The sequence below is a fragment of the Streptomyces sp. NPDC006487 genome (assembly GCF_042870555.1).
GTDB lineage: Bacteria > Actinomycetota > Actinomycetes > Streptomycetales > Streptomycetaceae > Streptomyces.
In genome coordinates this window covers 346,029-388,168 of sequence record NZ_JBIAHN010000009.1, presented here as the reverse complement: position 1 = coordinate 388,168, position 42,140 = coordinate 346,029, and the positions used below count along the sequence as shown (strand labels likewise).

Below are 42,140 nucleotides of genomic sequence, written 5' to 3'. Positions count from 1 at the left end.
GACCTCACCGGCATCTACGACCTCAAGCTCCTCAACAAGGTCCTCAAGACCGCCGGCCAGCCCGAAGTCTCCGACGCCGGCCTCGGCGCCAAGTAACCCCGTAATCCAGCAACCCAGGAGGTGACGACCATGGCCACCATTCTCGCCAAGGCTGCCGAGGGCACGGTAGCGGAGCAGACGCACGCCGCACGCATCGAGCACGTCTCGAAGTCCTTCTCCGGTCCGGCCGGATCGCAGCTCGTCCTGGACGACATCAGCCTCGATGTCGCTCCCGGAGAGTTCGTCACCATCCTGGGTGCCTCGGGATGTGGAAAGTCCACGCTCCTCAACCTGGTCGCCGGACTGGACAAGCCGTCCGCGGGGTCGATCGAGACCCCCGGCGGGCGTCCGGCCCTGATGTTCCAGGAGCACGCCCTCTTCCCGTGGCTCACGGCGGGCAAGAACATCGAACTCGCCCTGCGCATGCGCGGGGTGGCCAAGGCCGACCGCAAGCCGGAGGCCGAGCGGCTGCTCGAGCTGGTCCGGCTCGGCGGCTCGTACGGCAAGCGGGTCCACGAGCTGTCCGGCGGCATGCGCCAGCGCGTGGCCCTGGCCCGGGCGCTCGCCCAGGACAGCCAGCTCCTGCTGATGGACGAGCCGTTCGCCGCGCTCGACGCCATCACCCGCGACGTGCTGCACGGCGAGCTCACCCGCATCTGGGAAGAGACGAACCTGTCCGTCCTGTTCGTCACGCACAACGTCCGCGAGGCCGTACGGCTCGCGCAGCGTGTGGTCCTGCTGTCCTCGCGCCCCGGCCGGGTCGCGAAGGAGTGGACCGTGGGCATCCCGCAGCCGCGCCGCATCGAAGACGCGGACGTCGCGGAGCTGTCCCTCGAAATCACCGACCACCTGCGTGGGGAGATCCGCCGCCATGGCCAGCACTGACACCACCCCCGGGACCCCGTCCAAGGCCAAGGCCGACGACCTCGCCGGGCTGGAGGCCGGTCTCGACGCGCTCGACGCCGTCCAGACCCACCGCACCCCGGTCCGCGAAGTCCTCGTCAAGAAGGTCCTGCCGCCGGTCATCGCCGTCGGCCTGGTCCTCCTCGTCTGGCAGATCCTCGTCGCGGCGAAGATCACCGACGAGACCAAGCTCCCCGCCCTGTCCTCCGTCTGGGACAGCCTGTCCGACATGTGGATGAAGGGCACCCTGCTCGAGGTCATCTGGACCAGCGTCTCGCGCGGTCTGCTCGGCTTCCTGCTGGCCCTGGCCATCGGCACCCCGCTCGGTCTGCTCGTCGCCCGGGTGAAGTTCGTCCGCGCCGCGATCGGCCCGATCCTGCAGGGGCTGCAGTCGCTGCCCTCGGTCGCATGGGTGCCGCCGGCGGTGCTCTGGTTCGGCCTCAACGACGCGATGATGTACACCGTCATCCTGCTCGGCGCCGTCCCGTCGATCGCCAACGGCCTCGTCTCCGGCATCGACCAGATCCCGCCGCTGTTCCTGCGGGCCGGCCGCACCCTGGGCGCCACCGGCCTGCGCGGCGCCTGGCACGTGGTCATGCCGGCCGCGCTGCCCGGCTACCTGGCCGGCCTCAAGCAGGGCTGGGCCTTCTCCTGGCGTTCGCTGATGGCCGCCGAGATCATCGCCAGCTCCCCCGACCTGGGCCTCGGTCTCGGTCAGCTCCTCGAGAACGGCCGCAACAACATCGACCTGCCCGGGGTGTTCCTCGCGATCATCCTGATCCTGGTCGTCGGCATCGCGATCGACCTGCTCATCTTCAGCCCGGTCGAGCGGTGGGTGCTGCGCACCCGCGGCCTGCTGGTCAAGAGCTGATCACCGTGTCGGCGCGCTCCACGCAGGCCCCCGCCCTGCTCGTCATCGCCCACGGCAGCCGCGACCCGCGGCACGCGGCGACCGTGCACGCCCTCACCCGGCGAGTACGGGCGCTGCGGCCGGGGCTGCGCGTGGAGACCGCCTTCCTGGACTTCGACACCCCGACCGTCGACCAGGCGGTGGCCTCGCTCCACCTCTCGGGCGTACGCGAGATCGTGGCGCTCCCGCTCCTCCTGACGCGGGCGTTCCACGCGAAGTCCGACATCCCGGCGGTGCTCGCCGGAGCCACGTCCCGCCTGCCGGACCTCTCGGTCCGGATCGCGGATGTGCTCGGCCCGTCGCCGCTGCTGCTGGCGACCCTGGAGCGCCGGCTGTGGGAAGCCGGCCTCACCCCGGCGGACCGCGCCACCACCGGTGTGGTGCTCGCGTCCGCCGGTTCCTCAGACCCGGAGGCGATCGCAGTGATCGCTGAAATCGCGCGGGAGTGGCGGCACACCGGTTGGTGCGCCGTGCGGCCTGCGTTCGCCTCCGCTGTTCTCCCCCGGACGGAGGACGCCGTACGAGCCCTGCGCTCGGAGGGCGTCCGCCGGATCGCGGTGGCCCCCTACGTCATCGCCCCCGGCCGACTCCCCGACCGCATCGCGGCGGGCGCCGAGGCCGCGGGCGCCGACGTGATCTCGGCCGTCCTGGGCCCCTCCCCGGAACTGGCCCGGCTGCTCCTGCACAGGTTCGACAGCGCCCTGCGAGCCCCCGCCCGCGTACCGGCCCTGGCGGCCTGACCCGCCGCTCCGCGGGGCGTGGTCCCCTACCCGCCCTTCGCCCGTTCCCCGGGCTCTGCCCGGACCCCGGTCCTCAAACGCCGGACGGGCTGAACCATCCAGCCTCGCCGGCGTTTGAGGCGCGGGGTCCGGGGCGGAGCCCCAGGGGTCCGGGCAGCGCCCGGGGAACGGTGGAAGGGCGGGTAGGGGACTTCGCCCCGCAGGGCGACCCCGCCCGTACCCGGCGGCTACGCCCTCGCCGCGGCCTCGTCGGCCAGGGCCGTCAGGTCCTCGATGGACATCGCCCCGGGCGGCAAGCCCTCCCGCGCGAAGATGTTCGCCGCGTGCCGCAGCGTGTCGTTGACCGGCGTGGCCACCCCGTGCAGCCGCCCCAGCAGGACGACCTCCCCGTTGAGGTAGTCCGCCTCCACCGACCCCGTCCCCCGCGCCAGGCTCTGCCAGGACGACCCGCCCCGTACCACCCCGGCCGGCGCATCGACCTTGCCCTCGCGCACCGCCGCCTGCTCCGCGTCCGAAGCCCAGTCGAGCCCCGCGGCGGCGAAGGCCGCCTTCGCCTCGCGCACGGCCCGCAGCAGCAGCGCCGCCTTCGCGGGTTCGGGTTCCGGGCCGGTCGTCGCCTGGATCGCGTTGCCCAGATTGCCCAGCAGCTTCGCGTACTTCCACCGCATCACGTCCTCGGCGACCGGCGCCCCGAAGCCGGCCTTCTCCAGGTCGGCCGCGATCCGACGGACGGGCCCGTCGGCGCCTCCGGCGGCCTTCCCGAGGTGCAGGATCCCGGTCAGCGGCGCACAGAGCGCCGAGACCACCCCCGGCTCCAGGAAGGTCGCCGGCAGCCACACGCAGACCCCGTACACGCGCGCGAAACGCCGTAGGGCGAGGCGTTCGCTCTCCACGCCGTTCTGCGCGCACAGCACCGGCAGCCGCTGCGCGGCCGTACCACCGCCCGTGACCTCCGCGTCGGCCCAGGCGTCGAGCGCGGCGAGCGCGTCCTGGGTCTTCACGGTCAGCAACAGCACGTCGTCGGGGCGCAGTTCACCCAGCTCGACCGGCCCCGTCACCACGGGCAGCCGGTGCACCCGCTCACCGTCCGCCGTGGTGAGCCGCAGCCCGTTCGCCCGCAGGGCCTCCGCGTGGGGGCCGCGCGCGACGAGGACGACCTCGCTGCCCGACTCCGCGAGCCGTCCGCCGATGGTCGCGCCGATCGCTCCGGCGCCGATGATGATGTAACGCATGCCCACGAGCCTGGCACATCCGCGGGCCTGGGTTACGGTCGGGCCATGTCTGTTGACGTGGATGAGACGTTCGCCCTCGGCGGGGACCTGCCGGTACGCCGCCTCGGTCTCGGCACCGGCGGCCTGGTCGGCTCCGGCTACTGGGGCCCGCGTGCCGCCCGCCCCGCATCGGTCGCGCTGCTGCGCACCGCCGTCGCACGCGGGGTCACCCTGATCGACACCGCCGACAACTACGGCCCCCACCTGGCCGAGGAGCTGGTCGCCGAGGCCCTCCACCCGTACGGGGAGCGGCTGGTGGTTTCCACGAAGGGCGGCGTGGTGCGCACCGGCCCCGACCAGTGGCACGCGGCGGGCCGCCCGGAGGACTTGCGCTCCATGTGCGAGGCGAGCCTGCGCAGGCTCCGGCTGGACCGGATCGACCTGTACCAGCTGCACCGCTTCGACCCGGCCGTCCCGCCGGCGGAACAGCTGGGCACGCTGGCCGAGCTCCGGGCGGAGGGCAAGATCCGCCACATCGGGCTGAACACGGTGACGGCGGACCAGCTCAGGGAGGCCCTGGCCGTGGTCCCGGTGGCCTCGGTCCAGAACCCGTACAACCTCCTGGACCGCTCCTCGGCGGAGCTCCTCGCCCTGTGCGAGGCGCGGGGCATCGCCTTCCTCCCCTACTACCCGCTCGGCAACGGCGCCCTGACCCGCGAAAGCGCCGCCGCACTGACGGCGGTCGCCGCCGAACACGGCGCGTCCACCGGCCAGATCGCCCTGGCCTGGCTCCTCCAGCACTCCCCGGTCCTGTGCCCCACCCCGGGTACGGGCTCTGCGGACCACCTGGCGGAGAACCTGGACGCGGCAACGGTCCACCTGACCCCGCACGAGATGACCCTGCTGAACGGGCTGGCGGACTAGCGGACCGGCCCGCCGCACCGCGGGGTCAGTCCCGTGTGAGTTCCACCAGCTTGGCGACCGTGTTCCAGTTGCGGGTGGTCACGTCCAGGCCCTTGACCACCGCCGGCTTGGCGAGGGCTTCGGCGAGCTTGGAACGGCCGAGGCCGTTCGGCGCGTAGAGGTAGATGACGCGGTCGCCCACGCGGTACTCCTCCGGGAGGTGCGCGGGGGCGTCGATCGAGGCGAAGCGGGACGGGGCGGGCTGCTCGGAGCAGAAGGTGGCGTGGAGCTGTTTTCCTTCGAGGTCGGCGGCCGGGAAGGGGCAGGCGTCGGCGACGGCACGCAGGTAGGCGCCGTCGACCACCAGGCAGGGGACCCGGAAGCCGAAGTGGGCTTCGATGGCCGCCTCCAGGTCGCGGGCGAGGTCCGTCGGGGCCTTGTCCGTCGTACTGGTGAAGACGGCGTTGCCGCTCTGGAGGTACGTCTGCGCGTCCTCGTGGCCGAGGCCCTCCAGGACCTGGCGCAGCTCGGCCATCGGCACCTTCTTGTTCCCGCCGACGTTGATGCCCCGGAGCAGCGCCGCGTACTTCGCCTTGGTCGTTTCGGTCGCCTTGGTCGTCTTGGTCATGACTGCACGATAGGGCTCGCCCCTGACAGTGCCGGTCGTACGTGCAGTTCGGCCTCGATCAGGTCGGCCGCCTGGCGCGTGCCGCCCTCCGTCGCCATGTCGCGGCGGATCCGGTCCGCGCGGGCGGCCACCTGCGGGTCGGCGACCAGGGTGAGGACGGCCTCGCGCAGGGTCGCCGCGTCGGCCTCGGCCATGGGGACGTGCCGGGCGACGCCGAGGGCGGCCAGCATGTCCGCGTTGCCGAACTGGTCGACGGCCTGCGGGACCGCGACCATCGGGGTGCCGGTGGCCAGCCCTTCCTGGCAGCCGCCCGTGCCCGCGTGGGTGATGAAGGCATCGGCCTGGCGCAGGATGTCCAACTGGGGAACCCAGCGGTGGACTTCGACGTTGGCGGGGATCTCGCCGAGCTCGGCCTCGTCGGTGAACTTGCCGATCTGGAGCACGACGTGCCAGTCGGGCAGGTCCCCGAAGGCCTCCGTGCAGGCCCGGTAGAAGGCCGGCTGCTTGGTGAAGGTGGATCCGAAGGAGACCAGGAGGACCTTCTTCCCCTCGGCGCCGGCGGGGCGCGTCCAGGTGCCCTGGGTGGCGCTGCGGTCGCCCTGGCAGGCGCCGACGAAGGTGTGGACGGCCTCGTCGACCCGGTCGGCGTGGGGCTGGAGGGCGCGCGGCATGAGGACGATGCTGCGGCGGGGGCGGCCGACGAACCGGTCACTGTCCTCGGCGATGCCGTTCTCGTCGAGCCAGGCGCGGAAGCGGGCGTAGTACGCCTTCCCGCGCTCGGACGTCCGCAGTTCGGCGGTCATCGGCCCGGCGACCTCTTCCTCGTAGCCGGTCCATGCGACCAGGGTCGGGGAGAGGGAGACCGCGGGGACGCCCCAGCGGTGGGCGAGGACGATCGCCGGGTAGGCGGTGATGTCGTGGAGGACGAGGTCCGGCTCGTCGCCCTCGAAGGCGGACGCGAGCTGCGGGAGGGCCTGGACGGCGTCGGCGAGGAAGGGCTCGATGTTGTCGATGAGCTCGGTGCCCCACGCGTCGGGGTCCTCGTCGGTGGGGAGCGTGGAGTTCCAGATCACCGGGGTGGCACCGGTCTCGGAGATCTTGTCGGCGTACGCGGCGGGGATGGCGTAGCTGACGCGGTGGCCACGGGCGACCAGTTCGCGGATCACTTCGGTGCTCGGGTTCACGTGGCCGGCGGCGGCGATGGAGAGCATGGCGATGTGGGCGGGCTTCGTGGTCGCGGTCATGAGGGAAAGATAACGAGACGAGACGTCTCGTGCAACCTGGGAGGAAAATTCTCGCGGCGGGGCCGGATGCGAAACTTGTCCGGTCACGAGCACCCGGGTACGCCCCGGTGCCACCCCGGTCACCGGGGAAACGCACGGACGACCGCGGAGACGACTGCATGGACGAGGCACGCGCCCGGGAGGCCCTGACGGCGGCGGGCCTGGCACGGGCCGGCGCCGGGGCGTCCGCGCCCCGACTGCTGGCCCTCGGCGAGAACGCCGTCTTCGCGCTCGACGACGGCCTCGTCGCCAAGGTCGGCCGGGAGGCGGATCTGCTGCCGCGCGCCGAGCTGGAGCTCGCGGTGGCGGCCTGGCTCGCGCGGGCCGGGGTCCCCGCCGTCCGCGCGGCCGAGGCGGAGCCCCGGCTGGTGGACGGGCACCCGGTGACGCTGTGGCACCGGCTCCCCGACGCGGTCCGCCCGGCGGGCCCGGGGGACCTCGCGGCGCTGCTGCGGCAGATCCACGCCCTGCCCGCGCCACCCTTCACCCTGCCCCCGCGCGATCTGCTGGGCGGGGTCGAGCGCTGGCTGCGGCTGGCGGGCGGCGCGATCGATCCGGCCGACGCCGCGTACCTGCGGGCCCGACGCGACGGGTACGCCGCCCAGGTCGCCGCCCTCGCCCCGCACCTCGCTCCGGGCCCGATCCACGGCGACGCGCTGCCCCGCAACGTCCACGTGGGCCCGGACGGGCCGGTGCTCGTCGACCTGGAGACGGTCTCCTGCGACCTGCGCGAGCACGACCTGGTGGTGATGGCCCTCTCCCGCGACCGGTACGGACTGCCCGGCGCGTCCTACGAGGAGTTCACGGCGGCGTACGGCTGGGACGTGCGCGACTGGGAAGGCTGCGCGGTCCTGCGCGGCGCCCGGGAGACGGCCAGCTGTGCCTGGGTCTCCCAGCATGCCCCGGCCAATCCGAAGGCCCTGGCCGAGTTCCGCCGCCGGGTGGCCTCCCTGCGCGAGGACGACCCGGAAATCCGCTGGCACCCGTTCTAGGCTTGGCCCGACCGAACCCCGACACCGGGAAACCGGGCCTCGACCTGGTCCTCCTGCACCACTCGCTCCAGTTCGCGCCCTCGCGCTGGAAGGAGCTGCGGGCCCGGCTGGGCCCGGGCCGGCCGCAGACCGCGGACCTTCCCGGGCCGACCCCGCCCGCCCCGGGAGCCGACCCCATGAGGGCCCCTCCCCCGGATCAGGCCGCGCCGGAGACCGAACGGGTCCGCCATTCGCGGCCGATGCCGCGGATCAGCGCCGGGTACACACCCAGGTACCGGAAGGGCTTGATGCCCGCCATGTACACGGCACCAAGCAGTCCGTTGGGCTTGACCAGGACGGCCATCTGGCCGTGGTAGCCGCCGGTTCCGTCCGGGACCCAGCTGATGTGCATCACTCCGTGCACGGTCCGGTTCGCCGTCTCCGCCGCCCACTCGTCGTGCGTCTGGTAGACGGAGGTGAACGGAACCGAGCCGAGGTCCGGCCCCCGGGGACCCTCGCGGAGATCCGCCGGCAGCCGGTCGCGCAGCGTCGTCACCCGGCCCTCCAGGCCGTCGGCGGGCTTGTCCCAGCCGAACAGGGCCCCGAGCTTCCAGCGGATCGCGAAGAGCGCGCGACCCACGACGGAGGGGACGGGGTCCCCCTTGCCGTTCGCGAACTGGCTCACGAGCCGTTCGAGGTCGTCCGGGCCGCCCGGTGTCGGCAGTGCCCACACGTCCTCGACCTGGAAGTCTCCGGCGATCTCGTGGATCCGCCAGGGGCGGTCGGTGTGCGCGGTTGTGGGGAGTCTCATGAGCAAGCCCCTATCTATACGATGCCGTATAGAAGAAGGCTAGCACCGATCTATACGGCGCCGTATAGATCGAGGCCATGTGAAGTCCATGTGAGGGGAGACGCATCGTGGGCGCGACCCGCACGCCGCGCGGCAGCTGGATCGAGGAGGGACTGCGAGCCCTCGCCGCCGGAGGCCCGGACGCCGTCCGGATCGAACAGCTCGCGCAGGCTCTCGGCGTCAGCAAGGGCGGCTTCTACGGGTACTTCGGCAACCGGGACACGCTGCTCACCGAGATGCTCGACACCTGGGAGCGCGAGGCCGCCGAGGCCGTGATCGAACAGGTCGAGGGTGCGGGCGGAGACCCCAGGGCCAGGCTGAAGCGGCTGTTCGCGATCGCCGCAGCCTCCGACAGTCCGGCGCGGGGCGTCGCCACCGACCTCGCGATCCGCGACTGGGCGCGGCGCGACGAGTCCGTCGCGGAGCGGCTCCGGCGCGTCGACAACCGCCGCATGGACTACCTGCGCTCGCTGTTCGGCGCCTTCTGTCCCGACGAGGACGACGTCGAGGTCCGCTGCATGATCGTCTACTCCCTGCGGGTCGGCGAATACTTCATCGCCGCCGACCACGGCCCCCGGAGCCGCTCCGAGGTCATGGAGCACACCCGAGACTGGCTGCTCCGCTAGCGCGAGCCCGAGCCCGAGCCCGGGTCCGAGCCCAAGTCCGGGTCCGAGCCCTAGCCCGAGCCCGAGCCCAAGCCCGAGCCCGAGTCCGAGCCCAAGCCCGAGCCCGCCGTCAGACCCGGTACGGCACGACGGGCCAGGCCCGCTCGACTATCGCCTCGGGGTCCGAGGTCCGCCGCAGGTAGCTCTGCAGCGAGGCCGCCTGCTCGGCCGCCGCGCGGATCTGGAGCTCGTGCAGGTCCGCCAGGGCGACCGTCCCTATCGCGGCGTGCACGGCCCCCATGCGCCGTGCGGCGCGCGCCGCCGCCAGCGCGTCCGCGCCCGCGTCGTGCGCCGCTTCCAGGGTCACGCCGTAGTGCTCGCACAGGGCCTGGAGGGTCCGCCTGCCCTTGCGGTACCGGTCCGCGTGCTTGTCCAGCACCAGCGGGTCGATGACGGGCGGCGCGGAACTCCCCGGCCAGCGCTCGCCGAGCGGACGGATCCCGTGGCGGCGGCACTCGCGGTCCAGCAGGGTCAGGTCGTACCGCGCGTTCATCACCACCAGCGGGGTCCCCGAGCTCAGTGCCTCCACGAGCGTCCGGGCGATCTCCTCGATCGCCGGTGCCGCCGCCATGCCCCGCGAGCGGGCGTGGTCCGTGGAGATGCCGTGGATGGCCGAGGCCTGCTCCGGGATGGGCACGCCGGGGTCGACCAGCCATGTCCGCTCCCGCGCCACCTGCCCGTCCGGCCCGACCGCCACGACGGCGGCCGTCACGATCCGGTCGGACTCGATGTCGGTCCCCGTCGTCTCCAGATCGAAGGCCACCATCGGCCCGCCGTGCCAGTCCCCCATCCAGTCCCCCGCCCAGTCCCCCATCACGTGCCCCCCGTACCCGTCCCTTTGCGTCAACGGCTTTCAGCCTGTCACGGCCCACTGACAGCCGGGGAGCCGGGGGCGGCCGCCCCCGCTCACGACACCGGGCGGGAGTCCTGCCAGATCGACTCGAATTCCTCCCGGTAGGTCGGGAACAGACCGTGCTCGTGACCGGGTCGCACCTGTGCGGCCCGGCTGCCGCCCCGCAGGACGAGGACCGGCGCTTCCATGCCCCGGGCCCGGCGCAGGTACGACTGGACCACCGCGATGCCCGAGGACTCGCCCTCCACCAGATACGCGGTGAAGCGCGGGGTCTCGTCGAAGACGTGGATCTCGAAGCGCGAGGGGTCGCGCAGGCCCGCCCGGACCCGCCGCACGTGCAGGATGTTCATCTCCACCGAGCGGCTCAGCTCGCCCTTGCGCAGGCCCAGCTCCCGCTCGCGCCGCTTGACCGCGCTGCTCGCCGGGTTCAGGAACAGCAGCCGCACCCGGCAGCCGGCCTCGGCGAGGCGTACGAGTCTTCGGCCCGAGAAGTTCTGGACCAGCAGGTTGAGCCCGATGCCGATGGCGTCGAGCCGCCGCGCACCGCCGAAGAGGTCTTCCGCCGGGAGCTGGCGCTGCAGTCGCACCCGGTCCGGGTGGACGGAGATGACGTCCGCGTACCGGTCGCCGACCAGGTCCTCGACGGCGTCGATGGGCAGCCGGTCCGCGGCCGGCGAGCCCGCGCCGCCGCCCAGTACCTCCAGCAGCCGCGCCGATGCCCGCTCGGCCTGTTCCAGGACCGCCCGCGACAGGGCCCGGTTGCGCGAGACGACGTTGCGGGTGACCTCCAGCTCGTCGAGCGCCTGCTCGATCTCGCGCCGGTCGTCGAAGTACGGCTCGAAGCAGGGCCAGTGCTGGACCATCAGCTCACGCAGCTGCGGCAGGGTGAGGAAGCTCAGCACGTTGTCGTCGGCGGAGTCCAGCAGGTAGCCCTTGCGGCGGCTGACCTCGCGTACGGCGACCGCGCGCTGCACCCATTCCTGGCCGGCGGGGCCCGCGGCCGCCACCACCCAGTCGTCCCCGCCGTGCACGGGCTCGTAGACCGGCCGGAGCACCGCCCCGACCACGGACCGCAGCCGCTGCTCGATCAGGTTCAGCCAGATGTACGCGCGCCCGGCGCGCTGGGCCCGGGTCCGGACCTCGCTCCAGGCGTCCGCGCCCCAGTCCAGCTCCGCGCCGGCTCCCGCCTGCGCCTTCCCGGTCCCACCGGCCTCCGGCGGGGCCAGCGACACGGCCCCGGCGGGGATTCCGCCGGCCGCACCGCCCGCGGCGTCCGCCGGGCCGCCCTCGTGACCGCTGTCACCAGGGGGCAGCTCCAGACCTCCCGAGCTCACCCGTGCACCGCCTCCTGCGTCTGGACGCCCGTCTCCAGTGATCACGGAAGGGTACTCCGCGCGTGCGGCCCCCTGCAGCCCGATGCGCGGCCCTGCGGCCGGGCGCGGGCTCACGGCCCTTACCCGGGCCGTCCGTTGGCCCATTATCCGCTCCGCGGACGATCCGATCTCCCCACAGTCCGATGTCCCCATGGTCCGGCAAGCCTCTTATCAGCTCTCCGGGTCACCCGGTAGGACCCTCCCAAGTCCCCGCGTGGAAGCCCTCTTTCGGGGAAGATCTGCCAGTGACGTGGTCCACGCCGGATCAGCCCTACACAGAGGGACACCAGAGGGACAGAGGGGAAGAGTCGTTTCTATGCAGGTCTGGCCGGGACAGGCGTATCCGCTCGGTGCCACGTATGACGGCGCCGGCACCAATTTCGCGGTCTATTCGGAGGCCGCCCGACGCATCGAGCTGTGCCTGCTGCACGACGACGGTTCGGAGACCGCGATCGAACTGCGCGAGACCGACGCGTTCGTCCGGCACGCCTACCTGCCGGGCATCATGCCCGGCCAGCGCTACGGATTCCGGGTGCACGGCCCCTACGAGCCCGAGCGCGGCAGGCGCTGCAACGCGGCGAAGCTGCTCCTGGACCCGTACGCGCGGGCCGTCGCGGGGAGCGTCGACTGGGGCGAGGAGGTGTACGGCTACCACTTCGGCCGGCCCGACTCCCGCAACGACCTGGACTCCGCACCCAAGAGCATGAGTTCGGTCGTGGTCAACCCGTACTTCGACTGGGCCAACGACCGGCCGCCGCGCCACGAGTACCACCACACCGTGCTCTACGAGGCCCACGTGAAGGGCCTGACCATGCGTCACCCGGACCTCCCCGAGGAGCTGCGCGGCACGTACGGGGCCCTCGCCCACCCGGCGGTCATCGGGCACCTGACCAAGCTGGGGGTGACGGCGCTGGAGCTGATGCCGGTCCACCAGTTCGTCAACGACCACCGGCTCGTCGACGACGGGCTCAGCAACTACTGGGGCTACAACACCATCGGCTTCTTCGCCCCGCACAACGGCTACGCCTCGGGCGACCGCGGCCAGCAGGTGCTGGAGTTCAAGTCGGCCGTCCGGGCCCTGCACGAGGCCGGCATCGAGGTGATCCTCGACGTGGTCTACAACCACACCGCCGAGGGCAACCACCTGGGCCCGACGCTGTCCTTCCGGGGCCTAGACAACGCCTCGTACTACCGGCTCGCGGACGATCCCCGGCACTACATGGACACCACCGGCACCGGCAACTCGCTGCTGATGCGCTCCCCGCACGTCCTCCAGCTGATCATGGACTCGCTGCGCTACTGGGTCACCGAGATGCACGTGGACGGCTTCCGCTTCGACCTGGCGGCCACGCTGGCCCGCCAGTTCCACGAGGTGGACCGGCTGTCCTCGTTCTTCGACCTGGTCCAGCAGGATCCGGTGGTCAGCCAGGTCAAGCTGATCGCGGAGCCGTGGGACCTGGGCGAGGGCGGCTACCAGGTGGGCAACTTCCCGCCGCTGTGGACCGAGTGGAACGGAAAGTACCGGGACACCGTACGGGACCTGTGGCGCGGGCAGCCGCGCACGCTCGCGGAGTTCGCGGGCCGGCTGACGGGCTCCTCCGACCTCTATCAGGACGACGGCCGGCGTCCGCTGGCCTCGATCAACTTCACCACCTGTCACGACGGTTTCACCCTGAACGACCTCGTCTCGTACAACGAGAAGCACAACGAGGCCAACCGCGAGGGCAATCGGGACGGCGAGACCCACAACCGCTCCTGGAACTGCGGGACGGAGGGCCCCACGGAGGATCCGGAGACGGTGGAGCTGCGCCAGCGCCAGATGCGCAACTTCATCGCCACGCTGATGCTTTCGCAGGGCGTGCCGATGATCAGCCACGGAGACGAGTTCGCCCGCACCCAGGGCGGCAACAACAACGCCTACTGCCAGGACAACGATCTGTCGTGGGTGAACTGGCCCGAGCCCGGCAAACCGGCGCCCGCGCTGCTGGAGTTCACCCGGAGGATGGTGTGGCTGCGGCGGGAGCACCCGGTGTTCCGGCGGCGCCGGTTCTTCCACGGCCGGCCGGTGGAGGGGACCCACGACGAGCTCTCGGACATCGCCTGGTTCACCCCGCACGGCGAGGAGATGCGGGCCCGCGACTGGCAGGCCCAGCACGCGCGGGCGCTGGCGGTGTTCCTGAACGGGGAGGCCATCTCGGAGCCCGGCACCCGCGGGGAGCGGATCACCGACGACTCCTTCCTGCTGATGTTCAACGCGGGCGCCGAAGCACAGGACTTCACGGTCCCGGCCGGGCACGGGGCGCAGTGGCGGCTGGTCGTGGACACGGCGCGGCCGGAGGTGCTGGCACCCGGTACCGGGCCGCAGTACGCGGCCGGGGACCGGGTGACACTGACAGGACGGTGTCTGGTGGTGCTTCAGCGCCCGGCGTAGGCGGCGCCTTCCAGGACGGCGTCCGGACGGGCGCCCCCGACGGAGACCACCGGAGCGTGCGCACGGGCCGTCGGCACCTTGGTGACCAGGGCCAGGACCAGGCACAGGGCGGCCGCGCCGACGGCCACCGCGAAGGCGGCGGAGGGCCCGTACCACTCGGCGAGCCGCCCGGAGACGGCGAGCGAGGCGGCCTGGCCGGCGACGAGCGAGCTGGCGGCGAAGGCCATCGACTCGGCGAGGCGGCTCGGCTCCACCGCCCGCTCGGTGAGCGCGAAGGCGGTGATCAGGTGCGGGGCGTAGGCGGCTCCGAGCACGGTGACGACCGCGTACAGCGGCCACAGGGTTTCCGTGAAGAGCAGCGGTACGGACAGCACGAGGGCGGCGGCCGTGGCCCACCGCCAGCGCAGCCGCAGCCCGAAGCGGGCGGGCAGCGCGCCGAGCGACAGTCCGACGGCGGCGCTGACGACGCCCATGGCCGCGTACACGATGCCTGCCTGGCCGGGGACGCCCAACTGTGCGGTGAGGGCGGCGATTCCGGCCTGACAGGCGCCGAACATGGCGCCCTGCAGGGCGAGTGAGCCCCGTACCGCGATGACCACGCGGGGCGGGCGGACCCGGGAGCGCTCCTTGTCCCGGCGGACTCCGGCGGGCACTCCGGCCGTGACGGCGGCGGTCGGGTGCAGCGCGTACAGGGTGCCGAAGACGGCGACGAGGGCTGCCGCGCCGCCCAGCGCGACGGCCGGGTGCAGCGCGAGGGTGGCCAGGCCCACGAGGGCGGGCCCGAAGACGAAGGAGACCTCGTCCAGGGTGCCTTCGAGGGAGTGGATGGCGCCCACGACGCTCTCGTCGGACTTGGCGCGGTGCGCCAGGGCCACGGAGCGGGTACGGGCGAGCGGTCCGATCAGCGGGACGGAGGCCCCGGTGACGAAGCCGATCGCGGCGAGCGGGACGGTGGCGAGGTCGGCGAGCGCCCCGGCCACCAGGGCGGCGGTCGCCACCGCGTTGACCGCGGCGGCCGTCAGGACGACGGAACGCTGTCCGTGACGGTCGGCGAGCCGGCCGAGGACCGGTCCGAAGACCACCTGGCCTGCGGAGAGGGTGCCGCCGACTATGCCCGCGGTGGCGAGGGAGCCACTGGTCTCGGCGACCAGGAGGACGCTGCCGAACTGCGACATCGCGACGGGCAGTCGGGCGAGGAAGGAAATGAGCGGGAGAAGGGGCCCGGTCAGGGCGATGACTCTTCGATAGGTGTTGACGGTTCCAAACACTTGAGCAACGTTAACCCGGCGCAGTCACCCGGATGCATTGGGTAATGGCACGGAATCCCGCATCCTGGGTACGTACGTTCTCATGAGCCTGCCCCCGCGTACCGGTCGCACCCGTCCCGAGTTCAACCGGCCGGAAACCGATGGACCACCGGCCGTCACACCGGCGTCGACCTACCGCCTCCAGCTGCGCCCCGAGTTCACCTTCGGCCACGCCCGGGCCGTCGTACCGTACCTCGCCTCGCTCGGTGCGTCGCACCTGCACCTGTCCCCCGTACTGGAGGCGGTGCCCGGTTCGGCCCACGGGTACGACGTCACCGACCACACCCGGGTCCGGGTGGAGCTGGGCGGGGAGGACGGGCTGCGGGCCCTGGCCGCCGAGGCCCGGGCGCACGGGCTCGCACTCGTGCTCGACATCGTGCCGAACCACATGGCGCTGCCGGCGCCGCTCGGCCTCAACCGGCCCTTGTGGGAGGTGGCCCGGGAGGGTCCCGGCTCGCCGTACGCGCGCTGGTTCGACATCGACTGGGAAGCGGGCGGGGGGCAGCTGCTGCTGCCCGTGCTCGCCGAGCCGCTGGATCCCGGCGAGGTCAAGGTCGACGGGCGGGGCGGGCGGGCCGTGCTGCGGATCGGGGAGCTGGAGTTCCCGGTCCGGGAGGGCACGGCCGGGCTGGAGACGGCGGCGCTGCTCGCCGCCCAGTGGTACCGGCCGGCGTGCTGGCGGGAGGCCCGCACCGGGCTCAACTACCGTCGCTTCTTCACCATTTCGGAGCTGATCGGGGTCCGTGTCGAGGATCCGGAGGTCTTCGCCGCCACCCACTCCAAGGTGCTGGAGCTGGTCCGCGACGGGGTCGCCGAGGGGCTGCGGATCGACCACGTGGACGGCCTGGCCGACCCCGGGGGCTACCTGCGGCGGCTGCGGGACGCCGTCGGCGGGGACTGCTGGGTGGTGGTCGAGAAGATCCTCGCCCGTGAGGAGAGGCTGGCTCCCGGCTGGCCGGTCGCCGGGACCACCGGGTACGACGCCCTGTACCGGGTGGACGGGGTACTGACCGACCCGGCCGGGTCCGCACGGCTCGACGCCCGGTTCCGCGAGGCGACCGGACAGCCCCACTGGGAGCGGACGGCCTCGGAGGGCGCCCGGGAGGTCCTGACCGGCGACCTGGCCGCCGAGCTGGCCACGCTGGAGAGGCTGGCAGGGCCGGGGCTTGCCGCTGCCGTCCGCGAGTTGCTCATCGCCTACCCCGTCTACCGGCCCTACCCCGGAGATCCGGAACTCGCGCCCGAGGCCCTGGAGCGTGCTGCCGCGGAGGCCGGCGCGGGCCCGGTGGCCGGCGTACGCGAACTGCTGCTGCGGGACCCGGCCTTCGCGGCCCGCTTCTCCCAGACCTCGGCGGCCCTGCGTGCCAAGTCCCTCGAGGACAGGGCGTTCTACCGGTACGCCCCGCTGCTGTCGGCCACGGAAGTGGGCGGGGATCCGGGGGCTCCGGCGGTCACGGTGGCGGAGTTCCACGCGTACTGCGCCGAGCAGGCCAGGCTGTGGCCCCGCTCCGGGACGGTGCTGACCACGCACGACACGAAGCGCAGCGCGGACGTCCGGGCCCGGATCTCGGTGCTCTCACAGGACCCGGAATCCGTACCGGCTCCGGCCGGTGCGGACCCCCAACTCGCCTGGGTGGCATGGCAGACGGCGTTCGGACTCGGGTCCGACGACTCCCCCGCGGTGCGCCGCGACCGCCTCCGAGAGGCCCTGCTGAAGGCCGTCCGCGAAGCCGCCCTGCACACCACGTGGACCGAGCAGGACCCCGCGTACGAGGCCACGGTCCCGGGGTACGTCCAGGCGGGCGCACCCGAGCCGTCCGGCCCCCTGGCGGCCGCGGCCCGCGCCAACCTGCTCGGCGCGGCGCTGCTGCACCTGGCCATGCCCGGCGTGCCGGAGGTCTACCAGGGAGCGGAGACGGAGTACCGGGCCCTGGTGGACCCGGACAACCGGCGGCCCGCCCGCTTCCCCCGGGAGGCCCTGGCCCGGCTGGACGCGGGGGCCGCACCGTCCGGGACGGCCGAGGAGAAGCTCGCCCTCACCGCCGCCCTGCTGAGGCTGCGCCGGAGCCGGCCCGGGCTGTTCGCCGGCTACGCGCCGCTGCTCGCCCGGGGCCCGGCGGCGGAGCACTGCGTGGCCTTCGCCCGCTCGGCCGGCCTGGTGGCGGTGGCCACCCGCCTGTCGCACCGGCTGGCCGGGGCGGGCGGCTGGCGCGACACCACCCTGCCCCTTCCGCCGGGACGCTGGCGGCGACTGCCGCTCCTCGGGGCGGGGGCCGCGGATGCGGCCTCGTACGAAGGCGACCTGCCGCTGGCGGAGCTCCTCGGCGATGCCGCCCCGGTGGCGGTCCTGCTCCGCGAGGACCCGGACCGGGGGTGAGACCCCCCGGGCCGCTGCCGCGGAACTGATCCCCGCCCCGCCCTTTCGCCGTTTCCCGGGGCTCGAACACCGGCGAGGCCGGACGTATTCAGCCCGTCCGGCGTTTGAGGGCCGGGTCCGGGCGGAGCCCGGGGAACGGTGGAAGGGCGGGTCGGGGACTTCGCCCCGCGCAGCGGCACACCGGGCCACAGCGACAGCGGCGCGGCACAGTGCGGACCGGGCGAACACGGCTAGGGCAGGCTCCCGGCGGGAATGGGATCACCTGTGACCCTCATCCGTGACATGTGCTACCCCACCCCTCACGAACTGGCCCTGGCCGCACGCGCCCTGGCCGATGAACACCCCGCCTCGGCCCGGCTCCGCCAGATCGGCGCGTCCCGCGCCGGGGAACCCCTGTGGCTGCTCTCCGTGGGCTCCACGACGGCAACGCAGACCGCTCCGAACGTGCTCGTCGTCGCCGGCGCCCACGCCAACGAGCCCGTCGGCGGGGCCACCGCCCTCGCGCTGGCCCGCCACCTGATCCGCGTACCCGCCGCCGGAACGGCGTGGCACTTCCTGCTCTGCGCCGACCCCGACGGCGCGGCCCTGCACCGCACGCCCCGCCCGTACTCCCTGCTCGACTACCACCGGAACTTCTTCCGGCCGCCCGGCCCCGAACAGCCCGAGTGGGCACCGTCTTTACTGCCCCCGGACCGCCTCCCGCCCGAGACCCTCGCCCTGACCCGGCTCATCGACGAGCTCCGGCCCGCCCTCCAGGTCTCCCTGCACGGCACCGATCTCGGCGGGTCCTGGGTGCAGCTGACCCGGGACATACCCGGTCTCGCGGAGCCCTTCGGCAAATCGGCCGCGGAGCTGCGCATCCCGGTGGAGACCAGCGCCTCCGACGCGGCCGGCTGGCCCTCGCCGGGCGCGGGGATCTTCGTGATGCCCGCCCCCGGGATCAGCCCGGACGGCCCCTTCCACCCCGAGGACACCCGGCTCAGCACCTGGTACCACGCCCACCGCCACGCCGGCACCACCGCGATCATCGAAGTCCCCATGTGGGCCTCGGACCTGGTCGACGATCCGGCCCCGCACCCCGATCCGCGCGCCGCCCTGCGCATCCTGGCCGGCCGGCTCACCGCCGACGCCGCGCGGGTGGCGGCCCTGCGGGAGGGCGCGGCCGACGGTACGGACCCGGCCGCCGCGGCCCTGCTGCGCGCGGTGGACTGGACGCTCGCGCTGATCCCCCGGATCGCCGCCGAGTGGACGGGCCCGGGAGCTCCCGCCGAGGCGACGGCGGCGTACATCGGGAGCATCGACGCCTTCGGACGGCGGCTCTCGCTGCGCGCCGCGGCGATGCTGCTGCGGGTGCTGCGCGCGCAGGGGCAGCCGGCGGCGCCGGCCGTGGACCGGCTCGTCACGGGGTGGTGCGAGGAATTCGCGGACCGCTTCCAGGCGCGCTGGGTCCCGGTGGCCACGCAGGTGGAGCACCAGTCCCGGGTCGTCCTGGCGGCGTACGACCGGCTCGTGGCGGCGGGCCGGTAGGCGGCGGCAGACGGGGCAGGAGGGGGGCGGAAGGGGCCGCCGCCCCGGGTCACTCCACCGGCAGGGCGTACCGGAGCTTCGGCTTGCCGGTGGCCCCGAGCCGGTCGTAGAAGCGGATCGCGCCCTCGTTCCAGTCGGGCGTCTGCCACTCGACGTGGCCGAGGCCCAGCTCGCGGGCGAGTGCGGCCACCCCGTCCATCAGGGCGGCGCCGAGGCCGTGTCCGCGGGCCTCCTCGGCCAGGTACAGGCAGTCCATGTGGAGGTAGTGGCGGGCCTCCCAGAAGGAGAACTCGGCCGAGCAGGCGGCGTACCCGGCGATCTCGCCCCGCGGGGTCTCGGCCAGCAGCACCCACAGCCGGGCCCCGTCGGCGAACAGCTGCGCGCCGAGCCGCTCGGCGAGACCGGCCGCACGAGGCTCGGACCTCTCGTAGACCATGTGCTCGCGCATGAGCTCGACCAGACGGGGCAGGTCCTCGGGGCGCGCGGGCCGTACGACGGGGGCGGCAGACATGTGTTCCATGGGTGACATCCTCCGCGCGGCCCGCACCCACCTGGCAACCGGGTCCCGGGGGCCGGCCCCTGACTGCTCCCCGACGCGTCCCGCGCGCCCGCACGACCGGGCGCCCGCAGGACCGCCCGCCCGGATGCTCAGCCGCCCGACAGCCTGAAGGTCATCCGGCCGAAGCCGATCTGGTCCCCGTCCCGGACCATCGCCGAGCCCGTGACCCGGCGCCCGTTCACCGTGGTCCCGTTCGTCGAGCCGAGGTCGCGCACCACCCAGACCCCGTCCCTGATGCCCAGTTCCGCGTGGGCCCGCGAGACCGTCTCGTGGCTCAGGCGCAGCCCGTTGCCCGGGTCGCGGCCGATCCGCAGCGGTCCGGCGCTCGGGTGCGGGAGGAGCAGCGTGGGCAGCTTCTCCGCGGCCCAGGCCCGCCGTACGCCCACGGACACCGCCGAGACCCGCCCCACCCAGCCGAACAGCCGGCTGGTCCACGGCCCCTCCCTGCCCTCCCGGCCCTCCAAGTCCGCGGTGAGCACGGCGAGGTCCTCGGAGCGGCGGGCGACAAGGGCGAGCTCCATGCGGCGCAGGAAGGTGTCGTGCGACAGCTTGCCGACGGCGGCGCCCTCCCTGAGCTGGCCCAGCGCGCGGTCGCGCTCGGCATCGGAGAGCCGCGGGGCGGGGAAGGCGGAGAACTCGAAACTCGACGTCACCAGGTGATTGTCGGCCTGTCGGGGGCAGAGTGTCCAGAACTCCCGCGACCGGCCGGGGATGATGGCCCGGACACGCAGGTTGGGGTAGCGCCGCCAGACGAGGGGACCGTCCGTGCAGTTCGAGGTGTGGGCACCGCTGACAGACCGGGTCGCGCTGCGGCTCGACGGGGCCGCGTACGCGATGGAGCGCGATCCGGAACGCCCCGGCTGGTGGGTCGCCGAAGCCGGGGCGCGGGACGGTTCCCACTACGGGTTCCAGCTGGGCGGCGCCCCGCCGGCTCTCGTTCCCGGGGACGACCCGCGCGACCCGGTGCACCCCGGGCACCACGTGGAGCACCCGGACCACACCCGACTCGGACCCCCCGTACGGCCCGATCCGCGCGGACGGCGCCTGCCGGAAGGCCCCGACGGGCTCTCGGCCGTGGTCGACTTCACCGCCCTCCTGCCCGGCGAGCCGGCGCCCTCCCCCCGGGTGCCGCTGCAGGACGCGGTCCTGTACGAGCTGCACATCGGCACCTTCACCCCCGAGGGCACCTTCGACGCGGCCGCCGCCCGCCTGGGCCACCTCACCGCCCTCGGCATCACCCACATCGAGCTGATGCCGGTGTGCTCCTTCCCCGGGCGGCACGGCTGGGGGTACGACGGGGTCGCGCCCTGGGCGGTGCACGAGCCGTACGGGGGCCCGGCCGGGCTGGTCCGGTTCGTGGAGGCCGCGCACACCGCCGGGCTCGGCGTGGTGCTCGACGTGGTCCACAACCACCTCGGCCCCTCCGGCAACCACCTCCCCGTCTTCGGCCCGTACTTCACCGAGACCCACCACACCCCCTGGGGCGCGGCGGTGAACCTGGACGCGCCCGGCTCCGACGAGGTGCGCGCCTACCTGCTGGGCAGCGCGCTGGCCTGGCTGCGCGACTACCGGATCGACGGGCTGCGGCTCGACGCGGTGCACGCGCTCGCCGACGACCGGGCGCTGACCTTCCTGGAGGAGCTGTCCGCGGCGGTGGACGAGCTGGCCGCCGAGACCGGCCGGCCGCTGTTCCTGATCGCGGAGTCGGACCGCTGCGATCCCCGCACCACGAACCCGCGCGCCGCCGGGGGCCTGGGCCTGCACGCACAGTGGAACGACGACTTCCACCACGCCCTGCACTGCGCGCTGACCGGCGAGTCCCAGGCGTACTACGCGGACTTCGCCGAGGCTCCGCTCGGGGCGCTGGCCAAGACCATGACCCGGGCCTTCTTCCACGACGGGACCTGGTCCTCCTTCCGGGGCCGCCACCACGGCCGCGCGGTGGACCGCGGCCGCACCCCGGCGCACCGCTTCCTCGGCTACGCCCAGACCCACGATCAGATCGGCAACCGCGCGCTGGGCGACCGGCTCTCGGCCTCCCTGTCCCCCGGGCTGCTGGCGTGCGCGGCGACGGTGGCGCTGACCGGGCCGTTCGTGCCGATGCTGTTCATGGGCGAGGAGTGGGGCGCCGGCACGCCGTGGCAGTACTTCACCGACCATCCCGACGAGGAGCTCGCCGAGGCCGTACGGGCGGGCCGGCGGCGGGAGTTCGCGGAGCACGGCTGGAAGGCGGAGGAGATCCCCGACCCCCAGGACCCGGCCACCCGGGACCGCTCCTGCCTCGACTGGGCCGAGCCGGGCCGGGAGGCCCACGCCCGTCTGCTCGACTGGTACCGCACCCTGATCGCGCTCCGCCGGACCCACTCCGACCTGCGGGATCCCGATCTGGCGGCGCTGCGGATCGCCCATGACGAGGAGCGCCGCTGGCTGACGTTCCGCCGGGGTGACGTCCGCGTGGTGGTGAACCTCTCCGGGGAGCCCGTCACCATCGCGCTCGGCCGCAACGGGGTACGGGTGCTGGCCGCCTGGCTGCCCGTCGAGCATCCGGACGCCGACGGGCGGGTCCACGTACCGGCCGAGTCGGCGGTGGTGCTGGGCCCATAGCCCCCGGGCCGCGGGCCTCCGGGCCTCCGGACCCCTCCCCTGGGCCGCTGGGACCCGGAAACCCGGTCGCGGAGGCCCGGGGCCGTCTGGTGGGATCTGTGCCATGAAGATCGGATCGCCCGCCGACGGCGGGCACAGCGCGAAGTACGACGTCATCGGGGTGGGTTACCGGGAGGTCCGGCGGCCCGATCCCCGGCTGGCCGCACTGATCGCGGGCGCCCTGGGGGACGCCCTGACGGTCGTCAACGTCGGGGCGGGCGCCGGTTCGTACGAACCGGAGGACCGCGAGGTGACCGCCGTGGACCCGTCCCGGGTCATGCTCGACCAGCACCCGGGGACCCGCAAGATCAAGGCGGGGGCCGAGGAACTTCCCTTCGAGGACGGGGCGTTCGACGCCGCGATGGCCGTGATGACGGTCCATCACTGGCCGGACCCCGCGCGCGGGCTGGCCGAACTGCGGCGGGTTTCGCGGCGCCAGGCCGTCTTCACCTGGGACCCGGCCCACCGGCCCGAGCTGTGGCTCTTCGAGGAGTACCTGCCGGAGGTCGGGGAGCTGGACCGCTCCGCCTTCACCCCGCTGTCCGTGGTGACCGGGGCCCTGGACGCGCACACCGTGATCCCCTTCCCCGTCCCGCACGATTTCACCGACGGCTTCCGGGCCGCCTTCTGGCGCCGGCCCGAGTCCTACCTCGACCCGGTCGTTGGGGCGGCCTGCTCCACCCTCGCGCGCCTGCCCGCCTCCGTCGTGGACCCGGCGCTCGCCCGGCGGCGCGTGGACCTGGGGGCGGGGGGGGGGCGGCCCCCCCCCGCCGACCTGCTGGAGCGGGAGAGCATCGACTACGGCTACCGCCTGGTCCTCGCCGGGGCCTGATCCGGCGAGGACCGGGCGCCGCCACCTACTCCACGATGGCCAGCTCACGGGAGGCGTTGTTGAAGCTGCGGCAGCCGTTCTCGGTGACCGTGATGATGTCCTCGATGCGGACCCCGAAGCGCCCCGGGAGGTAGATCCCCGGCTCCACGGAGAAGCACATGCCGGGGACGAGGGGCTGCTCCTCACCTTCCACCATGTACGGCGGCTCGTGCGTGGTGACTCCGATGCCGTGGCCCGTGCGGTGGATGAACTGCTCGCCGTAGCCGAACTCCGTGATCACCGCGCGGGCCGCCCGGTCCACGTCCTGGCAGGCCGCCCCCGGCCGGGCCGCCGCCACTCCCGCCAACTGGGCCTCGCGGACGATGTCGTGGACGCGCTGCTCCTCCTCCGTGGGCTCGCCGACGTGGACGGTACGGGAGATGTCGGAGCCGTAACCGTGCTTGAGGCCGCCGAAGTCGAGGACCACCATGTCCCCGTGCTCGATGACCCGGTCACCTGCTTCGTGGTGCGGGTTGGCGCCGTTCGGGCCGGAGCCGACGACGGTGAAGTCCACCTGGGAGTGGCCGTGCACGCGCAGCAGCGCGGCCAGATCGGCGGCGACGTCGCTCTCCCGGCGTCCGGCGAAGGGGACATGGATGATCTGGGCGTACGCGGCGTCCGCCGCCTCGCCGGCCGCGGCGAGCCGGGCCAGCTCGCGCTCGTCCTTGACCGCGCGCAGCATCGGCAGCGCATCGGTCAGCGAGACGTACGAGGTCGCTGGCAACTCCCGCTGCAGCCCCAGCAGATGCAGCGCCCAGGCGTTGTCGCTGACCCCGAAGCGGCCGGCCACGTCCAGTAGCGGGGAGGTCACGGCGTACGGGTTCTTCCCGTCGGCCCAGTCCCGCAGGGTCAGCGCGCCCGCGCCGGGGGACTTCGCCGCGTCGGGGGCTTCCAGCGCGGGGACGACGAGGACGGGGTCCTGCCCGGCGGCGAGGACGAGCAGGGTCATCCGCTCGGTGTCGACGGGCCGGTACCCGGTGAGGTGGGCCAGGTCGGGCCCGGGGGCGACCAGCAGGCCGGCCAGCCCCGCGTCGGCGGCTGCCTGCGCGGCGGTGGCCATCCGGGCGGCGTAGTCGGCGGCCGTGAAGGGATCGGAGTCATGGTCCATGACTCCGATCCTCCCGCGCCCCGCCCCCGGACGGCAGGGGGCCGCGCCGATCACCCGGCCCCGTCACACCGGGGTCACCGCCCGCAGCGCCCACTCCAGCGGCCCCCGCCTCAGCTCCGTGCCGCGCAGGAAATGGCCCCAGGCCAGGCATGCGATCACCGCGACCCCGGAGAACGCGGCCAGCACGCCCCACCCGCTCCAGCCCCGCAGGAACACCGCCAGCGCGAGCGCGTGCGCCACGTACACCGTCAGGGCCATCGCCCCGACGGCGGCGAGCGGCCGCAGCAGCCGCGTCGCCACCCGGCCCGCGCCGTGCGCGGCCAGGGCGAGCAGGCCTATGAGGGCCGCCCCGACCCCGGAGTTGCCGAGGGTCTCCAGCGGGGTCTGGCTGTAGGGGCCGGCCACCAGCAGCCAGTCCCAGGAGGTGCTGGGGACGGCCCCGAACTGCCCGCCCAGCACCGCCGCGACCGGGTCGGGCTCCGCCGCGGCCCAGGGGTGCTCCCGCGCGATGGCCTCCAGCAGCGGCCCGCGCCGGCCCCCGGGTCCCAGCGCGAGCCAGGAAATGCCGTAGCCGGCGACGGCGGCCGCCGCCCCGAAGCCGGTCAGCAGCCGCAGCGACCGCCCGCTCCGCAGGTCGGCGAGGCGGCCGAGGGCCATGCCGGCCAGGATGTACGGGAAGTAGGTGAGCAGCGGGTAGGCGCCCGAGAGCAGGAGCTCCCGCAGCATCCCCCCGGCCCCGGCCCAGCTCGCCAGGTCGGCGGGGACCGGCGTGGCCCCGCGCCCGCCGGTGCGCAGCCCGAGGGCCGGGCCCAGGAGGTACGAGAGGACCGGGCCCAGCACCACCGAGGCTCCGGCGATGGCGGCCAGGGTGCGGGTGCGCAGCCGGGTGAAGGGTTCGGCGGCCAGGAAGTAGACGGCGTAGAAGGCCAGGATCACGAGGATGCCGGGCGAGAGCGCGGCGAGGCACAGGCCGAGCGCGGCGAGGATCGCGCAGCGGGTCAGGGTGGCCCGCAGGGGCGGCGGTCCGGCGGACCGGGCGCGGGCGAGCGCGAGGGAGAACCCGGCGATGAGCGTGAAGACGGCGGGCGCCCGGCCGTCGGCGGCGACGAGCAGCCAGCCGGGGCCCTCGGGCGTGGGCGGCGGGCCGACGTGTACGGCGAACATGCCGAGGACGGCGATGCCGCGGGCGGCGTCCAGGCCGGTGAGTCGGTTTGATCCCATAACGGTAGTGATGACGATCCGGAGCGCGGGGTTGCCTGCGCCCTCACCCGGAGCCGGTCTCCGCGTCGCCGGGGCCTCCGGGTCGCCGCATCGCCGCATCGCCGGGTCGCCGGGTCGCCGGGTCGCCGGGTCGCCGGAAAAGGCGTCGCGGGAGCACCCCGCTGATCAGCTATGCTGTGCTTGCACGTCGAACGGGTGGTCCGCCGTCCTTCGTGGTGGGTGTAGCTCAGTTGGTAGAGCACCTGGTTGTGGTCCAGGTGGCCGCGGGTTCAAGTCCCGTCACTCACCCTGTTGATCCCGTGGGGGTTACGAGTTCTTCTCGTAACCCCCACGGGTTTTTTCGTTCCCCTGCGGGAGCGGCGCGTCACGACCGGCCGGGTCCGCCCGTCCGAGTCCTGGCAGGATCAACCGCATGAAATGGGACATCGGGGGCACCCCGGCTCTGTTCCTCGCCGTCCTCGTGGCGGCCGCGGTGTTCGGGGCCACCGTGTGGCTGTGGCCCCGGCTCGCGGAGTCCGGGGTGCTACCGCTGCTGGGGCGGGCCGGGCTCCAGCTCGCGATCGCCCTGACCGCCGGGTCGGCACTGCTGCTCGCGGTGAACTCCTCGTACGGCTTCTACGGCTCCTGGCGCGACCTGCTGTCCCTGCGCCGCGAGGACGCCGTACCGGCGGGCGGGCAGCCCCCGGGGCGGGAGGCGCTGCTGGTTCGGGGCACCCACTCCTGGCGGCACGCGGGCTCGGACGACCCGGCGGTGATCGGCCGGATCGAGGTGGTGACGGTGCGCGGCGCGCGCAGCGGGCTGTCGGGGCAGGGGTACGTCTACCTGCCGCCGCAGTACGTGCACGCGTCGGCCGGGCGGCGGGCGGAGTTCCCGGTGGTGCTGGCGCTGAGCGGGTTCCCGAGCACGCCGGGGGTGCTGATCGACCGGCTGCGGTATCCGCAGCTGGCACTGGAGGCGGTACGGGCGGGGCGGATGCGGCCGGCGGTGCTGATCCTGATGACGCCGACGGTGGCCCCGCCCAGGGACACCCAGTGCGTGGACGTGCCGGGCGGTCCGCGGGCGGAGACCTTCTTCGCCGGGGACCTGCGGGCGGCGGTCTCCTCGCACTACGGCCTCACCGGCGATGCCCGGGGGTGGGGCGTGATGGGCAATTCGGTGGGCGGCTACTGCGCGCTGAAGCTGGCCCTGCGCACGCCGGACGCCTACCGGGCGGCGGCCGCGCTGTCGGCCCCGTACGCGGCGGCACGGGACGCGGACACCGGTGACCTGTTCGGCGGCGACGCCGGCCGCCGGCAGGAGAACGACCTGCTGTGGCGGTTGCGGAACCTGCCGCAGCCGCCGGTGTCCCTGCTGGTGGCGAGCAGCCGCGAGGGCGAGCACCAGTACCCGGCGACGCTGGAGTTCATCGACGCGGTACGGGCGCCCGCGCGGGTCTCCTCGATCCTCCTCGGGAGCGGCGGGCACAACTACGAGACGTGGGCGCGCGAGGTCCCGTCGGCGCTGGAGTGGCTGGTGAGACGCCTGAGCCCGCACTGACGCGCGCCGGACGCGGCTCGCCCCCCTACCCCCTACCCCCACCCGCCCTCTCCGCTACCCGCGGAGGAAGGCCTCCACCTCGGTGGCGAAGGCCACCGGGGTCTCGTGCGGCGGGTAGTGGCCGGCTCCGGGCAGGGGCTGGATGCGGCAGTTGGGGTACGAGACCTGCCAGGTGCCCCGCATGAAGTCGACCGTGAGCGCGAGGTCGTACTCGCCCACGAGGACCAGCACCGGGACGGTGCTGCCCTTCACGGCGGCGGACAGATCGAGCGGCTGCCAGCTCGCGAGGTACGCGGCGAAGGCCTCCGGCAGGGAGACGTCGAGGGAGTGCGCGACCATCCGCTCCAGCCAGTACGGGCTCGCGCGGCGGCCGGTGACGATGTCGAGGATGGCACGGCGGTTCTCCGGGTCGGCGGCGGCCCCGTAGAAGAGGTCGTGGGTGGCGTCGTCCATCTCGTACGTGCCGGCGGGGACCGGGTTGACGCCGATCAGCTTCTCGACCCGCTCCGGGGCGCGCACGAGGACCTGCTGCATGGCCTTGCCGCCCATGGAGTGGCCGAGGAGGGAGAAGGTGTCCCAGCCGAGCTCGTCGGCGAGCGCGAGGACGTCGTCGGCGATCTCGGGGAGCGTGTACCGGCCGGGGACGTCCCTGCGGTCGCCGTAGCCGCGGTAGTCGAGGAAGGCGTACGAGAACTCCCGCGGGTCCAGGTGGTCCAGTACGGAGCCCCAGTGGGCGGACGTGCCGAACCAGTCGTGCAGCACGATGACGCGGACGGGGCCGGTGCCGGTCCTGCGGTGGGCGATGGCCATGCGTTCTCCCTCGGTGACGGGGCGGAAAGAATTGCCGCCGTACGTTCTGCCCACCGCGCCTACCATCACACCGTGACGAACCCACCTTCCGTCGCCGTCGAACGCGTCCGGGTCCGCGACGCGAAGAGCGCCGACGGCCACCCGTACCACCCGACGCGGTACGAGATCACCGACCCGGCCGAGGTCGCGGAGGTCCTTGCCGTATGGCCCGCGGAACAGGTGCCCGAGCCGCGCTCCGGGGGCTCGGCGCAGGCCGGCCCCGCGATCGACTCCTTCGAGTGCATGTGCATGGAGCACGGAGCCGACCCGTTCGACGCCACGGACGACCCCGCGATCCGGCCGGTACCGCCCGTCCGGACCGGACCGCTCGCCCGGCTGCTCGACCGCGACGCCCCTGACGGCATCCCGGCCCGGCACCGGGCCCGGTGGGTGGCAGCCGCGCCCGAGGTGCTGCGCGGCTACGCCGGGGCCATGGCCCGGGGCGAGGATCCGCCGCGCCCGGCACGGATCCCGCTGGCCGCCGCCTTCTCCTGGCAGGGGGCCGTACGCGGGGCCCCCACCGACGCGGCCTCGCTCCTGGCGGAACTGGCGCCCGCGCGGATGCTCGTGGGGGCCGCCACCGAGGACCTGGCGTGGGCGGTCCGGGAGACCGACCGCGGTGGGCTCGACGCCGCCGTGCGGTTCTTCGCGAGCGAGGAGTTCACCACCCGCCACCCCAAGCGGCGCCGCGTCCCGGACACCGCCCGGGACCTGCTGATCCGGCACGCCCGCAGCCACCGTCCCCGCGACCTCCCGGTCCTGGAACGGCGGCTGCTGCGCATGCCGGACGACCGCGTCAGACGGTCTTGATCGCCGGGTCCGAGACTCCGGCCGCGCCCGTTTCCACGTGGCCGGCGAAGCGGCGCAGGAAGGTGGCGTCCGCGTCGGAGACGACGGTGACGTCGTACCAGCGGGCCGTGCCGGACAGGGCCACGGTGTGCGCGACGGTGCCGCCCGCCGCGACGCGCACGACCTGGGCCGTGCCGCCGTAGGCGTTGGCGACGGTCAGGTTGACGGCCGCCGTGCCCCCGTTGGTCAGGGACAGCACCAGGTTGCCGGTGGCCTTGTCGTGGCGGGCCGTGACCTCGGGGCCGGCCTTCTTCGCCGGGCCCTTCCAGGTGCGCAGGAAGCCGTTCGGACCCCAGACCGTGAGGTTGATCTGGTTGCCGGTGGAGCTGCTCGTGCTCCAGGTGTCCGAGAGGGTCTTGCCCGCCTCGACCGTGTAGGGCCACGGGCCGTCCGTACGGTTGCCCGAGGTGCTGTGGAAGTGGGCGCCGAGGGAGGGACCCGAGGAGAAGGTCAGGGTGAACTTGCCCGTGGAGACCGTGGCCTTGCCGTCCACGTACGGGGCGTAGCCCAGTGCGCGGGTCGGCTTGGACCCGGCCTCCTGCTTGGGCAGGGTGCCCGTCGCGGGCGGGGCCGGGTTGTAGGACGCGTGGCGGTTCTTGTCCGGCGGCACGTACGCGGCCGTGGACGGCAGGGCGGCGGGCGCGGCGTCGGCCCGGGTGAAGTCGAAGGCCGAGGTCAGGTCGCCGCAGACCGCGCGGCGCCACGGGGAGATGTTGGGCTCCTGCACGCCGAAGCGCTTCTCCATGAAGCGGATCACCGAGGTGTGGTCGAAGGTCTCGGAGCAGACGTAGCCGCCCTTGCTCCACGGGGAGACCACGATCGTCGGGACGCGGGGGCCGAGGCCGTACGGGCCGGCGGCGTAGCCGGAGACGCCTCCGGTGTACAGGTCGCCGGTGACGCTCGCCGTGGACAGGCCCCAGGCGGAGGACGTGGGCGGGTACGGCGGGACCACGTGGTCGAAGAAGCCGTCGTTCTCGTCGTAGGTGATGAAGAGGGCCGTCTTCGCCCACACGTCGGGGTTGGCGGTCAGCGAGTCCAGGACCTGCGAGATGTACCAGGCGCCGAAGTTCGTGGGCCAGTTGGCGTGCTCGCTGAAGGCCTCGGGGGCGGCGATCCAGGAGACCTTCGGGAGGGTGCCGTTCACGACGTCCGCGCGCAGTTTGTCGAAGTAGGTGCCGCCCGCCTTGACGTCGGTGCCCGTACGGGCCTTCTCGTACAGGGCGCTGCCGGGCTGGGCGTTGCGGAAGCTGTTGAAGTACAGCAGCGAGTTGTCGCCGTAGTTGCCGCGGAAGGCGTCGTTGATCCAGCCCCAGGATCCGGCGGCGTTCAGGCCGTCGCCGATGTCCTGGTAGACCTTCCAGGAGACTCCGGCCGCCTCGAGGCGCTCGGGGTAGGTCTTCCAGCCGTAGCCGGCTTCCTGGTTGCCGAGGACCGGGCCGCCGCCCACTCCGTCGTTGCCCGTGTAACCCGACCACAGGTAGTAGCGGTTGGGGTCGGTGGCTCCGATGAAGGAGCAGTGGTAGGCGTCGCACACCGTGAAGGCGTCGGCGAGCGCGTAGTGGAACGGGATGTCGTTCCGGGTCATGTACGCCATGGTCGTGGCCGTCTTGGCCGGGACCCACTTGTCGTACTTGCCGTTGTTGTACGCCTGGTGGCCGCCGGCCCAGTCGTGGTTCAGCCCCGTCAGGAACTGCATGCCCAGGTCGTTGATCTGCGGGTTGAAGGGCAGGATGTCCTTCGTGCCGTTGGACTGGTGGAAGACGGACTTGCCGTTGTCCTGGATGACCGGCCTCGGGTCCCCGAACCCGCGGACCCCCTTCATCGCACCGAAATAGTGGTCGAAGGAACGATTCTCCTGCATGAGGACGACGATGTGCTCGATGTCCTGGATGGTGCCGGTGCTGCCCTGGGCCGAAATCGCGGCGGCCCGCGCGATGCTCTCGTTCAGCATCGTGACGGCGGCGGCGCCACCGGCGATCTGCAGGAACCTGCGCCGATTCAATTCAGTCATGGAGTAACGACCTCTGCGGGTGAGACGGGTGCGGGGGGATGTCGTGGGCGCCCCAAGAACAGCGGTCCCGAGGTACCTGTCGGCGTTGCTTTCATGACAGTGGGCCGTACACCTGGAGAACGGAATACCTCGTCAGACGGTTCATGCCCCACGCGTCACTTCTCTTCGCGGCTCCCGTCCGGGTACGCCCCAGGTCGTCTCTTTCGGATCTTGCCGGTCGGGCCCGCGCAAGATCCGAAAGAGCCCGCCCGGGGCCTCGGGTACTCACCCCGGCCGGCGGGGCGGGATGAGCATCCGTACTCAGGACCGGGACCGGACGGCACGTCATGGTGAGGACATGCCGAATCAGCCATCCGTACCGCGCCCGCGGCCCCGCGCCGGGATCACCGCCGTCGCCGGCATCCTGCCCGGGGACGTCCTCTCCTCCGACCGGCTCCAGCTCGAGATCGCCGACCGGGCCGGAATCAAGCTGCCGCCCCGGCTGCTGACCCAGGCCACCGGGATCCTCACCCGCCGGATCGCGGGCGACGGTGTGTACGCCTCCACGCTCGCGGTGGGTGCGGCCCGCCGGGCACTGGACAACGCCGGGCTCGGGCCCGCCGACATCGACCTGCTGCTCTTCGCCTCCGCCTCCCGCGATGTCGCCGAACCCGCCACCGCGCACATCGTGCAGGCCGAACTCGGCACGAGGGCACACGCCCTGGACGTCACCAACGCGTGCAACAGCTTCGTCAACGGCATCGACCTCGCCCGCTCCATGATCCTCGCCGGCCGGGCCCGGCGGGCCCTGGTGGTCACCGGAGAGACCCCGAGCCGGGCCGTGCGGACGGCGCCCGCCGACTTCGCCGAGTTCCGTGCCGGCTTCGCGGGCTACACCTTCGGCGACGCGGGGGCCGCCGTGATCGTGGAGCCGGTCGAGCGCGGCGGCATCCTCGACGTCGACACCGAGACCCACTCCGAGCACTGGGAGGTCGGGGGGATCCCGGGCGGCGGCTCGCGCCACCCGCGCGGGGACGCGTACACGTACTTCCGCGGCGACGGGCACGAACTGCGCGGGGTCTTCGAGAAGGTGGGCACCGCCGTCATCGACCGGACCCTGCACCGCACGGGCATGGACTGGGACGACTTCTCCAAGGTGTTGGTGCACCAGGTGACCGTGCCCTACCTGGAGCGGTTCGCCGAGCTGACCGGCGTGCCGGCCGGGAAGCTGGTGGTGACCGTGCCCGAGCTCGGCAATATCGCGAGCGCGACGATCGGGGTCCAGCTCGACCGAATATTCGGTGAACTGGGCACGGGTGAGCGGGTGTTGTTCGTCGGCCTCGGCGGCGGGATCAGCATCATGACGATGGTCTGGGAGAAGTCGTGAGCGCGGCCGGGCGGCTGTGGGTGGTGGTCCCCGCGCACGAGGAGGAGGCCCGGCTCGCCGGCACCCTCGCGGCGCTCGCCCGCCAACGGGACCGGGATTTCACCCTGCTGGTCGTCGACAACGCATCGGCCGACCGGACGGGCTCCGTGGCGCGGGAGTTCGCGGCGGGCGCCCCCTTCGCGGTGGAGGTCATCGAGGAACCGGAGAAGGGCGTCGGCTCCGCCGTGGACACCGGCTTCCGGTACGCGATCGGACGCGGCGCGACCCTGCTCGCCCGCACCGACGCCGACTGCCTGCCCCACCCGGGGTGGACGGGCGCGGCGCGCGCGGCACTGGCCCGACGCCCCGGGCTGGTGTGCGGGCGGATCGTGGCGCGCCGCGACGAGCACGGCCCGCTGGGCCGGGCCGGGTTCGGGGTCCTCGTACGGCTCGCCGGGCTCTTCGGCCGGCTGCGGCCCGAGCACGCGCGGCGTCGCGGCTACCGCGCCCCGTACCGGATGCACGCCGGGAACAACATGGCCATCACCGCCGAGCTGTACCTGGCCGTCGGCGGGATGCCCCGGCGCCCCTCCCCCACCGACCGGCTCTTCCTCAACGCGGTGCGCCGCCACACCGACCGGATCACGCACTGCCGGGCCATGGTCGTGGAGAACTCCACGCGCCGGCTGAAGGCCTACGGGATCGCCGGTACGGCCCGCTGGTACCTCGGCCGCGGCAGCGGCCCGCACGGAACGGACGACCCCCGCTGATGCTGGACCGCCTCGACCACGCCCTGCGCGCCCGCCCCGAGCGGCCCGCCGTCCTGACCGCCACGCGTACGGGAGCCACCCGCACCGCCGCCACCCGCGGGGAACTCGCCGAGCTGGCAGACGCGTTCGCCGCCGCGCTGTACGCGCGCGGGCTGCGCGCCGGGGACACCGTCGGGGTCGCCGTACGCCCCGGACCGCGCGCGCTCGCCGTGCTGCTCGCGCTGTGGCGGCTCGGTCTGCGCGGGGCCGTCCTGGACCCGGGAGCCGGACCCGACGTGCTGCGCGCCCGGCTGACGGCCGCGCGGCCCGCGCTGGTGCTGGCCGATGCCGCCGCGCAGGCGGTGGCCGGGTGGGCGCGGCCGCTGGCCCGGCGGGCGGCCGGCCTGGAGCTGCCGGAGCTGGCCGGGCTGGGCGCGCCGGTGGCCACGGTCGGGCGGCGGCTGCCGGGGTGTGCGCCCGGACTGGACCGGCATGCGGGGCGGCTCGGGGTTCCCTCGCGGTTCACCGGCGACGGGGATGCCGACGCCGTCATCGTGTTCACCTCCGGGACCACGGCGCGGCCCCGGGCGGTGGTGCACACGCGGGCGAGTCTGGCCGCCGGGATGGAGACGGTGTCGGCGCTGTTCTCCCCTTCTCCCGGGGAGACTTCGGCTTCGTTCGGGGAGGCTTCGGCTCCTGCCGCGGGCGCCGGTCCCGTGCTCGGTGGCACCTTCTTCGTGCTCGTCCCCTCCCTCGTGCGCGGCGCCCCGGTGGCCCTCCCGGCCCGTTCGCCCCGGGTGCTGGCCCGCCAACTGGCCCGGCTGGCGCCGCGGGACACCTACCTCACCCCGCCGCAGCTGCGGGACGCGCTGCGGGCGGGAGCCCGCTTCCGGGGCCGGGTGTGGACCGGCTCCGCTCCGGCGAGCGCGGAACTGCTGGGGCGCGTAAGGGAGTCGGGGGCCGATGAGGCCTGGGGGGTGTACGCGCTCACCGAGCTGTTCCCGGCCGCCGCGGTGGAGTCCCGGGAGAAGGCCGCGTACGAGGGTCCCGGCGACCTGGTCGGGGCCCCGCTGCCCGGTGTGCGCGCCGGGTCCGACGCCGACGGACAACTGCTGCTTGCGGGCCCCGGGGCCCGGCACCGCTACCTCGGCGAGGATCCCGATCCGTGGGTCCGTACGGGCGACCGGGCCCGCCTGGACGGCGCGGGCCGGATCGTGCTGGAGGGCAGGGCCAAGGACATGGTGCTGCGCCGGGCCGAGAACATCTACCCGGGCCTGTACGAACCGTCCCTGCACGTTCCCGGGGTGGAGCTGGCACTGCTCGTGGGGATTCCGGCGGACACCCGCGACGGCCGCGACCGCGTCGCCGGAGCCGTCTGCGGCGACGAGCGGCTCGTGGCGGTCGTCCAGCCGTGCCACGGCACTTCCGAGCCCGCCCTGCGGTCCGCGCTGACGGGCCCCCTGCGCCGCATGGGCACGGCCGCGCCCGACGCCCTGCTGTTCGCGCGGATCCCGCTGTCGGGACGCTCCCGCAAACCGGACCGCGCGGCGACGGCGGCCCTGGCGGCCCACCGGCTGTCCTCCGGCCCCGGCTCCCGCCCCGGCCCCGGCCCCGGCCCCGTACGAAACGGCGCGCAGCGGGGCGCCCCGTGACGGCCGCACCCGCGTGGCGGGCCGGCGCCTCGGCCGTCCGGGAGCGGCTCATGGCCTCCCATCGCCGCTACACCCGGGCCAACGGCGACGCCCTCGCGGGCTCGCTCACGTACGCCCTGCTCGTCGGGACGGCCCCGGCGGTGCTGCTGCTCGGTTCGCTGGCCGGCCGGGCCGGGGCGGGCGCGGACGGGGTCCGGCGGGTCGTGGACGGGCTGGCCGCGGCCCTGCTGCCCGCCGCCGCGGCTCCGGCGGCCGGGCGGCTGCCCACCGCGGCCCCGCACTGGCGGCCGCTGCTCGTCCTCGCCCTCGGCTGGTCGGTGGTGCGGACGACCCGGGCGCTGCGTACGGGCATCCGGGCCGTGTGCGGGCAGAACGCGGGCAGCGGAAACCCCGTGCGCGACGCGGCCCGCGACCTCGCGGGAGCGGCCGTGCTCTGCCTGGCGGGCAGCGCCGTCGCCGCCGCGGTGACGGCGGGCGGTCCGGCCCTTACCGTCCCCGCGCTGTGGGCGCTGTTCTCGGCCGTCCTGTGGCTCGCCCCTCGGCGGGCCCCCGGCAGGCCCCGGCCGGCCGCCATCGCGGGTCCGGCGCTGGCGGCCGCGCTGGCCTGCCGGCTGCTCCTCCTCGCCGCGGACCCCTATCTCGCCGCGACCGCCGCACTGCACGGCGAGCTCTACCACCGGGCCGGGACGCTGATCGGACTCCTCGTCTGGGGCAGCCTGTGCGCCCGGGCCCTGCTCCGCGCGGCCTCCTGGGCCGCCACTGCCAACCCGCCTGAAGGAGCTCCGAGTTGCTGAACCTGTGGGTGGTCGTGCCCGCGTACAACGAGTCGGCGGCCATCGGGTCGGCCCTGGCCGCGCTCGCCGCGCAGCACGACACCGGATTCACCCTCGTGGTCGTGGACAACGCCTCCACCGACGGAACCTCCCGAGCGGTACGGGACTTCGCGCGCTCGGCGCCCTTTCCCGTCCAACTCGTCGTGGAGGAGCGACCCGGCGCCGGTACCGCCGCCGACACCGGATTCCGGTACGCCATCGCCACCGGCGCCACCCACCTGCTGCGCACCGACGCCGACTGCCTGCCCGCCCCGGACTGGACGGCCGTCGCGAAGGCGGAGTTCGGGCGGGGCGCCGAAATGCTGTGCGGCCGCAGCGTGCCGCGCCTCGACGAGGGGCCCGGCCTCCTCGAAGCCCGGCTGCTGCCGGCGCTGGTCCGGCTCATCTCGCTCTACGGCCGCTACCGGCCCGCCCACCGGCACCCGCGTTATCGCACCCCGTACGTCCTGTGCCACGGCCACAACCTGGGCATCACCGCCGGCCTCTACCTGCGCTGCGGCGGCGCCCTGCGGGTGCCGCTGCACGAGCGGTCCGAGGACGTGGCCCTGCTGAACCGGGCCCGCGAACACAGCGACCGGATCGTCCGCGCGGAGCACCTGGTGGTGCAGAACAGCTTGCGCAGACTGCGGAGTTGGGGCCCGCGCCGCACCCTGCTCTGGTACTGGGACCGGCGCTACCGGCCCGCCGACACCGCGGAGGCACACGTCCGATGACCACCGACCCGACGATCCGCACCCGCACCCGCACCCGCACCCGCGCAATGGCCGGTACGAAGGCCCGCCGCCGGGACCGGCGGGTCTACCTGCGCTCCCACCCCTTCCTGTTCGCGCTGCTCGCCGCCACCCGCGGGCGGCCCGTGCGCCGGCTCGGGCGCGGCACCCTGCTCGTCCACGGCACGGCGGCCTACCGGGAGGCGCTGACCCGGCTGCCGCTGGACCGCACCGCGCCCGGCACCACGGGCGGCGCCGCCCGGGCCGCCCGGGTGGAGGGCGTGCTCTTCGACGAGGAGGGCTCCGGCCACCGGACGGCGCGGCGGGAGCTCGCCGAGCTGCTCGGCGCGGCCGGGACCCAGGAACTGCGCGCGGCATGGCACCCGTTGCTCCTGCGGCGGCTCGCACCGCTGCCGCTCGGTGGCTCGGTGGACCTGGTCCCGCTGGCCCGGGAACTGGCGGGCTCGGTGGTGTACGCGCTGCTGGGCCCCGGCTCCGGGGGAGGCTCCCCCGGCTGCCCGCTCGCCCTCGCGGAGGCGGCCGCCGAGGCCGCGGCCGCCTCCGTGCGCAGCCACCTCCCCGGCCCGTCCCGTCCCGGCGCCGAGGCGGCGGCGGCCCGCGCCGCCGAGCGGCTCCGCGGGCTCCTGGGGCCGGGGGCGGACGCCCGGGCGGCGATGCTGGCGGTCGCGGCCGTGAACACCACCGTCGCGGCGCTGCCCCGGGCCGTGGCCTGGTGCGCCGACGCCGGGTTGTGGGACCAGGCGGCGGACCCGTCCGTGTGCCCCGCACTGGCCGACGAACTCCTCCGCGTGACGGCAGCCTCTCCCCTCCTCCCCCGGGTGGCCGCGGCCGACGGCTCGGTCGGGGGCTGCCCGGTCCGGGCCGGTGACCGGCTGCTCCTGGTCGCCCGGCACGCCGCCGGGGCCCACCTGCGGGACCCCGACGGGCGACGCCCCGACGGGCCGGGCGTAGCGCGCCTGGTCTTCGGCGCCGGGCCGCACGCCTGTCCCGGAGCCCGCCTGGCGCGGGAGCAACTGGCCGGAGTACTGGCGGCGCTGGCTCCGCACCGGCCGGTCGTGACCCGGTCCCGGGTGGACCGCCGGGCCGCTCTGCCCGGGTGGCGCTCGCTGGTCGTACGGGCGGCGGCATGACGTCCCGTACGACGCCATCCGGTGTCCGGATCGCCGTGACGGGCGCGAGCGGCTTCTGCGGCGGACACGTCGCCCGCGCCGCGGCGGCGGCCGGGGCCCGGGTGGTGTGCGTGGGCCGCAGACCCGGCCCGCTCGGGGAACACCGCTTCTGGGACGCGTCCCTCGGGGAGCCGGACCTCTCCGGCGTGGACCTCGTCGTGCACTGCGCGGCGGCCGTCGGCGATCCGGCACCGGGCTCCCCCGCCGAGGCCGTCATGCACGCGGTCAACGTGACCGGCACCGAACGGCTGTTGCGGGCCGCGGGCGGCCGCCCGGTGGTCTGGGTCAGCAGCGCCAGCGTCTACGACCCCCGCCTCGACCGCACGCTCGTCGGCGAGGACCATCCCCGCACGGGACACCTCAACGCCTACGGCCGTACGAAGGCCGCCGGCGAGACCCTGGCGCTGGCCGCCGACGCCGTGGTGCTGCGCCCGCGCGCCGTGTACGGCCCCGGCGACACCCAGCTCCTGCCCCGCCTGCTCTCCCGGGTCCGCGCCGGGACCCTGTTCCTGCCGGGCCCGGACGTCCCGCTCAGCCTGACGGCGGTGGAGAACCTGGCCGATGCCTGCCTGGCGGCCCCCGCCTGGCCCGCAGGCGCGTACAACATCGCGGACGCCCGCCCCTACCAGCGCGACGCGGCGGTCCGCGAGGTCCTGCGCGCCCACGGGGTCCGCGCCCGCGTACGCCACCTCCCCCCGGCCCTGGCGATCGCGGCGGCCAGGCTCGCGGAAGCGCTGTCCGCGGACGAACCGCTCCTGAGCCGCTACGCGGTGGACCAGCTCGCCCACCCGGTGGTCCTGGACCTGACCCGCGCCCGCACCCAGGGCTGGACCCCGCCCCGGACCCTGCCGGACCACCTCGCCACCCTGCGGGGGTGAGCCGCGGGAAGAAGGAAGAAGAAGGAGGAAAAGGGAAGGCCGAAAGAGGAAGAAGGCGGCGACGGGGGCAGGATTCGAACCTACGTCCACCCGGAAAGCGAGCCGGGCGCTCCTCCGCAGAGCTTCCCCGCCGCCGCTGCGATCTTCTGCGGTAACGGCCGGACGGGGCAACTCATTTACCTCGGCGGCCGGCGGCTCACAGCCACTCCTGCGCGGCGGCCCGCTTGCCCTTGCCCGAGAACACCCCGGCGGACCGCAGGGCGCTCGCCATCAGCGGGTCTCTGACCGCGACGCCGTGGACGAGCTCCGGCGTCCGGCGGTAGGGGGCCGGCTCGGCGACGGGCCGCTGCGCGGTCCAGCCGCCCGCGACGGGGTCCACGCCATGCCGTCGGCAGACCTCTTCGACCAGCGAGCGAGGGCAGTCCGCCTCTCCCCGCAGCACCTCCCAGGGCAAAGGGAGCTCCGCCCACACATACGTGTCGGGGTGCAGCCCGCCACCGCTCTTGCGGTGCCAGTAGGCCACGTCGGCCGCCATCAGCCGGGGCACCTTGCCCGGGCAGAAGCGGTCCAGAAGGTCCTGCTCGCCCAGTTCGGTGATCAGCGCGAACCAGTGCGCCCGCGCGGTGCTCCAGGCCTGGGCGGCCTGGTTCCAGGTCGAGGAGTCGTTGCCGGGACGCACGATCATGGTGTGCCGCTCCAGCCGGCACCGGTTCCAGGCATCCTCCAGCATCTCGGCCACCTCCCGCAGGAAACGGTTCCAGCGCACCAGGAGCCGGGCGAGGTCCGCGTCGGAAAGGTGTCCGAGCACCTCGGGGGTCGGGTACACGTGGGCGACCACGTACCAGTTCGTCCGGTCGGGCTCCGCGCACAGCCGCCGGAACAGGGCGTCGGCCACCTCGTCGTACGGCCGCCGCTGCTTTCCGTTGGTGAAGACGCTGCGCATGCCGCCCCGTGCGGTGAAGTACGCGACGAAGGCCGCGGTGGCCGGGTCGGCTGCGAACGCCTCGTACGGCACGGTATGCGCGAGCGCCCCCTTGCCGGTCATGGTGATCTCGCGGCGGCGCTGCTCGTGCACGATCCGGGCCAGTTTGGCCTCCATGCGGCGGAGCAGCCGGAAGCGCTTGTTGTACTGGCGTTTGGAGAGCCCGCCGAGTCCTGCCCCGGCCCGCTCGGCCCGGTCGAGCCGCTCCGTACCGAAGTCGTTCTGCCCGTACTCCCGGCCTATCTCCTCGCCGGCCCGGCGGATCACCTCCTCGATGCGGGCGGGATCGTCGCCCGCGTCCGCCGGGAGTTCCGGAAGGTTCGGGAACAAGGCGGCCGTGCGGGCGAGTTGGCGCTGTGCGCCGACGGGCCGGGCGAACTCCTCGCTCATCGAGGTGTAGCCGTGCCACATGCCGCGCAGCGAGTGCTCGACGGCCTTGCCGAGAGCGGTGGCGGTGGCGGGATCGAGGTCGGTGCGCTGGGCGGCGAACAGGTCCTGGACCAGCTGGGCCACGTCCTCGGGACGTTTGCGGAGCCCGAGGGAGGCGTGCAGCTCACGGAGGAGCCGCTCGGCGTGGAGCGTCGACATGCGCCCACCCTGCCACCGGGCCCGCGGGAGCTCCACCGGATATATCCCTCACCGAGCCCGCGGCCCACGGCCCCGGCTCCCGACCCGTGCGGGGTCGGGAGCCGGGGCCGGTCCGGTCAGCCGGCCCGGGAGGCCGACCGGGTCAGCCCTCGGCGGACACCGGGCCCGGGGTGAGCCGCAGGGAGATGCTGTTGATGCAGTACCGCTGGTCCGTGGGGGTCGGGTAGCCCTCGCCCTCGAAGACGTGGCCCAGGTGGGAGCCGCACTTCGCGCACAGGACCTCGGTGCGGACCATGCCGTGGGCGACGTCCGCCTTCAGTTCGACCGCGTCGGAGTCCTTCGGGTCGTAGAAGGACGGCCAGCCGCAGTGCGATTCGAACTTCTCCGCGGAGCGGAACAGCTCGGAGCCGCAGCCGCGGCAGCTGTAGACGCCCTCGGTCTTGGTGTCCGTGTACTCACCGCGGAAGGCGGGCTCGGTCCCGGCGAGGCGCAGCACCTGGTACTCGGACGGGGTCAGCTCCGCCTGCCACTGCTCGTCCGTCTTCTCTACCTCGTACGACATGAGTGTTCTCCCGCTTTCCCGCTCTTCCCAGAGCCGTCAGTTCGACAGACGGGCCAGGATGGCCGGCCCCAGGTCCGTGACATCGCCCGCACCCATGGTGAGAACGAGATCGCCGGGCTTGGCCATTCCCGCGATGACGTCGGCGACGGCGTCCTTGGAGTGCTCGGGGGTGACGTCGGCCCCGGCGGCGCGCGCGGCGTCGATGATGATCTCGCTGGTGATCCCGGGGACCGGGTCCTCGCGGGCCGGGTAGATGTCGAGGACGACCGAGGCGTCGGCGAGTGCGAGGGCCTGGCCCATCTCCTTGCCGAGTTCCTGGGTGCGGGAGAAGAGGTGCGGCTGGAAGACGACCAGGATGCGGGAGTCCCCGGCGGCGCCCCGGATCGCCTCCAGGTCGGCGGTCATCTCGGTCGGGTGGTGCGCGTAGGAGTCGATGACCTGGACCCCGGCGGCCTCGCCCTTGAGCTGGAGGCGGCGCTTGACCCCGGTGTACTTGCCGAGGGCGGAGGCGAGGTTGTGCGCCGGGATGCCGAGCGCGACGCCGGCGGCGAGGGCCGCGACGGCGTTGTGCGCGTAGTGGCGCCCGGGCACGGAGACGGTGAAGGTGAGCATCCGGCCGTCGATGACGACAGTGACCTCGCTGGTCAGCCCGCGCGGGGTGATCTTGGTGATCTGGACGTCGGCGGTGGGCTCCTCGCCGTACGTGACGACCGTCAGGCCGGGGTTGCCGCCGACCCGCCCGGCGATCTCGGCCGCGCCGGCCTGGCCGTGGGCGATGACCAGGGTGCCGCCGGCCGGGATCTTGCCGACGAAGGTCTCGAAGGACGCGTAGATCTCTTCCATCGACGCGTAGTTCGCGTGGTGGTCGAGTTCGGCGTTGAGGATGATCGCGACCTGCGGGGTGTACTTGTGGAAGCTGCGGTCGCTCTCGTCGGCCTCGGCCACGAAGATGTCGCCCTCGCCGTGGTGGGCGTTGGAGCCGGGGGCGTCCAGGTCGCCGCCGATGGCGTACGAGGGGTCCAGGCCCAGCGCCGACAGGGACACGGCCAGCATCGAGGTGGTGGTCGTCTTGCCGTGCGTGCCGGCGACGGCGATCGGCCGCAGGCCGTCCATCAGCCCGGCCAGGGCGTCGGAGCGGTGCACGACGGGGATGCCGAGCTCGGCGGCGCGGGCCAGCTCCGGGTTGTCGGCGCGGATGGCGCTGGAGACGACCACGCAGGTGGCGTCGTCGGCGAGGTGACCGGCGGCGTGCCCGATGTGGACGGTGGCGCCGTGGGCGCGCAGCGCCTGGGCGGTCTCGGAGTCACGGGCGTCGCTGCCGGCCACCTTGGCGCCGCGCTGGGCCAGGATCTTCGCGATGCCGGACATGCCGGCGCCGCCGATGCCGATGAAGTGGGGCCGTTCCATGGCGGTCGGCAGGCCGGGCTTCATTCAGGTAGCTCCAGGATCGAGTGCGTACGTACGGCAGCCGGATGCGCGGATACGGGGTTGCGTGGATGCGCGGTCCGGCCGCCTCCACCCTATTCCTTGTGGGCGAAGAGCTTGAGCACCGGAACGCCGACCTTGTGGCGCGCCCGCGAGGCCCAGTCCCGGTGGAAGAACTCCTCGACGTAGTGCGGGGCGGTCAGCACGATCACCTCGTCGGCGTTGGTCTCGTCCACCACCGCCTTCAGCTTGTCGAGCGGATGCTCGTCGACGATCTGCCCGACGGCCTTGGCCCCCTTGGCCCGCAGCGAGGCGAGGGAATGCTCGATCGCCAGTTCGGCCGGGCCGCGGGCTGCCTCGCCCTCCGGTTCGTCGCCCTCGTGAATGGCCTCGGGAAGCTCACCGAGCGCTACGTCGTCGATGGCGCGCAGCAGCCGGTCCCGGTCGCCGCGGGGCTGCATGAGGACGATGAAGGAGACCTGCTCGTCTCCGTGGAGGGTCGTGACGAAGTCCACGTCGACGGGGGTCAGCGGCTGCTCGATCATCAATACGCTCGTGAACACGGACGCCCTCTCCTTCGTGGGCCGAGACCGGCCGGCCGGCCCCT

36 protein-coding genes, 2 tRNA genes and 1 pseudogene are annotated in these 42,140 nt (G+C 73.9%); 21 read left to right on the top strand and 18 right to left on the bottom strand.

What is annotated here, in order from left to right; translation table 11 throughout:
- The first annotated feature begins 129 nt into the window (after positions 1 to 129).
- From ACFYM0_RS18315 to ACFYM0_RS18305, 3 genes are read left to right on the top strand one after another with little or no spacing between them, the layout of a single operon-like run.
- On the top strand, positions 130 to 924 hold the full coding sequence (locus tag ACFYM0_RS18315) for an ABC transporter ATP-binding protein (protein WP_388502358.1): 795 nt from the start codon (positions 130 to 132) through the stop codon (positions 922 to 924).
- Complete coding sequence (locus tag ACFYM0_RS18310; RefSeq protein ID WP_388502356.1) at positions 911 to 1,813, top strand: ABC transporter permease; 903 nt, start codon at positions 911 to 913, stop codon at positions 1,811 to 1,813. Before ACFYM0_RS18315 ends, ACFYM0_RS18310 begins: the two co-directional genes overlap by 14 nt.
- A gap of 5 nt (positions 1,814 to 1,818) precedes the next feature.
- Entirely contained in the window at positions 1,819 to 2,592 is a 774-nt protein-coding gene (locus ACFYM0_RS18305) for a sirohydrochlorin chelatase (RefSeq protein WP_388502354.1), read from the top strand.
- Between the two features lie 227 nt (positions 2,593 to 2,819).
- Here the strand turns inward: ACFYM0_RS18305 and ACFYM0_RS18300 are convergent, their stop codons facing one another.
- On the bottom strand, positions 2,820 to 3,824 hold the full coding sequence (locus tag ACFYM0_RS18300) for a ketopantoate reductase family protein (protein WP_388502352.1): 1,005 nt from the start codon (positions 3,822 to 3,824) through the stop codon (positions 2,820 to 2,822).
- 45 nt (positions 3,825 to 3,869) lie between these two features.
- Between ACFYM0_RS18300 and ACFYM0_RS18295 the strand changes: the two genes are divergently transcribed.
- Entirely contained in the window at positions 3,870 to 4,727 is an 858-nt protein-coding gene (locus ACFYM0_RS18295; RefSeq protein ID WP_388502350.1) for an aldo/keto reductase, read from the top strand.
- Between the two features lie 25 nt (positions 4,728 to 4,752).
- Here the strand turns inward: ACFYM0_RS18295 and ACFYM0_RS18290 are convergent, their stop codons facing one another.
- Positions 4,753 to 5,334, bottom strand: coding sequence for a DUF1697 domain-containing protein (locus ACFYM0_RS18290; RefSeq protein ID WP_388502347.1), 582 nt, complete (start codon positions 5,332 to 5,334; stop codon positions 4,753 to 4,755).
- Positions 5,331 to 6,613 (bottom strand): annotated as a pseudogene (mgt, locus tag ACFYM0_RS18285) (macrolide-inactivating glycosyltransferase). The gene ACFYM0_RS18290 and the pseudogene mgt overlap by 4 nt, the downstream one beginning before the upstream one ends.
- A gap of 123 nt (positions 6,614 to 6,736) precedes the next feature.
- Here mgt and ACFYM0_RS18280 point away from each other — a divergent pair.
- A complete protein-coding gene (locus ACFYM0_RS18280; protein ID WP_388502344.1) occupies positions 6,737 to 7,609 on the top strand; it encodes a phosphotransferase enzyme family protein in 873 nt (290 codons plus the stop codon).
- A 196-nt stretch (positions 7,610 to 7,805) separates the two neighbouring features.
- On the opposite strand, the gene ACFYM0_RS18275 is transcribed toward ACFYM0_RS18280, so the two are convergent.
- Positions 7,806 to 8,399, bottom strand: coding sequence for a DUF2867 domain-containing protein (locus ACFYM0_RS18275; RefSeq protein WP_388502342.1), 594 nt, complete (start codon positions 8,397 to 8,399; stop codon positions 7,806 to 7,808).
- A gap of 107 nt (positions 8,400 to 8,506) precedes the next feature.
- Here ACFYM0_RS18275 and ACFYM0_RS18270 point away from each other — a divergent pair, with 107 nt between their 5' ends.
- Positions 8,507 to 9,064: a TetR/AcrR family transcriptional regulator gene (locus ACFYM0_RS18270; protein WP_388502339.1), complete on the top strand. Its 558-nt coding sequence runs from the start codon at positions 8,507 to 8,509 to the stop codon at positions 9,062 to 9,064.
- A 109-nt stretch (positions 9,065 to 9,173) separates the two neighbouring features.
- Here ACFYM0_RS18270 and ACFYM0_RS18265 read toward each other — a convergent pair whose 3' ends face one another.
- Together ACFYM0_RS18265 and ACFYM0_RS18260 are read right to left on the bottom strand one after the other, a co-directional pair.
- The gene (locus ACFYM0_RS18265; RefSeq protein WP_388502393.1) at positions 9,174 to 9,893 is read right to left on the bottom strand and encodes an exonuclease domain-containing protein; all 720 of its coding nucleotides are present in this window, start codon (positions 9,891 to 9,893) and stop codon (positions 9,174 to 9,176) included.
- A gap of 116 nt (positions 9,894 to 10,009) precedes the next feature.
- Positions 10,010 to 11,290, bottom strand: a complete 1,281-nt coding sequence (locus ACFYM0_RS18260; RefSeq protein WP_388502336.1) for an SAV2148 family HEPN domain-containing protein — start codon at positions 11,288 to 11,290, stop codon at positions 10,010 to 10,012.
- Between the two features lie 355 nt (positions 11,291 to 11,645).
- Here ACFYM0_RS18260 and glgX point away from each other — a divergent pair, with 355 nt between their 5' ends.
- Complete coding sequence (glgX, locus tag ACFYM0_RS18255) at positions 11,646 to 13,760, top strand: glycogen debranching protein GlgX (protein ID WP_388502333.1); 2,115 nt, start codon at positions 11,646 to 11,648, stop codon at positions 13,758 to 13,760.
- On the opposite strand, the gene ACFYM0_RS18250 is transcribed toward glgX, so the two are convergent.
- A complete protein-coding gene (locus ACFYM0_RS18250) occupies positions 13,745 to 15,028 on the bottom strand; it encodes an MFS transporter (protein ID WP_388502330.1) in 1,284 nt (427 codons plus the stop codon). The two genes, glgX and ACFYM0_RS18250, sit on opposite strands and share 16 nt — an antisense overlap.
- Before the next feature lie 82 nt (positions 15,029 to 15,110).
- Between ACFYM0_RS18250 and treY the strand changes: the two genes are divergently transcribed.
- Both treY and ACFYM0_RS18240 read left to right on the top strand, forming a co-directional pair.
- Positions 15,111 to 17,444: a malto-oligosyltrehalose synthase gene (treY, locus tag ACFYM0_RS18245; RefSeq protein ID WP_388502328.1), complete on the top strand. Its 2,334-nt coding sequence runs from the start codon at positions 15,111 to 15,113 to the stop codon at positions 17,442 to 17,444.
- Positions 17,445 to 17,708: 264 nt separating this feature from the next.
- Positions 17,709 to 18,971 (top strand): M14 family zinc carboxypeptidase, encoded by a 1,263-nt coding sequence (locus ACFYM0_RS18240; protein WP_388502326.1) that lies wholly within the window; start codon positions 17,709 to 17,711, stop codon positions 18,969 to 18,971.
- Positions 18,972 to 19,020: 49 nt separating this feature from the next.
- On the opposite strand, the gene ACFYM0_RS18235 is transcribed toward ACFYM0_RS18240, so the two are convergent.
- Positions 19,021 to 19,491: a GNAT family N-acetyltransferase gene (locus ACFYM0_RS18235; protein ID WP_388502324.1), complete on the bottom strand. Its 471-nt coding sequence runs from the start codon at positions 19,489 to 19,491 to the stop codon at positions 19,021 to 19,023.
- Between the two features lie 128 nt (positions 19,492 to 19,619).
- Entirely contained in the window at positions 19,620 to 20,183 is a 564-nt protein-coding gene (locus ACFYM0_RS18230; RefSeq protein ID WP_388502321.1) for an FHA domain-containing protein, read from the bottom strand.
- A 112-nt stretch (positions 20,184 to 20,295) separates the two neighbouring features.
- Between ACFYM0_RS18230 and treZ the strand changes: the two genes are divergently transcribed.
- Both treZ and ACFYM0_RS18220 read left to right on the top strand, forming a co-directional pair.
- Entirely contained in the window at positions 20,296 to 22,134 is a 1,839-nt protein-coding gene (treZ, locus tag ACFYM0_RS18225; RefSeq protein ID WP_388502318.1) for a malto-oligosyltrehalose trehalohydrolase, read from the top strand.
- A gap of 103 nt (positions 22,135 to 22,237) precedes the next feature.
- Complete coding sequence (locus ACFYM0_RS18220) at positions 22,238 to 23,005, top strand: class I SAM-dependent methyltransferase (protein WP_388502316.1); 768 nt, start codon at positions 22,238 to 22,240, stop codon at positions 23,003 to 23,005.
- A 25-nt stretch (positions 23,006 to 23,030) separates the two neighbouring features.
- Here the strand turns inward: ACFYM0_RS18220 and ACFYM0_RS18215 are convergent, their stop codons facing one another.
- Together ACFYM0_RS18215 and ACFYM0_RS18210 are read right to left on the bottom strand one after the other, a co-directional pair.
- Positions 23,031 to 24,152: a M24 family metallopeptidase gene (locus ACFYM0_RS18215; RefSeq protein WP_388502314.1), complete on the bottom strand. Its 1,122-nt coding sequence runs from the start codon at positions 24,150 to 24,152 to the stop codon at positions 23,031 to 23,033.
- Between the two features lie 63 nt (positions 24,153 to 24,215).
- The gene (locus tag ACFYM0_RS18210) at positions 24,216 to 25,373 is read right to left on the bottom strand and encodes a heparan-alpha-glucosaminide N-acetyltransferase domain-containing protein (RefSeq protein ID WP_388502311.1); all 1,158 of its coding nucleotides are present in this window, start codon (positions 25,371 to 25,373) and stop codon (positions 24,216 to 24,218) included.
- Between the two features lie 215 nt (positions 25,374 to 25,588).
- On the opposite strand from ACFYM0_RS18210, the gene ACFYM0_RS18205 reads away from it, so the two are divergent.
- Both ACFYM0_RS18205 and ACFYM0_RS18200 read left to right on the top strand, forming a co-directional pair.
- Positions 25,589 to 25,661: transfer RNA gene (locus tag ACFYM0_RS18205), tRNA-His, on the top strand.
- Between the two features lie 124 nt (positions 25,662 to 25,785).
- Positions 25,786 to 26,910: an alpha/beta hydrolase gene (locus ACFYM0_RS18200; RefSeq protein ID WP_388502309.1), complete on the top strand. Its 1,125-nt coding sequence runs from the start codon at positions 25,786 to 25,788 to the stop codon at positions 26,908 to 26,910.
- 54 nt (positions 26,911 to 26,964) lie between these two features.
- Here the strand turns inward: ACFYM0_RS18200 and ACFYM0_RS18195 are convergent, their stop codons facing one another.
- Positions 26,965 to 27,720, bottom strand: a complete 756-nt coding sequence (locus ACFYM0_RS18195; protein ID WP_388502306.1) for an alpha/beta fold hydrolase — start codon at positions 27,718 to 27,720, stop codon at positions 26,965 to 26,967.
- A gap of 72 nt (positions 27,721 to 27,792) precedes the next feature.
- Between ACFYM0_RS18195 and ACFYM0_RS18190 the strand changes: the two genes are divergently transcribed.
- Entirely contained in the window at positions 27,793 to 28,569 is a 777-nt protein-coding gene (locus tag ACFYM0_RS18190) for a hypothetical protein (RefSeq protein WP_388502304.1), read from the top strand.
- Here the strand turns inward: ACFYM0_RS18190 and ACFYM0_RS18185 are convergent.
- Positions 28,556 to 30,619, bottom strand: a complete 2,064-nt coding sequence (locus tag ACFYM0_RS18185; RefSeq protein ID WP_388502302.1) for a phosphocholine-specific phospholipase C — start codon at positions 30,617 to 30,619, stop codon at positions 28,556 to 28,558. The two genes, ACFYM0_RS18190 and ACFYM0_RS18185, sit on opposite strands and share 14 nt — an antisense overlap.
- 337 nt (positions 30,620 to 30,956) lie before the next feature.
- On the opposite strand from ACFYM0_RS18185, the gene ACFYM0_RS18180 reads away from it, so the two are divergent.
- Genes ACFYM0_RS18180 through ACFYM0_RS18150 form a run of 7 tightly spaced genes read left to right on the top strand, consistent with a single transcriptional unit; the run spans position 30,957 to position 37,976 of the window.
- Positions 30,957 to 31,985, top strand: coding sequence for a 3-oxoacyl-ACP synthase III family protein (locus tag ACFYM0_RS18180; protein ID WP_388502299.1), 1,029 nt, complete (start codon positions 30,957 to 30,959; stop codon positions 31,983 to 31,985).
- Positions 31,982 to 32,734, top strand: coding sequence for a glycosyltransferase family 2 protein (locus tag ACFYM0_RS18175; RefSeq protein ID WP_388502297.1), 753 nt, complete (start codon positions 31,982 to 31,984; stop codon positions 32,732 to 32,734). The genes ACFYM0_RS18180 and ACFYM0_RS18175 overlap by 4 nt, the downstream gene beginning before the upstream one ends.
- Complete coding sequence (locus ACFYM0_RS18170; protein ID WP_388502295.1) at positions 32,734 to 34,365, top strand: AMP-binding protein; 1,632 nt, start codon at positions 32,734 to 32,736, stop codon at positions 34,363 to 34,365. The genes ACFYM0_RS18175 and ACFYM0_RS18170 overlap by 1 nt, the downstream gene beginning before the upstream one ends.
- 50 nt (positions 34,366 to 34,415) lie before the next feature.
- A complete protein-coding gene (locus tag ACFYM0_RS18165; RefSeq protein WP_388502292.1) occupies positions 34,416 to 35,159 on the top strand; it encodes a hypothetical protein in 744 nt (247 codons plus the stop codon).
- On the top strand, positions 35,153 to 35,911 hold the full coding sequence (locus ACFYM0_RS18160) for a glycosyltransferase (RefSeq protein WP_388502290.1): 759 nt from the start codon (positions 35,153 to 35,155) through the stop codon (positions 35,909 to 35,911). Before ACFYM0_RS18165 ends, ACFYM0_RS18160 begins: the two co-directional genes overlap by 7 nt.
- Positions 35,908 to 37,059: a cytochrome P450 gene (locus ACFYM0_RS18155; protein ID WP_388502288.1), complete on the top strand. Its 1,152-nt coding sequence runs from the start codon at positions 35,908 to 35,910 to the stop codon at positions 37,057 to 37,059. Before ACFYM0_RS18160 ends, ACFYM0_RS18155 begins: the two co-directional genes overlap by 4 nt.
- On the top strand, positions 37,056 to 37,976 hold the full coding sequence (locus tag ACFYM0_RS18150) for an NAD-dependent epimerase/dehydratase family protein (RefSeq protein WP_388502285.1): 921 nt from the start codon (positions 37,056 to 37,058) through the stop codon (positions 37,974 to 37,976). The genes ACFYM0_RS18155 and ACFYM0_RS18150 overlap by 4 nt, the downstream gene beginning before the upstream one ends.
- A gap of 59 nt (positions 37,977 to 38,035) precedes the next feature.
- Here ACFYM0_RS18150 and ACFYM0_RS18145 read toward each other — a convergent pair.
- The 5 genes from ACFYM0_RS18145 to ACFYM0_RS18125 form a co-directional block, all read right to left on the bottom strand.
- A tRNA-OTHER gene (locus ACFYM0_RS18145) sits at positions 38,036 to 38,108 on the bottom strand.
- Between the two features lie 64 nt (positions 38,109 to 38,172).
- Positions 38,173 to 39,546 carry a hypothetical protein gene (locus ACFYM0_RS18140; RefSeq protein ID WP_388502283.1) on the bottom strand — a complete coding sequence of 458 codons (1,374 nt, stop codon included), beginning with the start codon at positions 39,544 to 39,546 and terminating at the stop codon, positions 38,173 to 38,175.
- Between the two features lie 142 nt (positions 39,547 to 39,688).
- A complete protein-coding gene (gene msrB, locus ACFYM0_RS18135; RefSeq protein WP_388502280.1) occupies positions 39,689 to 40,108 on the bottom strand; it encodes a peptide-methionine (R)-S-oxide reductase MsrB in 420 nt (139 codons plus the stop codon).
- A gap of 36 nt (positions 40,109 to 40,144) precedes the next feature.
- Positions 40,145 to 41,539: a UDP-N-acetylmuramate--L-alanine ligase gene (gene murC, locus ACFYM0_RS18130; protein ID WP_388502278.1), complete on the bottom strand. Its 1,395-nt coding sequence runs from the start codon at positions 41,537 to 41,539 to the stop codon at positions 40,145 to 40,147.
- Between the two features lie 89 nt (positions 41,540 to 41,628).
- Positions 41,629 to 42,096 (bottom strand): indole-3-glycerol phosphate synthase, encoded by a 468-nt coding sequence (locus ACFYM0_RS18125; protein WP_382973967.1) that lies wholly within the window; start codon positions 42,094 to 42,096, stop codon positions 41,629 to 41,631.
- Positions 42,097 to 42,140 lie beyond the last annotated feature (44 nt).

What these genes read in the sequence shown, in the direction of transcription:
- ACFYM0_RS18210 (WP_388502311.1), bottom strand. Translation starts at nt 25,373, where the DNA reads ATGGGATCAAACCGACTCACCGGCCTGGACGCCGCCCGCGGCATCGCC.
- ACFYM0_RS18180 (WP_388502299.1), top strand. Translation starts at nt 30,957, where the DNA reads ATGCCGAATCAGCCATCCGTACCGCGCCCGCGGCCCCGCGCCGGGATC.
- ACFYM0_RS18280 (WP_388502344.1), top strand. Translation starts at nt 6,737, where the DNA reads ATGGACGAGGCACGCGCCCGGGAGGCCCTGACGGCGGCGGGCCTGGCA.
- ACFYM0_RS18155 (WP_388502288.1), top strand. Translation starts at nt 35,908, where the DNA reads ATGACCACCGACCCGACGATCCGCACCCGCACCCGCACCCGCACCCGC.
- msrB (WP_388502280.1), bottom strand. Translation starts at nt 40,108, where the DNA reads ATGTCGTACGAGGTAGAGAAGACGGACGAGCAGTGGCAGGCGGAGCTG.
- ACFYM0_RS18195 (WP_388502306.1), bottom strand. Translation starts at nt 27,720, where the DNA reads ATGGCCATCGCCCACCGCAGGACCGGCACCGGCCCCGTCCGCGTCATC.
- ACFYM0_RS18295 (WP_388502350.1), top strand. Translation starts at nt 3,870, where the DNA reads ATGTCTGTTGACGTGGATGAGACGTTCGCCCTCGGCGGGGACCTGCCG.
- ACFYM0_RS18150 (WP_388502285.1), top strand. Translation starts at nt 37,056, where the DNA reads ATGACGTCCCGTACGACGCCATCCGGTGTCCGGATCGCCGTGACGGGC.
- ACFYM0_RS18315 (WP_388502358.1), top strand. Translation starts at nt 130, where the DNA reads ATGGCCACCATTCTCGCCAAGGCTGCCGAGGGCACGGTAGCGGAGCAG.
- ACFYM0_RS18290 (WP_388502347.1), bottom strand. Translation starts at nt 5,334, where the DNA reads ATGACCAAGACGACCAAGGCGACCGAAACGACCAAGGCGAAGTACGCG.
- glgX (WP_388502333.1), top strand. Translation starts at nt 11,646, where the DNA reads ATGCAGGTCTGGCCGGGACAGGCGTATCCGCTCGGTGCCACGTATGAC.
- ACFYM0_RS18265 (WP_388502393.1), bottom strand. Translation starts at nt 9,893, where the DNA reads ATGGGGGACTGGCACGGCGGGCCGATGGTGGCCTTCGATCTGGAGACG.
- ACFYM0_RS18165 (WP_388502292.1), top strand. Translation starts at nt 34,416, where the DNA reads ATGGCCTCCCATCGCCGCTACACCCGGGCCAACGGCGACGCCCTCGCG.
- ACFYM0_RS18300 (WP_388502352.1), bottom strand. Translation starts at nt 3,824, where the DNA reads ATGCGTTACATCATCATCGGCGCCGGAGCGATCGGCGCGACCATCGGC.
- murC (WP_388502278.1), bottom strand. Translation starts at nt 41,539, where the DNA reads ATGAAGCCCGGCCTGCCGACCGCCATGGAACGGCCCCACTTCATCGGC.
- ACFYM0_RS18235 (WP_388502324.1), bottom strand. Translation starts at nt 19,491, where the DNA reads ATGGAACACATGTCTGCCGCCCCCGTCGTACGGCCCGCGCGCCCCGAG.
- ACFYM0_RS18185 (WP_388502302.1), bottom strand. Translation starts at nt 30,619, where the DNA reads ATGACTGAATTGAATCGGCGCAGGTTCCTGCAGATCGCCGGTGGCGCC.
- ACFYM0_RS18275 (WP_388502342.1), bottom strand. Translation starts at nt 8,399, where the DNA reads ATGAGACTCCCCACAACCGCGCACACCGACCGCCCCTGGCGGATCCAC.
- treY (WP_388502328.1), top strand. Translation starts at nt 15,111, where the DNA reads ATGAGCCTGCCCCCGCGTACCGGTCGCACCCGTCCCGAGTTCAACCGG.
- ACFYM0_RS18170 (WP_388502295.1), top strand. Translation starts at nt 32,734, where the DNA reads ATGCTGGACCGCCTCGACCACGCCCTGCGCGCCCGCCCCGAGCGGCCC.
- ACFYM0_RS18140 (WP_388502283.1), bottom strand. Translation starts at nt 39,546, where the DNA reads ATGTCGACGCTCCACGCCGAGCGGCTCCTCCGTGAGCTGCACGCCTCC.
- ACFYM0_RS18220 (WP_388502316.1), top strand. Translation starts at nt 22,238, where the DNA reads ATGAAGATCGGATCGCCCGCCGACGGCGGGCACAGCGCGAAGTACGAC.
- ACFYM0_RS18200 (WP_388502309.1), top strand. Translation starts at nt 25,786, where the DNA reads ATGAAATGGGACATCGGGGGCACCCCGGCTCTGTTCCTCGCCGTCCTC.
- ACFYM0_RS18310 (WP_388502356.1), top strand. Translation starts at nt 911, where the DNA reads ATGGCCAGCACTGACACCACCCCCGGGACCCCGTCCAAGGCCAAGGCC.
- ACFYM0_RS18215 (WP_388502314.1), bottom strand. Translation starts at nt 24,152, where the DNA reads ATGGACCATGACTCCGATCCCTTCACGGCCGCCGACTACGCCGCCCGG.